The following is a 40,680-nucleotide window of genomic DNA, read 5'->3' on the forward strand; positions in this document are numbered from 1 at the left end:
TGTTACTTTGTAAGTTACCTTGTAAGTTCCAGCCTTATTCATATCTACATTATTGTATATGATGTTTGCTTCTGTTAACTTAATATCCTTATCCTCTTCGTCATAGGCAGTTACTCCCTCTAATGGATTGAAAGATTCTCCTACGGTTAAGACCTTGTCTTCCGCCTTTATAACTGGTACATGATTTATTACTTCTTGCTTTGGATTTACCTTAACAGTTATTGTCTTAGTTGCTGATGCTCCATTACTATCTGTTACTTTGTAAGTTACCTTATAAGTTCCAGCTTTCTCCATGTTAACATCATTAAAGATTATATTTGCCTCTGTTAACTTAATATCCTTATCTTCCTCATCATAAGCAGTTACTCCCTCTAATGGATTGAAAGATTCTCCTACGGTTAAGACCTTGTCTTCCGCCTTTATAACTGGTACATGATTTATTACTTCTTGTTTTGGATTTACTTTAACAGTTATTGTCTTAGTTGTTGATGCACCATCTTTATCTGTTACTTTGTAAGTTACTTCATAAGTACCTGCCTTTTCTGTATTAACAGTATTAGATACTATATTATCTTCACTTAATTTAATTTCCTTATCTTCTTCGTCATAGGCAGTTACTCCCTCTAAAGGGTTAAAGCTATCTCCTACAGTTAATACTTTATTTTCTGCATTTATAACTGGTACATGATTTATCACTTCTTGCTTTGGATTTACCTTAACAGTTATTGTCTTAGTTACTGATGCACCATCTTTATCTGTTACTTTGTAAGTTACTTCATAAGTACCTGCCTTTTCTGTATTAACAGTATTAGATACTATATTATCTTTGTTTAATATAATTTCTTTATCTTCATCATCATAGGCAGTTACTCCTTCTAATGGATTAAAGCTATCTCCTACAGTTAATACTTTATTTTCTGCATTTATAACTGGTACATGATTTACATTTGTTAACTTAGGTAAAACAGTTACTATTCTCTTTTCTGTTACAGTATTATTATCTGAATCTGTAACTGTATATGTTAATTCATATTTGCCAGGGACTTTAGTGTCAACAGTTCCTGTAACTTTTATATCCTTAGTTAAATTTCCATCTTCTTCATCACTTGCAGTAACACCTTTCATAGGATCAAAATATGTATCTTGTTTTATTGATATGTCTTCTACACCTTTAATAACAGGTTTATATTTACGTATTATATCTTGGCAAACTACCCCTGAAAAAACCCCATCATTTCCATTTATTTCAAAACTTTCTTTAAACTCATATTTTCTCATTTCAATTTTGTTTATATTTTCCCATGTTACAGTATTTCCATCTTTATTATATGTACCTTCATTAATACTTGTAGGTTCAACTATCTCATTATTAAATCCTCTAAGTATATTTTCTATAGTTACAGAAGATTCATAAGTTGTTATTTCTGGTAAATGAATTTCTTGATCCTGTGCTGAAACCCATTTTAAACTTTCCAAATCAACAATTGGAGTAAGGTTACTAATTCTATTTTTACCTAAGTATAAACTTTCTAACTTGGAAAGATTAGACAAAGAACTTATATCACTTATTTTATTACCATATACAGACAGATACCTTAGTTCTTTAAGTTTAGAAAAATCTATATTCGTAATATTATTATTAGCTAAATGAATTGTTTCTAATTTCTCTAAATTTTCTATTACTTTTATATTATCTAAGCCTATATTATCTAGGCTTAAAAAACGAAGATTTTTTAAATTAGATAGAACATCTATATCCTTTGTAAGCATACTATCTAAAAGCAAATGTTCAATACTAGGTAAATCTTTTAATATACTTATATCATCTATCTTATTATCAGCTAAATTTAAATTTTTTAAGCTTTTTAAATTTCCTAAACAACTTATATCTGATACATTATTTTTTTTTAAAGATAAATCAACTAAAGTATCAATATTTGCTATTGGTTTTAAATCACTTATTTGATTATTTCTCATTTTTAAAAGTTTTAAATTTTTATAATTAGATATTGGTTTTAAATCACTTATTTCGTTATATTCTAGTTTTAAATCAACTAAATTTTCTAAATTGGCAATAGGCGTTAAATCTTTTATTTTATTATGGTTTAAATGTATTGTTTCTAAATTAATACAATATTGAAGTCCTTCTAAACTTTCAATATCATTATACTCGCCTTCTATTTCTTTTATACTTTCTAACTCAGATTTTGTTATATCAGAATCAACAGGTTTATTTAAAGTTCCATTTAAAGTTTCATTTAAAGTTTCATTTAACAACTTCTTTAAATTCGCATCTGGAATTTCTATTACAGGATTTTCTTTATCTCCACTTTCTAAATTTCCATTTGTATTTTCATTCTTTTTATCATCATATGTTAAGCTAGTATTCTCTTTTTTCGAGTTGACTTCATTAGCATAAACATTTTTCTCACTAACAATTAAACTTGAACTTATTGAAACTACAATTAACAATGTTAATATTTTTTCTTTTTTCATATAATTCCCTCCATTCAAATTAAATATATTCTATCATATAGAAATAAAAAAATGATTATTTAAAAATATTAAATATTTTTAAATAATCATTTTAATAAAACATTAAAATTATTTTTTTCTTTCTTTTATGACATTTTCTAAATCCTTATTACTAAATACCATTCTAACCTCAATTCTTCTATCTTTTTTAGTTTCTTCTATATCATATTCATCATATCCTCTATCTCTTTCTTCCTTAGATTTATAATTTTCAAATTCTGACATACCTGAAGCTTTAAATTTTTCTCCATGAAGATTCTCAAGTTCACTATTTTCAGGCACCATTTCATTTAAAAAACTTATAGCTCTTTTCGTAGATAATTCTCTACCATAAATAGTACCTCCTGCAAAATCTGTATGCCCTACAATTTCTATATAATCTATATTGCTTTTTATCTCTTCATTAGATAATAACTTTAAAAATATGTTTCCAAGTTCAGAAGCTAACTTTTTCCCATCAGATTTTAAAACCGAACTATCACTATCAAAAAAGGTTTCTGTTTTTATATCAAATTTTCCTTCTTCCCTATTAAAATTCATAACTTCTTCATTAACTTCATATTGATTAAGCTCACTTTGTATCTTGTCATAAATATTTTCTCTTTCAATAGCTATATTATCTACAAATATGCTTGAAACTCCTAAGGAAGTTAAAAGTATAAAGAAAAAAACTAAGGTAACTGTTGTCATTATATCTACAAAGGAAGGCCAATAAGAAGGAACTTCCTGTTCTGTTTTATACTTTCTTCTTCTAACCTTCATTTCTAACACCTACCTAGCTCTTTTTTATCTTTCGTAAAATCTGAAGAGGATTTTCCAAGTTCTCTATTTCTATTGCTCAATTCTTCCGTAACTATACTTATTCCTCTTAAAGGTTCATTTAATTTATTAACTATATTTGATGAAAGTTCTTGAGTTTCTCTTTGAATAGCATAATAAATACCATTTGCAACCTCATTTTTCATGTTAGAAACATTATCTGAAAACTTATTTATTCCTCTTTCAAATTTGCTATAACCTTCCTTTAAATTTACTATTTGTCTTGAAATGACTTCATTATTCTTTTGTTGTTCCTCTTTTACATAATTTATTGTATCCTTAAAGGTATTATATCCCCTTCTTAATTCATTACTCTGTGTTTCCAATCTCATACAAAGTTTATTTATGTCTCTCCTATTATCATTTATAGCTTTTGATAAATCTTTCAAGCTTTCCTCAAGTTTATTAGAAGTAGCTAAAAATTTATTATTGCTTAAACTTACTGAATTACAAAAATCTAAACTAAGCTTACTAAACTTTTCTAAATCCTCTCCAAAGCCTTTTATTGGCCCTTTAATTCCCATAACAGAAATTCTAAGATATGATACAATTGTTTCTAAATCACTTATATGTTTATTCATCCCCTTAAAAGTTTCTGTCATATCTATAGTGTTTTTATTTATACTTTCAGCTAAATTATTTATTCCTTTATTAAAAATATTATCTAACTTAAGTGAAAAACTATTTAATGCCTCTCCTAAAAAAGAAGTAATAACTTCTTTATCTGATTCTATATAAATTGAAAATAATACATTATCTAGATAATCTTCAAAAACATCATAAAAATCTTCTTTAGCCCTTTTTAAATTTATATTTAATCCATTTAAGATTACAGAGCCAATAACCCCTAGAATGCTAGTCCAAAAAGCACTAGACATACTGCCTAAAGGCATATTCATACTCTTTGAAAAATCAGCCATGCTTTGAGTTCCTGAAGATAAAACTCCTGTAGTTGTCATAATAGCTACAGTAAGACCTAAAAATGTCCCTATAAGTCCTAAAGCAATAGATATAGAAGGTAAGATATTTGCAATACTTTCTTCTTTTAATATTCTTCTATCTATGTTTTTTTGTATAATAACCTCTGTATTTATATTGTAAGTTCCACTTTTAGCACTTCTTTTAAAATCCTCTGCCATTTTTTTAAGTTCTGAATTTAGAAATTTTAGTTCTTTATCATCCTTATTTTTTAAAGATGGAACCCATTCACTTTCTTTAAAAGCTTTTAAAAGATGTTCATACTTCTTCTTAACCCTAATATTATAGTTAAATCCTACAAATATAAGAAGTAAAATTAAAATTATCCCAACATAACCTAAAATATTTTGCGTTAAAAAAGATTGTAATATATTACTTATAGTATTCATTATAAAAAATCTCCTCCCTACTTATATAATCTTTATAGAATATATGATTTAAAATAGGCATTTATAATGACTTTTCATAATAAATAAATAAAATATCACAATCTACTGTATTTTAAATTTATGTAAAAACTCTATATAAAAAAATAAAGGCTGAAGAAATTCTTCTTCAACCAAATCCAAAATAAATACTACCACGCTATAAGTATTTACTATATGTAGACATTATCATATTCTGGTTAAAAATTCAATAAAATCTACATATTTTTTCTTTATTCTCTATGTTTTAAACACATATTGCATAAATACACAAAAATTTATAGTTGATTATAAATTAAAAGAAAGATATAAAATTCTTTAACTAAATTTCACTAAATTCTTCTTTCCACAATGCTAGTTCCTCTAAATTTTCATCAATTAAAGAATCCTTTATATACTTAACCTTATTTCCTTCAACTTTTCTATACCGTGTTTCACATAACTTAACTAAAAACTTTATTATCCCTTCATAGCATCTTATAAGATTTCCTATTTTATAGCTTCTCTTTTCAATATTACAATCACCATAAATTAATCTGCTACTTTGTATCATAGGAATATAATCTCTAAATCTTTCCTCAACATCTTCTCCTAGATTAGTAGCTGAACATATTAACTTATAAATTTTAATCAACTTTAATTTATCTTCCTTTGCAAGAGAATATATATCCTTCATCTCATCTCTTGCACATTGTATCTCCATAGCTTCTTCATCTAAGTTTTTATTTATTTTATTTATCTTGAAAATCTTAACAAAAGGATTTTTTAAATTTTTTACAATAGACTTTTCATCATAATCTATCAGTAGTAAGTCTTTAATAGGTCGTATATTATAATCCTTTATTATATATTCACTACTGACTTCTTCTCCTAAAGTAGCTTTTATACTTTGTCTCTCTAAAATACTCATATTCTTAGCATATTTAGGTACTAGTGTTTCTAATATATATATTTTTTCTTCATTTATTTTGTTAACTAAGTGCTTTATATCCCTATTTTCATTTTTTAGCTCTTCACAATATTTTTCTTTTTCAAAATAAAATAATTCTTGAAGTTCTAAAGCCCTATTATATGCCTCGTCAAAACCTTTGGTAAACATTTCTCCTCCTGAATAAAAAATTAAAATAATATACGTCCTTATATTTATTATATATCACAAAAGAGAAAGTTCTAAGTACTTATGCAAATTAAAATATAATAAATATCTAATTTCCTTGACTTTAATTATATATTAAAGTATAGTTAAAGAGTAGTAGATAAATTTTAATGACGCGGGATGGAGCAGTCGGTAGCTCGTCGGGCTCATAACCCGAAGGTCGTAGGTTCAAGTCCTGCTCCCGCAACCACAAAGGATTCTTTTAAGAATCCTTTTTTTTATTTAAAAAATAAAATAGTTCTAACAATTTAAATGTTAGAACTATTAAAATAAAATTATTTATCTAAATTTTTTAAATCTCTTCTTATATCTTTCTTTAATTCCTTGTATTGTTTTTTATATTCTATAGCTTCTTTTTTAAGTTCTCTTATCCACTTTTCAGCTATTTGCTCTTCATGAGTTTTAAAATGCTCATATTTTTTATATTTCTTTAAAGCTTCTTTTATTTTTTGATCTAATTCTTTAGTATCTATTAAATCATTTTTTTCAGAACCTGTTAATTCTTCATATTCTCTATAAACCTCATATAAGGCTTTCATAGCTTCTCTTTTAGCTTTATCACCCTTTAAGTTATTTAAAAGTCTTTTTAATATATCTTTATGCTCTCTTAACTCTTCATCTTCTCCTGAATCAGCTAAAGCAAGTAACATTTCTAATTTTTTCTTAGTATATTCTAATGTAACATCCTCTAAACCATCTTCTATTCCATATTGTTTAAGAAATCTTCTAAACTCTTTCATATCTGCTGCATCATTAAATGGTATATATTCTTCTACTTCAACATCAATTATTTCTTTGCTCATTTGTACTACCTCCTAAAGTAAATACAAATACTTAAGTTTCAATGTAGATTTAATCTACACTCAAGCTTTAGTACTTATATAATTATATAAATTATATTAATACTAGAAGCTTTACTTTTAAAGGATTGGAATCACTAGTTGATAATCTAACTAATTTACTTATTAAAAATCTTTAATATTTATATTTTTAACAGATAATTTTAAAAATAAATTAATAAAAAATAATAGTTTTATAACTTTTAAAATTAAGCCCTTAAAAGAATTTTAGAATTTTTATTCTTTGATTTAGTAAATACTAACTTAAGCAATATAGGAGTTAATATAGTGGTTAATACAACTACTATAACAATTGGTGCTAAAAACTCTTGAACCATAAGCCCCATAGCTATTCCTTTATTAGCAACTATAAGTGCAACTTCTCCCCTAGATACCATTCCTACTCCTATCTGAACAGCCTCTCTATTTTCATACTTACACATCTTAGCTCCAAAGGCACAGCCTAAAACCTTAGTTAATATCGCAACTATAAGAAGACATATGGTGAAGATAAATATTGCACTACTCATAGATGTTATCTTAACCTTTATTCCTATACTTGCAAAGAATATAGGTGATAAAAGCATATATGACAAGGTTTCAAACCTTGAAGTTAAATAAGTACTTCTTTCTGAATCAGAAAGTACAAGACCTGCTATAAAGGCTCCTGTTATATCTGCAACTCCAAAAAATTCTTCCGCTGAAAATGAAAGTAAAAGACAAAAAACAAAGGCTAAAATTACAAATCTTCTTAAATCTTTTTTATATCTTGCATCTAATTTTGCAAAGGCCCAATGGAATAAATATCCTAAAACAAATGATAAAACAAAGAATGAAATTATTTTAAATAAGACTAAAGCTATATTAATACTAGGGTCAGCTAAACTAGTTGTTATAGTAAGTGCTATAATACCTAAAATATCATCAATAATAGCTGCACCTAAAATAGCATTTCCTGCCCTTGTGTTTAACTTTCCCATTTCCTTTAAGGTTTCAACAGTAATACTTACTGATGTAGCAGTTAATATAATTCCTATAAATACATTCTTTAAAACAGTATTAAAGTCTCCTCCCTTATTAAATAAAGTAGCAACTATAAATCCTCCTAAAAGAGGAATTAAAACTCCAAAAATAGCAATTATAAATGATGCTTTTCCTGTCTTTTTTAATTGCTTTATATCTGTTTCTAATCCTGCTGTAAACATAAGTATAATAACTCCAAGTTCTGCAAGATTCTGAATAAATTCAGTTTCTGATAAAACATTTAAAAAAGCAGGCCCTAGTATAACCCCAGCTAAAAGAGCCCCAACAACTTGAGGCATTTTGATTTTTTTAGTTATTAAGCCAAATAGCTTTGTACTAATAAGAATAAGTGCTAAATCAAATAGAAATTCATAAGATAGCATTCTAACACCCCCTAATTTTCATACATTAATTTACATTATAGTTTTATTTTGTAATATTTTCAATTACCTTTAAAAATTATTTTTTTTATTTTATAGAAGAACGTAAAATTTTAAATATGAAAATTAAAGATTTATAGGTATTAATAAGTCTTAATTTATTTATATTATTAATAGTGAATAATTTTTGTTTATTTTATGAACAAAATTATTAAATTACTCTTTAAGAATAAATTTAATATAGTACAATTAATAAGTAATCTTTTTGTACTAAGATTAAAATTACTGGTAAATTCTAATAAGGGGGGAATAACAGTTATGAAAATTTTAGTTGTAGATGATGAAATAAGTATTTTACAGCTTATAAAAATGAACTTAGAAATAGAAGGTCATATCCCTATAACAGCTGAAAATGCTTTAGATGCCTTAGAATTAGTTATAAAGGAAAAGCCAGATATAATTATTTTAGATGCTATGTTACCAGATATAAGTGGCTTTAACCTAATACCTAAAATTAAAAACATAGATGATATACCTATAATAATGCTAACTGCAAAAAGTGATATAAATGACAAGCTTTTAGGTCTTCAGTTAGGTGCAGATGACTATATAACAAAACCATTTAATAGTACAGAACTACTTCTTAGAATAAATATAGTAAAAAAACATATTTCAAATAATTCTAAGAAAAAAGTAAAGGATTTAAAAGTTGGAGATTTAACTCTTTTGCTAGAAGAAAGAAAAGCGCTTGTTAAATCAGATTATATAGATTTAACCTTTAAAGAATTTGAAGTTTTAAGATGCCTTTGTAAAAATAAAAATAAAGTCTTTTCAAGAGAAGAACTTTTAAATAAAGTTTGGGGATATGATTTTGAAGGAACAACTAGAGCAGTTGATATTTTAATACAAAGACTTAGAAAAAAATTAGGCCCATGCCAAAACTACATAAAAACCTTATATAAGGCTGGTTATAAACTAGATGAAAAATAAAATAATTAAAATAAATTTAAAACAAAAAATTATTATTACTAATCTTGTAATATTAACTCCTATAATAATTTTTATATTTATAATAACTTATAACGCTTTAAATAAAAACTTAATAAATAACTCTATTGAATACTTGCTTGATAAAAGTAGAACCACAGAATCATATATTATAAATCTTTTATCCTCAAATGAAAATGAAGATAAAGAGGATATATTAAGGGATAATGCACCCTTTATAGCTTCTACTCTTAGTGAAAAATATAATGTAAGGATACAAATACTTAGTAACTCTGCTCAAATAATATATGATTCTTCTTCAGATGAAGTTTCACTATTTGGTAATGATATAAACGAAGCCTTAGAAGGTAATAGAGCTTATATTTTAGAAAAAATAGATAACATACCAACACTCTTTTTATCAAGTCCAATAAGTTATAAAGGAAAAAATTATGGTGCAATTAGACTTATTTTAATAAATACAGAGTCCTATGAAATTTTAAAAAACACATTAACAATCTTTTTTGTAAGTGGATTAATAGCCTTATTAATTGCTATATTTTTAATAAACACTTTTGCTAAGGAGCTAGTAAGCCCCTTAGTTATATTAAAACAAAAATCTAAAAATATATCTGAAGGAAATTTTAAGGAACAACTTCATATTACAAGTGGAGATGAAGTGGAAGATTTAGCAAATACTTTTAATATAATGAGTGAAAATTTAGATAAATATATAAATGAAATTAAATCTGCTAAACTTCATCAAAAAAAATTTTTTGATAATGTATCTCATGAATTTAAAACTCCACTTACTGCCATAATAGGTTTTTCAGAAATAATTCCTAAATTAGATGATAAGGAAAAGATAATTCAAAGTTCAAATATTATAGAAAAAGAGGGAAAAAGACTTTTAAATTTAGTTGAAGAAATATTACTTTTAGCTAAGAGCAATAAAAATACCTTTGAAATAGAATATACCTATATAGATGTAAAATCTTTAATAGAGGATTGTCTTAAAATATTAAAGATAAAACTTGAAAACTATGATATTAAAGTTATAAAAAATTATGAATCCTTCTTTATTTATGGAGACTATAATAAAACAAAACAAGTTTTTATAAATCTTATTGATAATGCTATAAAATATAGTGGTTGCGAAACTCTTAAAATATATTCCTTAAGATTTAAAGATAAAATGGAGATTATTATAGAGGATGATGGAACTGGTTTTATAATTAAAGATGAATATACAAATCCTAAAGGAAATGGTTTAGGTTTAAAAATCTGCAAAGATATTATGGAAAGTCAAGGTTATGGATTTTTTATAGAAAGCACTTTAGATATAGGAACTAAAGTAACTCTTTCTTTTTACCTAAAAAATACTATTCCTAAGGAGATGTAACTTAATGAGTAAAAACTTTAAAAATATACTAGCTATATATCTATCTCTCATAATCATAATTCTTGTAAGTTATACTTATTATTCAAGTAATCTTTATAACTCTTTAACTATCGTTAAAAGTTCTCATGAAAACAAGGGAGATTTAGATATAAAAATTCCAGATAGAATTATTCTATCTAGTCCTTACCTAGGAAGTACTGTTATATATAACAAATCAAAACTTAATGAACTTATTAAGTATTTCAATAAAATATGCTCAAAAAACTCATCAAAGGAAGAAACTCTTCCTCTTGAAAATACCCTATTTATATCAGGAGAAATACATTACTTAAATGGAGAAAAAACACCTTTTGAAATTTCAAATAGCTTAAAATTAAATGGAGAAATTTATTCTAACAACTCCTCTTTAATAAATATGCTTAGAAACAATTTAAAAGAGGCCTTTTATACCTTAAACAACCTAGAATATATATTATCAAGTTCTGAAAATCTAATAACTTATAAAGAAGATAATTTAACAAAAAGCCTTTCAAAAGAATCTAAAACACTTCTTCTAGAAGATTTTAAAAATTTAAGACTTATGAAAGATAATAAAGATTTTTTAAAAACTGATTTAAGCGAAATGCCAAAGCATCATTTAACTTTATATAGATATGCTAAAGAAGGAAAACTATCTAACAATACCTTCTATATTGATGTTTATAATGACTATGTAATAATACAGTATCTTGGTGATGAAAATGGTAAAAATATTTATTTAAAGGGGAATTTAAATGAAGAAATTTTTGAATAAAAAAATCACCTTAATATTAATATTAGTAATATTACTTTTAATTGCAAAACTACATATTATAAAAAAAGAAAAAGCTTTAAGTACAGCTAATATGAATCATATAGTTGTTTACGGTTCATTAAGAGAAGAGGAAGGTAAATACCTTCTTGAAAAATTCAAAAGTGAATATGACTGTACATATGAATACATAAAACTTCCTACAGAGGAGGCAGTTCAAAGAATACTAGATACAAAAGATAACCCTCAAGGAGATATTTTTATAGGTGGAAGTTGTGACAGTTATGAAATATTAAAAAAATATAATGCCCTAGAAGAATATAATTCTCCTTGGTCTAATAACATTCCCTCTAAGTATAAAGATTTAAGAGGATATTGGACTGGATTTCAAATAACACCTTTATCTATAGGAATAAATAAATCTCTTTGGAATGAATACTTTGATTCTTCTACTCCTTACCCTGAAAAAATAGAGGACTTACTAAAAGAAGAATTTAAAGGAAAAATAATTCTTCCAAACCCTCAAACCTCTGGTACTGGTTATACCTTAATGGCTTCCCTTTATCAAAGCTTAGGTGAAGAAAAATTTAAAGATTTTATATATAATTTAAACAAAAATGTATCTTCTTCAACAATAAGTGGCTTTAATTCAATTCAGAGAGTTTCATCAGGAGAATATTTACTTACCATAAATTTTTTAAGCGACCAATTAATAGCTAATAAATCTTCTGATAATATTATTAGCATTGTCCCTGAAAATGCTGGTTGGAATATAGATTCCATAGCCTTAATAAAAAACTCAAAACATGAAAAAATAGCTAAAAATTTTATAGACTTCGTCCTTTCTAAAGAAACTTCAAAGGATTTATCAAAATTTTCAAAGGCTATTTCAACTAAAAATTTTGATACTTCTCAATTTAAAATATATGACAAATATAGCTTTTATTTAGCTGCTGAAGATAGAGAAAAGATAATGAAAATACTATGCAAAAATAAGTATTAATAACACTTAAACCAATTAATTAACAAATTTCATTTAATTACAAATAAACCTTTTCTAAGTTATACTCTAAATCTCTTAAATGTTACATTTATGAAACATTTAAGAGATTTTATTGTTTAATTCTTATTTTATTATTAATAAGTAAATTGTTTTTTGAAAACATTAACAGGTATAACATACAACTAGGAGGATTATAGAATGTTTGGATTTTTTAGCCCTGCTCCAGCAATACCTAGACTTCCAAAAGATAAAGTATCATCAGTATACAAAGCATACCGTATTCGTATGTTTCTTATGATATTTATTGGATATACAGGTTACTACTTAGTTAGAAAAAACTTTGCTGTAGCATCACCATATTTAATTGAAAACTATGGATTTACAAAAACACAAATCGGACTTATAAGCATGGGACTTGCTGTATCATATGGTTTAAGCAAGTTTATTTTAGGAAACTTATCAGACAAATCAAATGTAAAGAAATTTATATGTTTTGGACTTATTGCATCATCAGTATTAAGCGTTCTAATGGGATTTGCTCATACAGTTCCAATATTCTTAATACTTATGGTATTTAATGGTTTCTTCCAAGGTATGGGTGCTCCCCCTTGTTCAATAGTATTAGGTAAATGGTTCTCTCAAAAAGAAAGAGGACTTAAAATGGGAATATGGAATACTTCTCATAATATAGGTGGAGGTTTAATAGCTCCTATAGCAACTTTATGTTTATTAGTATTTGGACAAAACCATTTCCAATCAATATTTTTTGTACCAGCAATAATATGTACAATAGTAGCTTTATTCTGCTATGTAATTGGAGCTGATACTCCAGCCTCTGTTGGATTACCTCCAGTTGAAGAATATAGAAATGACTACCCAGAAGTTAAAGCTGAAGTTAATCCTACAACTTTATCTTCAAAAGAAATAATGGTTAAATATGTTCTTAAGAATAAATATGTTTGGTACTTAGCTTTAGCTAATATATTTGTTTACTTAATAAGACAAGGTGTTGTTAACTGGATTCCTATATACTTAAAAGAATCAAAGGGATTTTCAGCTGCTAATGCAAACTGGGCAATGTTCCTATTTGAATACGCTGCAATACCAGCTTCAATATTACTTGGATGGCTTTCAGATGTTTTATTTAAAGGAAAGCGTGCTCCACTTAGCATATTATGTATGATAGGAGTTATCTTTGCTACAGTAGCTTACTGGCAAACAAATAGTACCTTAGTAACAATGGTATCTGTTGCCTTTATAGGATGTTTTATATACGGACCTCAATTATTAATTGGAATGAACTTAATAGATGTTGTTCCTAATTTCGCTGTTGGTTCTGCAACTGGTTTCTCAGGACTTTGTGGTTACCTTCTTGGAGAATTTATGGCAGATTTTGTACTAGGTATGATAGCAGATAACTTTGGATGGAATGGTGCATTCATCTTCATAATAGTAGGTGCAGTAATAGCATTAATTCTTTTAGCTTTAACTTTAAAAATAAAAAAACAACCAAAGAAATAAATATAACTTAATATTTTAATCACAACATAACTAAATATATACATATATAAATCAAATAAAGGAAACTAGAAGGCTCCCCCTTTCTAGCTTCCTTTTTATTTTAAAAAGTTTAAAATTATTAAATATTATTATTTTCTTATATGGCTTAAAGTACTTACTGGTTTTCCTTTTAAAAGTTTATTTCCATCAGTATAGCCTTCCTCTCTACCTTCTAACTCCTTAATTAATATATTTCTTAAATAATTTATTCTCTCTTTATGAAAATTTGAATTTATAAGATTTTCAAGTTCCTTTGGGTCATTTTCTAAGTCAAAATACTGTTCCTCACCACTTTGAGAAAACCATAAAAATTTATCCTTTTTGGTTACAATATAATGATTGGAATCCTGCCCAAAGGAATGTTCTCCATGAATATATTCTCTCCAATTAGAATTTTTTTCTTCTATAAGCTTCTTGAGACTACTTCCTTCTACTGAACTTGGTATAGGAATATTAGCAAAATCTAATAAAGTTGGCATAATATCTCGTAATTCTAACACCTCATCAAATACCTTTCCCTTTTTCCCCTTTATTAAATCACCTGGGTCATAAATAAAAAATGGAACTCTACTACTTCCTTCATAGGGCACTCCTTTTCTAAACCAATTATGATCTCCCATCATATCTCCATGGTCTGATACAAATAAAAATATAGTATTTTTAAGCTCTCTATATTCAGATAAAGCTATTAAAAATCTTCCAATTTGATGGTCTATATGTGTTATTGATGCATAATAAGCTTTTTTAGCTCTTTTTAAAGCCTTTTTATTAATTAATCCCTTTATACAATTTATATCCTTTCCATTTTTATCTTTATCCTCTTTCTTAGCCCAATCTCCAATGAAAGGACTAGGTAATTCTTCATCTTTATACATATCAAAATAAACTTTAGGTGGGTCTAAAGGTGAATGAGGTCTAACAAAGGACATTTTTAAAAAGAAAGGCTTACTTGTATCTCTTCTTCTTAAAAAATCTATTGATTCATTAACAACCCAATTAGTTGGATGTAAAAACTCCTCATATCCCCAAGGTCTAGAAACCCAGGAATTACAGTCAACACCAATATCAATTATATCAACATTATGCCCCTTTTTGTCTCTAAACCATTTTAAATAATCATCACATTGTTCAATTTGAGTTGATGCTTTTCCTTCCTTATTTCTAGCAAAATGTAAATATCCATCATGTAAAACAATATTATGAAAGCCACAAAGATTTCTTTCAGGATAGACGTGCATTTTCCCAATACATTGAGTATGATATCCTGCCTTTGAAAATTCTGATGCTATAGTATTTTCATAATTCCAAAAAACGCCATCTTCATAACCAACCCTTCCATGAGATTTTTGGCTCATTCCAGTTAAAATTGAAGCTCTAGATGCAATACAACTTGGAACTGCTGTATAAGCATTTTCAAAATTATATCCTTTAGTAGCCATCATATCTAAGTTAGGAGTTTCAATAAAATCATTGCCATTTACCCCTAAACAATCTCCTCTCATTTGGTCAACCATAATTAAAACAATATTTGGTTTCATAAAATAGTCCCCCTTTATCCCCAATTTATATACTAATTATTTTTATTATAATACTTTAATTTTAATATTTATTTATATATTTTTACATATTTACAAAAATTTATTTTTTAACGTTAAGATAAAAAAGTCATGCTAAAAACTTTTAAATTCTAACATGACTTTTTTAATTTATCTTTTATTTTCTTCTAATAATTTTTTAATTTCTAATCTACATGCAAAACATCCATAGGAATTAGCCCCTGTTTCCTTTTTTACTTTTTCATAAGTATTAGCTCCATTTTTAATAGCCTCTTTTATAGTTTTTTCAGAAACTTTTTTACATCTGCATAAAACTCTATCCTCATTTAAACTTGTCATAATAAAAATCTCCTTATATTAAAATATGTTCTTAGCTTAACACATAAATCTTAATTTTATAAAGAAATATCTTATAACTAAAATATTATTTCTATGTCTATTTTACATATTCTTTCTTAACTTTTATGGTTTTTATTTTAAATATAAAATAATAAAACTTAAAAACTATAAGAACTAATATAAATAACTTTAAATAAATATTATCTAATATTATTAAAGGAACTAATAACATAGCATCTGCAAATATTAATATACTTAATTTTGTTTTTAAAGTTAAAGCTCTCTCTTTTTCAAAGCTTTCTAAGTAATTTTTATATATCTTACTCTCCTTAAACCAAATATTAAATTTATCGGAGCCTCTAACAAAACAAAAGGTTGTTAATAATAAAAAAGGTGTTGTAGGAATTACAGGAATTATAATTCCTACAATACCTAGTCCTAAAGAAAGAAAACCTAAAAGTACAAAAAACATCTTAAGTATTCCCATTTCCTTTCCCCCTCCTATACTGAATTAATTCTCCATTATTAATCTTAAATATCTTTTCGCATACCCTTGTTGTAGATTTTCTATGAGTTATAAGTATAAGAGTTTTATCTTTTAAATAGTTTTTTATAGACCTTAATATTATGCCCTCATTTAAAGTATCTAAATTACTTGTAGGCTCGTCTAAAATAACAATTTCACTTTCTCTTAAAAATACTCTAGCTAAACCTATCCTCTGTTTTTCTCCTGAAGATAAATTTCCTCCTAACTCTCCAACCCTTGTTTTATATCCTTCTTCTAAAGTCATAATAAAATCATGTATTCCTGCTTTTTTTGCTGCCTCTTTCACTTCCTCTAAGGTAGCATTTAAATTTCCAATTTTAATATTATCCTCAATACTAATATTAAATAAACTTGTTTCTTGCCCCATTAAAGCAATTTTCTTTCTTAGTTCTTTAGTTTGTATTTCCTTTAAATTTTTATTTCCAAAATTTATTTCTCCCTTTGTAACATCCCAAAATCTCATAAGTAATTTTGCAAAGGTACTTTTTCCTGTTCCACTTTCTCCTATAATTGCAATTTTATCTCCTAAACTTATATTTACATCTAAGTTTTTTAAAACTTCTTCCTTTCCTTTATAAGAAAAATAAACATTTTTATATCTTATATCACTTTCAATAGCCATACCTTCTCCTAAAACTTCTTCTACAGAAGGCTTTTCATCTAAAATATTAAAAATTCTTTGAGCTGAAGCAAAGGTTAAAAGAAGGTTATTAGATAAATTGCTTAACGCCACAACAGGACCAAAAGAAGAGGCTATTAACACAACTGAAATTATTAAACTTCCAATAGTCATATTTCCATTTAAAACCTCTAAATAAGAAATATATAAAACAATCAAAATTGTTGCCATTATTATAAAATCACTAAAGGCTCTTATTATTCCCTCATGTTTTTTTATAATCTTTTGCTTTTCATTTAATTCTTTTGATAATTTCTTTATATTCTTTCTTCTTTCCTCTCCATTTTTAAATATTAAAACTTCTTTAATACCTCTAAGAGAATCTAAAATATATGAATTTGTTTTTCCAAAGGCTTCTCTATACTTAACTCCTGCTTCTTTTCCAAACCTACTGCTTATATAAGGAACAAAAAATCCAATTAATATATAACCAACTATTCCTATTATTCCAACCTTTACATTAATACTTAAAAGTATTATTCCAATTATAGTATTAGTTATAATAGCAATACTAATTGGTGCTATAGTATGAGCGTAAAAAACTTCTAAAAGTTCAATATCAGAAGTTATCATAGAAATTAAATTTCCCTTCTCCATTCCTTCTAATTTAGCTGGTGCAAGCTTTCTAAGAGCTAAAAACACCTTATCTCTCAAAATAACTAATATTTTAAAAGCTATATAATGTCCACTTAATTGTTCTAAATATCTTAAAGGTCCTCTTAATATTCCAAATAAAATCATTAAAATAATTGCTGTTTTAAATGAAAAATTTATACTTTTATCTATTAAAACTGCTATAGAAAGCCCTCCAAAGGCAGTTATACCTATTGCTACTAAAAATCCTAAAACCCCCATAAATACAGTTATGCACATTACAGGCATAAGAGGTTTAAGTTCACCTATAAGCCTTTTCATTATTGAAAACCCTGACTTTCTCACCTAAATTACACCTCCCATTTCAAGTTCATTTTGATAATTAACCATTTCATAGTATTTATTTTTTCTATCTATAAGTTCTCTATGATTTCCTTCCTCAATTAAAACTCCCTTATCTAACATATAAATTCTATCTGCATTTTTAACATTAAAAAGTCTGTGGGAAATAACTATTACTGTTTTATCCTTTGAAAGTTCATTTATAGATTTCAAAATCATATTTTCACTTTCAACATCAATATTTGAAGTAGCTTCATCAAAAATTATAACTTCCTCATTTGCTAATATAGTTCTAGCTAAGGCAAGTCTTTGCTTTTGTCCCCCTGAAAGCTTTGAGCCACCCTCTCCAACTTCTAAATCTAATTTTTCCTTTTTAGAGTTTACAAAATCTAAAAGATTAGCTTTTTTTAAGGCATAATTTATTTCCTCTAAAGTTGCCTCCTTCTTAGCCATTAATAAATTCTCTTTAATAGTACCCTTAAAAATATAACTATTAGTTGAAATTATAGATATTCTCTCGTAAAGCTCTGAAAAGTCTAAATCATTTATATCCTCTCCATTTAAAGTTATCTTTCCCTTTGACGCTTTATAACTATTTAAAAGTAATGAAGCTATAGTACTTTTTCCACTTCCACTCTCTCCAACAATAGCAATATAATCGCCCTTATTTATACTCATAGATATATCACTTAAAACATTTCTTTTTCCATCATAAGAAAAACTTACATTGCAAAGAGAAATATTCTCTACTTCTTTAAGATTATTTTTTAAATCCTCCTTACTCTCCTTTGTTTCTAAAACTTTAAAAATTCTATCTGCTGCAGCTATTCCATTCATAGCAATATGAAAGTATGAACCTAAGAGCCTAAGAGGTATAAAAAATTCTGCTGATATTAATAAAATTACTATCATTCCTCCAAGAGTAATTTCTCCATTCTTAAATTGAAATAAAGCAACTATGCTACCAATAGCAGCCCCTAAAAAAGCAATTAAATCCATAACATTTATTGAATTTAATTGCATACTTAAAACCTTCATTGTTATCTTTCTAAAACTTTCAGCTTCTTCATTCATTAACTCATGTCTTTCCTTATCTACATCAAAAACTTTTAAAGTAGTAAGACCTTGAAGATTTTCTAAAAATGTATTTCCTAAATCTGAATACTGTCCCCAATATTCCTTTAATATCCTCTTTGCAATTTTCATAATTAATATTATTGATACTGGTATTAAAGGCAAACATAATATAAATACTAAAGCTGCTTTAAAAGAAATAAATGCTAAAGCAAAAAATAAAGTTAATGGTGCTAAAATAGAATATATTAACTGTGGTAAATACTTACTAAAATAAACTTCTAAAGCCTCAACTCCTTCAACTGACATTTGAACAATTGAAGAAGTGCTATAAAAGTTATCATATCTCATTCCAAGCTTTAAAAGTTTTTCATATATCTTATCTCTAAGAGTAAGCTTTACATTTTCAGAAGATTTATAAGAAAAATGTCCACTTAATAAGTTCACAGAAAATCTTACCGATAATAAAATAACTAAAGCTAAAATCTTTTTATTTAACATTTCAATATTTCCAAAAGTAAAAAGTTCTTGAATACTAAATCCAATAATCATTATTGTTATTAGATTACAAAGAATAGAAATCCAATTCATTAAAACAGTTAAAAATATGTACTTTTTAGAGTTTTTACATAAATTTAAAAGCCTTTTATCTATCATCATAAAAATTACCTCCCTATAAAATTATTTGTTTATCTACTTTTTAAAGCTTATTGAAAATGATTATCATTAATGATAATATAAATATATTATCATATTTTATTAAAATTGTTTTTCGCTATATTTTTATTTTTTTAATGATATTAACTTTTGAAAGGATGATTTTTAATGATTTTTATAAAATCGGCTCTTATAGATTTTTATAATTGCTTTGAAATCCCAATAAGGGCTTTAGATAATAAATTAAATATTATTTTTGATACAGGGTACTCCCCTTTTTATGATTATATTTTTAAAGATTTAAAACTAAAAAACAAATTAGAGTTATCTTCTTTTAAAAATAAAAAAGATAACTCTATAATTCTTAACTTTGAAAATAATAAGGCAGTTTATGTAATATTTAATTATAAAGAAATAGGAGAAAATTTATTTTTTATAGTAGGTCCTCTTTATTTAAAAGAAGAATTTAATGATTCAAAAAATTATTTAGAAATGTATAAACTTCCACTTAAAACAAAAAGCTGTATTAAATATTATAAAAGCTTTCTAAAGTTAATATTAAAAGAAAAGCTTAAAGAAAACTATTTAAATAATTATTCTCCTTACACCCTTAGAGCTATAGAATTTATAGAAAATAATTACTATAAAGATATAAGTGTTTCTAGTATATCTCTAGAATTTAAAATAAATAAAACTTATTTTTGCAATTTATTTAAAAAGGAAACTGGAGAAACTTTTATAAATTTTTTAAATAACTATAGAGTTGAAAAAAGTAAGAATCTTCTAAAAGAAAGTGATATATCAGTACTAGATATTGCTAACAAGGTAGGTTTTAATACCCAAAGTTACTACTGTACTACCTTTAAAAAATTTACAGGATTAACTCCTCTAAAATATAAAGAAAATATACTAAAAAAGACTTAAAGCTTAAAGTAAGTTTTAAGTCTTTTTATTTAAATATATTTAAATAAGATATTTATAATTAATTTTAAAAAAAAAAGAATGTAGAAAAATTTATAAATAAACTTTTCTACATTCCTTACTTTTTATATAAAACTTGTAGTACTAATATTATTAATCTAAAAACTTAATAATATTCTAATACTATTAATTTAATTACTTAACTAAATCTACAGTTTCTTTAGCTATCATAAGCTCTTCGTTTGTTGGTATAACGTAAGCTTTTATTTTTGAATCATCAGCTGTTATTTCTGCGATTTTTCCTCTAACATTATTCTTTTCTTTATCTAATTTTAATCCTAAGAACTCTAATCCTTCTAAGCAAGCCGCTCTAGTTCCTGGAGCATTTTCTCCAACACCAGCAGTAAATACTATTACATCTACTCCACCCATATTTACAATGAATGAACCTATTTCAGCTCTTATTCTGTAGTGGAATATATCTAAAGCTAATTGAGCTCTCTTATTTCCTTCTTTAGCAGCAGCTTCAATATCTCTAAAGTCTGAGCTTACGCCAGATACTCCTAAAACTCCAGATGCTTTATTTAAAGCTTCTGAAACTTCTTCAATTGTGTATCCACATTCTTCAACTAAGAATGGTATTATTGAAGGGTCTATATTACCTGATCTAGTTCCCATTGGAACACCTGCAAGAGGAGTGAATCCCATAGTTGTATCTATACATATTCCATCCTTAACAGCAGAAATACTTGCTCCATTTCCTAAATGACAAGTTATGATTTTTAAATCTTTTATGTCTTTTCCCATAACTTCAGCAACTTTATTAGCTACATATTTATGTGAAGTTCCGTGGAAACCATATTTTCTTATTTTATATTTTTCATATAAAGCATAATCAATAGCATATATGTATGCTTTTTCTGGTAAAGTTCCATGGAAAGCAGTATCAAAAACAGCTACCATTTCTTTATTTGGCATAAGACTTTGACAAGCTCTTATTCCAACTATGTTTGCTGGGTTATGAAGAGGTGCTAATATACTACACTCTTCTAAGTATTTTATAACATCTTCATCTATTACTACTGAAGAAGAATATTTTTCTCCACCATGAACTACTCTATGTCCTACAGCTGCAATTTCATCAACTGAGCTTATAACACCTATTTCGTCATCTACTAAAGTATTTAAAACTATATCTATAGCTTCTTTATGGTCTTTTATATCTTTTTCTAATTCAAATTTATTTCCCTCTGCATCTTTTTGAACAAGTTTAGATTGTCCAATTCCAATTCTCTCAACTAATCCTCCTATGATATCCTTTTCATCACTCATATCGATTAATTTGTATTTTAATGATGAACTTCCACAATTAATTACAAGTACTTTCATTTCTTTATCCCTCTCTCAATATTTATTTAATTTTTATTACCCCTTGAATCCATGCCAATCTTAAGATAAATTTTATATTTTTATTGAAAATTTTTCAACCTTAAACATTAAAAAAATTTGTAAATATTTTAGAAAATAAACCAAAAAGGGCTTAAAAAGCCCTTTTTAACTAAATTTAACTTCTCTCTATTCTAACTTTACTTCCACCAACACCTGCTTCTGCTGATTTTAACATAAGCTTAATTGGCACTCTATTTTTTATAGATTCAACATGACTTATTATTCCTATAGATAACCTTTCATGATGAAGTTTTTCTAAAGAAGTCATAACAATATCTAAAAGATTATCATCTAAAGTTCCAAAACCTTCGTCTAAGAAGAATAACTCTAAAGGTGCTGTTCCCTTTAATTGTATTTGTGATGACAAGGATAATGCTAAAGCTAAGGATGCTAAAAATGTTTCTCCCCCTGAAAGAGTTGAAGCATCCCTCTCAGCCCCTCCATTTTTATAATCTCTTATCATAAATTTACCATTTTCATCCACTTCTAAACCATAGTTACCATTTGTTATCTCTTTAAGTTTCTTTGAAGCTTCCATAGATATATACTTTAATTGATTTGAAGCAATAAATTCTACAAATTTTTTCCCTTTAAAAAGCTTTTCTAAATCACTTAATAAGGCAAGTTTATGCTCTTGCTTTCCCTTAAGAGAAAGTATTTCCTTTTGTTCTTCAAGCTTTGTTTTTAAATTTTTAATCTCTGTAATTAATCTAACTTTTTCCTCTTCAATATATTTTAATTCTTTTTCACAATTATTTTTTTCATTAGAAATCCTTAACCATTCTTCTTCTTTTATGCTTTTTCCCTCTAACTTCTTAAGAAGTAATTCTATATTTCCCCTAACCTTAATTAAATTATTATTATATTCTTCAATTAAAGTTTTTAAATTTTCCTTTTCATCATTACATAAAACTGAATTTTTAACTTCTAAAATATCCTTAAAACCTTCTTTTTTTAAGGCTAAATAAACTCTTTTTTCTTCTTTTTCTTTCCTTAAACTTAATGATTTTATTCTATCATTAATAACAGCAAAGTTATTATTTATACTATTAAAATCTTTTTCTAACTTTTCTTTAGCTTGATTTAAATTTAAATATTCCTCCTCTATATTTTTAATATTTAAATTTAACTCTTTTAAAATACTTTCTATTTTTAACTGGTGTATTTTTTCCTCTTCATCTATTAATCCCTTTAAAGATGTTTTAATCATATTTTCTTTTTCTATATAAATTTTAGACTTACTTTTTAATAATGAATTTTTCTCTATTACCTCCTCATTCAATTTATTAAGTTTATCCATTAATGTATTTTTTTCATTAACTTTCCCTTGAAGTACTATTCTTAAATCCTTAATTTTCTTCTCTAATAAATTTTTATCTCTTTCTTTTTTTGATATATTATTTTTTTCTTCCCTAATATCCTCTATATCTAACTCTTTTTTTATAGAATTAATTATAGAATTTTCTTTTTCTAAATTCTTCTTTAAATCATTTAATTTTAAAGAAATCTCCTTTTCTCTAACTATTTTTTCGCATAAAATAACTTCACATTTATTAAAATGATTTTCTAAAGTATTTTTTTCTTCCTTTAAATTTTCTAAATCCTTATCTAGCTTTTCCTTTTTAAGATTAAATTTCTCTGCTCTTTTCTTTAAATCTTCAAATTCATCTTTTAAAGAATTTAATTCATCCTTATTTACTTCTCCTATCTCCTCTAAAGAAGCCTTTAATTTATTAATTTTATTATTTTCATGTCCTAAATCACTTTCTACCTTTGATAAGTTTGAAATAATATTTCTTAATTCCTTTTCCTTAATATCCAACAATTTAGATTTCTCATTTGAATTTTCTAAATCAAACTTTTTAATATTACTAAATTCATGGTGAAGAGAACCACAAACTGGACAAGCTTCACCCTCCTTTAAATTTTCTCTAATTTTAATGGCTAATTCCTCAATTTTTGCCTTTCCTATATAGTCTTTAAGTTCTTTTAATTCTTTTTCACTTAAAAGCTTTTCTTCATTACCCCTTTTAAGTTCTATTTCAAAAGTTTCTTTAGCTTTTAAAGCATCATCTAAATTCTTTTTTATCTCAATATAATTATCATATCTCTCTTTATATTCTTTAAGTTTAAGTTGCTTTTCAAAAATAAATTCATTATCTGCTAAAAAACTATCTGGCAAATTTTTAATATCTTCCGTAAGCTTATCTAAATTATTTATTTTATCATCTAAAGAAATTCTTAATCTTTCTTTTTCTTCTTTAATATCTTTTATATTATTTTTTAAGGTATTATCTTCATATTCTATATCCTTTATCTGCTTTTCTAATCCTTCATAAGAATTTAAAGCAATTAATCCATCATTTACTCTTTCCTTAAAATCTTCAGAGATAAAAAGATTTTCTTGTATAAGTTCCTTTTCATCTAATTCTTTATTTAAGGCTTTTTCATTTTCTTCTAAAAAGTTAAATTTACTTTTTAGCTTTGAAAGATTATTTTTTATATCCATCCATTCTTTCTTTAATTCAACTCCTTCCTCTCTCATTTTTAAAAGCTTCTCTATTTCTTCTTCGCTTTCTATTAATCTCTCTCTTTTTCTTTCTAAAACAGGTAAATCTTCCTCTTTCTTTTTAAGCACTCTGTCAAATTCTATTTTATTTTTATCCTTTAAATTAGTAATCTCTTCTAGACTATTTTTTATATCATTAAACTTTAAATTTTCATTCTTTAAATCTCTTAATATTTCCTCAAAATTATTTATAAATAAAATAACCTTATCTGCTCTTTCTGAAAGTTTTATTCTCTCTTTTAAGCTATCTATTTCTTCACTTTGCTTTCTTAAACTTTCTTCTTCTTCCTTTTTATTCTTAAGCTCATTTTGAGTATTTAAGATAAAATCAGCTTCTTTAAAATCATTTTTTAAATTATTAAATAAATCTTCTTTTTCCTTAGCTTTTAAATTTAAATTTTTTTCTTCTTCTTCCTTATCCTTTAAAACTTCATAATTAATTCCTTTATATCCTTTTAACTGCCCTTCTATAGAAGTCATATTTTCTTTTTCTTTTCTTATTTCAGATAATAATTTATTTGAAAGATTATCACCATACTTTTCAAGGTTAAATAACCTCTCTAACATATCTCTCCTACTTTTTCCTTCTAATTTAAGAAATTCACTAAACTTTCCCTGTGGCAAAACTACAGTTCTCATAAAATCATCTAATTTTAACCCTATAATTTCTTCACACTTAACTGTTACAGCCTTTGATTTTTCCTCTAGTATATTTTCACTCTCTCCTGTTATTTCAATTATTCTAGCACTTTTATTCCTTATTCCTCCACTTTTATTATCTCTTTTAAACTCTCTATCAACTCTATATCTTTTTACTTCACTACCTGTTATTTGAAATTCATAACTTACATAAACACTATCACAGTTAGTATTTATATAATTTGAACTTTTTCTTGCTATATCTCCATATAAAGCAAGAGTTATTCCATCTAAAATAGTAGATTTTCCACTTCCTGTAGGACCAAAAATACCAAATAGCCCTCTTTCTGTTAATTCTTCAAAATCAATAACCTGACTTTCTATAAAACTATTTAACCCTTTAATTTTTAATTTAATAGGCTTCATGCTACTTGTCCTCCTCTTCTTTAACTATATTAAGTAAAAGATTTAAAACTTCATCATCAGGCTTTATTCCTCTTTCCTTTTCATAAAAGTCAATAAAAAATTCTTCAAAAGACTTTTCTTTAAAATCACTTTCTTCTAAAATATCTTCCTCACTTTTTATTTTAGGAATAATTTCTAAAATATCTTTTTTTGTTCTCTTCATAATTTTTATTTCATCTTCTCTTAAAAATCTATCAGTACTTATCTCTAAATAAACCCAACACTCTCTATCTTTATTTTCTTCACATTTTACAATTGCCTCTTCTATACTTTCACACTTCCAAACCTCTATAGGCTTATACACCTTAAATTTAATCTCCTCTATAAGCGCCTCTTTTTTAGGTTCTAAGTCAATAATAAAGCACTTTTTCTCAAAATTAATTTCTTTTTTATTGTATTGAAGTGGAGAACCAGAATATCTTATTTTTTTATTAGTTCCTGGTAAAATCATAGGCTTATGAACATGTCCTAAAGCAATATACTGTGCTTCCTTAGGAAAACATTCCTTATCAACTATAAAGCTCCCCCCAAGTTCTATATTTCTCTCAGAACCTGAATTTTCAGCTCCTGTTGCAAAAAGATGAGATACAACTAAATTTATTGTATCTTCTCTAAAATTTTCTTTAAGAGAATCAAATAATATTTTTAATCTCTCACTATAGGTTTTTGCTCTTTCTAAAGTCTCCTCCATAGAATCATATAAAACCTCATTTAACCTTTTTTCACTAGGATAAGGAACTGTTAATATAATAGCTTTTTCTCCCTTTACTTCTATTTCAATAAATCCCTCACCAGAATTTATAACCTTATTTTTTCCATACTCTCCAAGTGGTACTTTACTTTTAGGTGTTCCTACCATAACAACTCCATGGTCCTTAGCCAAAGGTGCTGAAGCTATTAGTCTTTCTGGATTATCATGATTTCCTGAAATAACTAAAGTCATTCTTTTCCCCTTGTTTGATAAATTCTTTAAGGTATCATAAAATAGTTTCTCTGCTCTAGCTGGTGGGTTACTAGAATCATAGACATCTCCAGCTATAATAACTAAATCAATATCATTTTCCTCTACAATTTTCACAAAATCATTTAAAAATTCTTCTTGTTCTTCTAAGCGACTTACTCCCTCTATATTTTTCCCTAAATGCCAATCAGCAGTATGCAAAACTCTCATAATATATCTCCTAAATTATATTTTTTTAAATTTAATAAAAATACTTAAATAGTTTAAAAAAATTTTTCATTAAACTATTTAAACTCATGTTATTACTCTTAATAAATATTATACTAAATATATTTTTATCTTTAATAAACTTACTAAGAATAAAATTTAATAAAAAGTGTAATTATAAATTTATAATTTTTTAAAAAAATGATATTTTTATCAATAATAATTATTCTTAAATAATTATTAGTTTATTTTTTAAAAAAATATAACTTTTCTTATTAAATTTCTTAAAAATTTATTATTTATGAACATAATTCGTAAAATTCCCCATTTGATGAAGATATTTTTAAGTAGTATATTAAATGCATGAGAAAGATATTAAAACTTTAACATATCAAAATTTAAAATAGATTTACGAGGTGATTTTAATGAATTCATTCATGATGGATATAAAAAACAATAGTAACGATTTACACTCAGTAGCTGAAAAAACAGGCTTCTTAAAAAGATTATTAGAAGGAAAAGCTTCAACTGAAAGCTATGCTGAATATCTTTACAATCTTTATGAAGTTTACAGAGCAATAGAAATAAACTTAGAAAAATACAAAGATAATGAAGTAGTTAAAGACTTTGTACTTCCTGAAATATATCGTGCTGATTCTTTACTTAAAGATGTTAAATTCTTATTAAAAGAAGATTCAGAAAAAGTTAAACCTTTAGCTTCAACAAGAGCTTATGTAGCTAGAATAAATGAAATAGGAGAAAAAACTCCAGAACTTTTAGTTGCACATGCTTACACTAGATATCTTGCAGATTTATTTGGTGGAAGAACAATCTATCAATTAGTTAAAGATTTATATAAAATAGATGAAGAAGGATTAAACTACTACAAATATGACCACTTAACTGATGGTCCTGAAATGAGAAACTTCGTTATGGATTATCACAACAAATTAAACAACATAAACTTAAACGAAGAAATGAAAGAAACTTTCATAAATGAAGTTGCTAACTCATATGTTTACAACATAGCAATTTCAAACGAATTAGAGTTTGTAAAATTTAATCAATAATTTTATACTTTGAATAAAAAAGGGATTATACAAAGATTAAACTATAAACTTTTAATTATAGAGAATTTTAAAATTAAAACTCTATAGTTAGTACTCCCAATATTCACTATAGATTACTAGCTTAAATCTTTTAATTCTTTTATTTAAAGTTTACATATATAATTATTTTGTATAATCCTTTTTAAAATAAATTTAAATATTTTTTAATTAAACAGATAAAATCATTTCACTTTAATATAATTTTAATAAGAGCTATGGAATTTATTCCATAGCTCTTTTACCTAGTAATGCCATCTCATGATTATGCCCTGAATCATAAGTATTTAAGGTCTTTTCAATATTATATATTATCCAAATTTATAATTTATAAACACTTTAACTCTTAATTTTATAAAATTTTATTCAAGTTCCCTTAGTTGATATTTGTATAAAGAAATTTTATAATAAAATGAGTTGTCTTTAAGCATATTTTAAAGTTTAAATATAAAAATTTAAAACTTAAAATATACTTAAATTATATAAAATACTTTTAATTTTTTAAAAATAACCAATTAAAAATAAATTTTAAAGAAAGGCATAAAATATATTAATTACTTTATATAAAATATATTTTATAGGTGTTTTATATGAAATTTGATCTTAATACCATTTATGAAAAATTTATTTCTTGGATTACTACTAATGGCTTTAAATTAGTAATTGGATTAGTTTTACTTTACGTAGGTTGGAAGATTATAAATAAATTAATTAAAATCTTAGTTAAGATAATGAAAAGAAGACATATTGACCCAACTCTTACTTCCTTTGCTGAAGCCTTTGCTGAAGTATCATTAAAATTTCTTTTAGTAATAACCTTAATGAGTTATGTAGGTTTTGATATAGCTGGTCTTGCAGCCCTTGTAGCTTCTGCTGGATTAGCAATTGGTTTAGCACTTCAAGGTAGTTTATCAAACTTTGCAGGTGGAGTAATAATACTTTTATTAAGACCCTTTAGAGTTAATGATTTTATAGAAGCTTCAGGTTACTCTGGAACTGTTGAAAAAATAACAGTTTTTTATACTCATTTAGTTACTCCAGATAATAAAGAAATCTTAATTCCAAATGGAACCTTAGCAAACGGAAGTCTTATAAACTATTCATCAAAAGAAACTAGAAGAGTTGATTTAACCTTTAGTGTAGCCTATGATGACGATATAATTAAAGTTAAAAATGTACTTTTTGATATTATAAACAAAAATGAATTAATCTTAAAAACTCCAGAACCCTTTGTTGGTATAAGTCAACACGGAGCAAGTTCTATTGATTTTGTTGTAAGAGTTTGGACAAAGCAAGAGGATTATTGGAAGGTTCACTTTAGTTTATTAGAAGAAGTTAAACTAAGATTTGATAAAGAACATATAACTATCCCTTATCCTCAAATGGATATAAAAATAAATAAATCTTAGAAATAAAATAATTTTTAAATAAAAAAATAAAAGCCTAAATTAAATGAACAAGAGGCACATTTAATTTAGGTTTTTATCAATCCTACCACACTAAATCTTAAATAATTATCTTAACTTTATAATAACGTTTTCATATAATTTTGTCAATATATTTTCAATATATTGACAAAATTATTTAATTTATCCTTTTAATACAATTCCTCATCATTTATATAATTACTTAAATCATAAGTATTTATAACTTTATTTTTATAATCTATAATATAATTATTATCCATATAAAACTCTAAATTTTCCTTACTAATTATATTAAAATTCAAATCTGCAAAATACCATGTTTCCTTTTCTTCCTCTCCAAAATAACTACTTACAGGTATTTCTATAAACTTATAATATATATTATTATCAATATAATAAGGTTTTTCAGAATCAAAAATTAAACATATATCCTCTGAAAATCTACTTGAAAATTTTGTTGGCTTTAATATATATCCTTTCTTATCTTGAAAATTCTTACTTTCATCTATAGGAAGATTTTTTAAATTTCTATAATTAATATAATACTCCTTTCCTGCCCCCTCAATACTTTTAACCTCTGGAGAAACCTTGTTATTTTCTAAATAAAGATTTAAAAGCTCTACATTTTTTTCTTTAGGAGTTAACTCATCTAAGTTCTTAATGTTATCATGAAGTAACATATCCTTATTAGCTTTTATACTACTTTCAATTTCAAAAATATCTTCTTCTACACCCTTATCTTTTAACCCTATATTTTCAGTCTTTATTATACTTAACATTAATTTTGCATTAGCTAAATCTCCATGCTTAATATAAGTTTTTGCTTGAAAAACTTTAGCTTCTAAATTTTTAATTTTTTTATGTCTAGATTCCTCTAAACCAAAGACCGACATACCTGCAACTAAAACACTTATTATTCCTAATGAAAGGAATTTTTTCATCTTCATCCCCCACTTATCTTTTGTGTATTTAAATTCATTTTAATTTTATAAAAACTTAACATCTAATTATAATATTCAATTTATCTACTTTCAATATACTTAACTTATAAAGATTAATTTAATTTATATAAATAATTTTTATTTTTCAAAATTCATATTTTATTATTAATCTTATTATTTTGTTTTCTAAATATTTATATAAAGTTTATTTTCTTGAAGGAAAAGTTATATTTATATAACTAAATTTATGTTATAATCAAAGTAAATTTATAGATAATGCTAATTAATTTAATTACTTAAAAACTTGTTCCTTTTCACCTTGGGAAACCTGTAGCAAATTAATTTGTCCAAATAATAAGTGTATGTGAATTAGCATGATTTATAAATTTAAAGCTGGCATACAAATACCAGCTTTTTTAATTAGCAAAATCAAAATTATCCTCTTTAAACTTATTAATTTTCTTATTGCTATTTACTATTAATTTATTTATTCGTTCTCTTTCTAGAGCATTCTCCTTGAGTTCATTCCTTATACACTCTAAGCCCTTAACTTTATCTGAAAGTATATCTTCTAGTTCTTTTATAGTCAAAAGTTCTCTTTTAAAAAATTCAGATTCTTTAGCCTCTTTAATTAAACTTTCCTCTAAATATTTCATACTCTTATTTAATTCAAGCTTATTCAACTTATATTTCCATGTATCTAAAGAAAAAATATTTTTTAGAAAACCTCTATCCTTAATACTATGTTCCTCTGATATATCTATAGTATCTATTTGTCTTTTTATTCTTTCATATTCAATATAATCTTCAAATAATTTAACTTCCTCTGAATTAAGAACAATATCTTTAAATATGTTTTCTTGAGCCTCTATTGCTTTTTCTGTATTCTCTTTCTCAGCAATAAACTTTTTCTCATTTATTAATAAAACTTCTTTAATCTCCTCTGTCTCACGAAGATTTTTCTCTAAATTTCTCTTTTCAGAAAGAACTTTATCATATTCTTCTTTTTCTTCCTTCCAAACTTGAACTAACTGCTTATAATATAAACTTTCCTTTTTATCCTTTTTTAAAATTTTGTTTGATAAACTTATTTCCATAACAAAAATAGGAACTAAATTTTCTCTTGAAACTTTAAACTCTTTTAAAATTATAAAACTTAATAAAGGACCTATATAAGCTCTTACCATATCATGTCTAGTTCTAAACTCATAAAAATCAAAGTCTTTTTGAAAGGCTACATAAATTGAAAAAATAGATTTTATAACAAAATCTAAACTTTCCTCTGTTCCACATTCTAAAGCTGCTTTTAAAAACTTTTCTTGATTTATTCTTATATTTTCTTTTATTGTTTCTTCTGAAACATCTGTAAAGTTCATTTTATTTAATATAAGATTTCTTTCTCTTTCAGGAGTGTTTATTAAGACTTCATAAATTACTCCACAAAGTTTAACTTCTCTATCCTTCTCCTTACTTATTGAATGTAATAAACCATTTATTATAACTATTAAGTAATAATTTATAATTCCTTCTAGCTTATCAACCTTCCCATTAAAATCACTTCTACTCTCAAGTAAGAAATAAGACTTTTCCACTACATTATCTAAGGATTTATCAAATATTTTTTTATCTAAAATAGAAGTAGAAGGAGTATTTGTAAGTTTTAAAAGAGCATAATATAATTTTATTTTTAAAACTCCATCAGAATATCCCTTTAATTCATCAACTTCTTTTTCAATAAACTTTAAAAATTCTTTTCTTTTAGATTTTACAAATATTCCTTTAGATTTATTTATAAATATACTTCCTAAACTTAGACTTTTTAAAAATGCATAAACAACTCTTAACTCATATCCTTGAAGCGATAAAAATCCCTTGTAAAAATCTTTATACTTATTATCACTATCCTCTGAAGATTCTTCTCTTAAAATAGTACCTTGCAGAGTTTTAAAACTTTTTAAAGCTTCTTGAAGCTCTAATTCTTTTTCATTTAACTTATCAACAAGGTCTTTTTTTTCTTCCTTTACATTTTTTAAAAGTTCATAAAGTTCTTCTTGCTTTTTTTCATCAGTTTTTGTAGTTTTTATTTGCTTTTCAAGGCTTATAATAAACTTTTCTTTATTTTCTAAAACCTTTTTATCTATAACTAAATCACATTGGCTTTCCTTTAAACTTTCAGGAGTTATAAAAGTAAATGTTCTACTTTCTTCTATTTCATTAGTTACATTTTTTAAATACCATATTAAAATATCATGAGCCTTTTCTAAGGCTAATAAACTAGTATTTTCATCTAAGTTATTTAGTGCTTCTTTATTGTAACACTTTTCTCCTAAACTTCTTATATACTCTCCATATTCTATTACAAAGCTTGGAATATGGCCTTCTAAGTTATCTATACTTCCTTTAAAGCTTAAATTATTTCCTCTCTCTAATTTATATGATTCTTGAATTTTAATAAATAAATCTTCAATTACCATTCTTAAAACTGTACAAGTGAGAGCTTCTTGAGTATCCCACGCTTTTTCAGCATTTCTTAATAACTCATAATAACTCTCAAGACTTGTTTTTAATATAAAATCAAAGTTTGTAATCTTTTTGTTTTCCATACAGTCCCCTCTAAGCATATTTAATTTTTAATGCTTGTTATTTTTTAAAAAATCAAAAATACCTTTTAGTAAAACCTGAGCCTTTTTATCCTCAAGTTTTTTTAATTTATTATTCATATGTTTTTTATTACATTCTAATTTTAAGCTAAGAAAATCTACTTCTTTTTTTATCTCTTCAGTAACAGTTTTATGTTTTATTATGTAAATATATTCTTCATAGCATAAATTTAAAGTAGAAAAAGACCTTCTAACTGTAAATATTAAAGCTATTATTAAGATTATTCCTATTAATGATATAACTCTAGCTAAATTATTATAATGATGATTATAATTATTTATTAGTTTCATAATAAATTCACTAGAAGCTATTGTATTTAAGTTTTCTATTCCTATTAAAATAGTAAATATAATAAAATATATTATTCCTAACCTTTTTACTCTCTTATGAAATAATCTCTCAAAATTCTCTTTTTCTTCACAATCTACACTTATGTTATCTATAGATGATAAAACCTCTCTTGTGCCAGATAATATACAAATCATACCTATTATACACATAAGATACACATCTAATGATTTAACTAATTCATAGCCACTTCCAAAAAATTTATAACTAGTAACACCTATTAAGGTATATCCAACTATAACTTTAAAATCTCCAAGAATAAATTTCTCCTTAACAATTCTTATTTTTGCTATAACAAAAATAACAGCCATAATTATTATAATCTTAACTATATATTCCCTATATATAAATATCTCATTAATAATTGTTTCAATTAAATTTTTATTATTTATTTTAGAAATTATCCGCCCTAAAGTATCAACTAAAATAAAGAGCATTGGAATTAACATTATTATTATAGATATCTCTCTGTAATTATTAAAATCCTTCCTTTCCATAACTTTATACCCCTCCATTCACAGTTCTTTATAAATCTTTTGTGAATTCCTTATTATATTATATACCTTTAATTTTTATGTTAAAACATTTAAAAGATAAAAAGTTATGAAATAATTACATATTTCATAACTTTAAAAAATTTAATATATTATACTATAATTATTCAAGGTTCCAATTAAAACACCCTCTAAATATATGTCTCCATTTTTCTTAATAAAACCTCTTTTACCCTCTATATAAATAGCTCCACTTGGCTTTAAGGTTCCAGCATATCTTCCATCTAAATATACACAACCATTAGTATCTACTAAACCTCTTCTATCGTTTAAATAAAACTCTTTAATGCAAGGCTTTTCCCACCCTAACATATACTCCCTCCAAAATATATTTCCTGTTGTAAAATTATATTATCTTTTAAAAATAAATATTACAAAAAGGCTTAGAAAAATTCCAAGCCTTTTACTCTTATTTATTTTCAATTATTATTTCTTTAGGTCCTATGTCCTTAATATCTTTAAAACTCCTATAAAAAGTAAGATCTCCTTTAAACAAGAACCTACTTAAAGTATTTTTATTTATTAATACAATCATAAGTAATGGTACCACTACACCAACTATTGTAAAAATAACATATCCATAATTAAATACATCCATAAATAAAGTAGCTACTTGTTTGTGTAAGTACATTATTATAAGAGAATTTGCACCTATTATTGTAAATACCTTCTTGTATTTTAATTTGCTAAGTTGATAACTTAAAGAAAGTATAAATACAGTAAAGGTTACAGGTATTATAATATCAAAAATAGGGTCTTTGTAATAAGAATATTTTATATTTAAATAATAGTATATTCCTGCTACACTATTTAATACAAAAAGTCCAACAACTCCTATACTTGATAAAATTAAAGTAGAAGTCTTTTTGAAAATTTCTTGAATGTCTAGCTTAACTATATAATACCCTAAAGCATAATAAGGTAAAGTAATTAAAACAGTATCTAGATTCCAAAATACAAAATATTTTTCAGTTATATCTGTTACACTATCTGGTATTACTAAAATTGAATACATATTAGCTAATAAGTAACTTATTACACAAATTACTGCAAGCTTCTTACCACCTAATCTTCTATTTAACTGGTCAAATAAAACCTTTGTAACAAACATTACAGGTATAAACCAAAATACTCCCCAAGTAGCCTTTCCCCCAAAGGCGTATTTTAACATCTCATTTATAAAATCATTAAAAGAAAAACTGCCATGATAGTACATTACATAGTTAAAACCTATGTCAATTAATGAAAAGATGGCATAAGGAACAAAGAATTTAATTGCCTGCTCTTTTATATTCACGCCCTTTTTATAAAGCATACCACTTATTATAAAGAAAGCTGGCATGTGAAACCAATAAAGATATGGTGCATTGTCAAAAGGTGCATGACACAGAACAACAGTAATTATAAGAATACCCTTCGCTATGTCTAAATAGTCTAGCCTTTTCCTTCTTTCTAAAACATCACTCATAATATTTCTCCCAACTCAATCACAATTTCATATGGTTATTACCATATACTTATATTTCCCATAATCTATATAAATATAATACTTATATATTTTAAATAGGATTTAAACTCACTATGAACTTATAATTAAATATATACTTTTATATGCAAAATTTTTCTGTTAAAATATAATTTTTAATTGTATTTTACATTTAATATTATATTTCTAACTTTTATATGAATTTATACATATATTTGTGTTAAAATCTAATATATGTCTAAAAAATACATTTTATAATTAAAATGTGCAATTTATTTTGAAGGAGACTCTAAAAATGGATAGTCAAATATTCTTTCACATATTTAATGACGATAAAGATAAATTAGAAACTCAAAACATAATAAAACTGACTACATACTCAGTTTTCTCTATATTTATTATACTAATATTCGATTTATTTTATAAAGTATTTATTAGAAAAAATATAGGCATTGTACCAGATGCCTCGGTACCTACCTTTTCCTTAAATCTAGCTTTAATTTTAGGTACTATGGCTTATATAAGTTCTTTAATATATTACTCAAGTACAAAAAAAGATGATTTTTTTATAATCTCTTTAATATATATGAATTTATCTGTGGAGCTTTTAATAACAAGAGGGCACAATTTAATAATATTTGATAAGTTTCTTTTTATACATTCTATATTTAGGCTTGTATTACTCTTTTATGTAGCCTTTAATAAAAAAGGAATTTTCCCTTTTATAATTAAACATAAAATAGTTACATCTATTTCAGTTTTCTTATTTTCTATTTTTACTCCTATGATAAACTACAAAATATTTTTTGATAATGTATTCCCTAAGAGTGTTCATTTTTATGCTATTTTAATGATTATAATAATAATCCTTTATATAGTAGCTTGTATTGCTCTGTCAAAAAAAGCATTATCTGAGTGTGAATTAATATATTCATTCATAATAGCTAGTATGCTTCTTATATCCCTTAGAGGACTTTATTGGATTTGTGAAGTTCTTATGCCAGATTTAGCTCTTTTTGAAACAAATAACATAGTGCTTCTATTGACAATATTTTCATTTTTATTAGCTATAAGTGGTGTGTTTAATGAAATAACTACTGAAAATAAAAGAAGTTCTTTACTACAAAAGGAACTTCAAGTATTTTATCACTTAGTTGAATATAATACTAGTAGCTCTATTATTTTATATGATAACAAAAAAAATGTCATCTATACAAATAAAGCTATAAGAGAAACTTATTGCAAAGCTGATAAACTAAAAGAACAATTAGTAGAAGTTGAAAAACTATTTGAAAATTCAATTTTCCTAGAGCAAAGTGAAAAAGATGCTAATAAATCACTTTTTGAAAGAGGTAATTGGGAAGGTAAGCTAATTTTAAAAACAGGAAAAATAGTAAATGCCTATATACAAATTTTAAATGTAGAAAAGAAAAATTATTTTGCAGTTAACTTAAAAGATATAACAGAAGAATATACTCTTACAAAAAATATTCAAAGAAATGAACAGCTTTTAAGTTGTATAAATAATAATATTCAAGATTTAATAATAAGTGTTGGAAACAAAGGTCTGATTACTTATGCAAACGACTCTGTTTTAAAAACTTTAAATTATACCTATGAAGAACTATTAGGACTTCCTATAATAAAGCTTCTAGGTAAAAATGATGAAGTTTTAACACAATTAAAATTAGAAGATGATGAAGATAGTATAAAATGTAAACTAGTAGGTAAACATTCCTTTGTTTATGTAGAATGTACTATAAGAACTTTAAAGGATAATAATGATACTCCTTATGGAAAGGTTATTGTAGCAAAAAACTTAACTTCTAAAAAAAGGCTTGAAAACTTAGCTATAAAATTTAAGAAGGCTAAGGCTTATGAACAAGTTAGAAATGAGTTCTTTGCAAACATTTCCCATGAACTTAGAACACCACTTAATATTATTTATTCTACAATTCAACTATTAAATGCAAAACATGAAGCTACTTCAGAAGATTTTTACGAAGCCTATGGCAAATATAAACAAGGATTGAAAATAAATTGTTATAGAATGCTTAGACTTATAAATAATCTTATAGATGTTAGTAAGATTGAAGTAGGCTTTTTAAAAGCTGAATTTAAAAATAAGGATATTGTTTCCTTAGTTGAAAATATAGTATCTTTGGTTATACCTCATTCTGAAAATAAAAATATAAGTATAATATTTGATACTAATGTAGAAGAAAACATAATAAAATGCGACCCTGTAAAGATTGAAAGATTAATACTTAATTTACTCTCAAATGCTATAAAGTTTACTCAAGATTCTGGTGAAATATTTGTTGATTTAAATGTATCTGATGATTGGGTAAAAATTAGTGTAAAAGATAATGGAATTGGTATTCCTAAAGATATGCAATCCTCAATTTTTGATAGATTTGTTCAAGCAGATAAATCTTTAAAAAGAAGAAATGAAGGAAGTGGTATAGGACTTAGTATTGTTCAATCTATTGCAGAACTTCATGATGGTAAAGTAGAACTTAGAAGTGACGGTATTCATGGTTCTGAATTTATTGTATGGTTACCAAATATAAAATTAAGTCATACTGAAGAAAGTAATAATTTAGTAGATTATATAACAGATGATAAAAATATAGAACTTGAACTTTCTGATATTTACGAAGTTCATTAACTTAAAAACTCTCCCTTAATAAAACTTATTTATTAAGGGAGAGTTTTTTTATGCTGAACAATGCTCTTTAATTTTTATTGCACTAACCTCATCCCTTGTTAATTTTTTTAAGTTTTTATAATTTATTAAATAAAAATAATTATATAATTTCCTAAGTTTATTTAGATATTCATAACTTCTATCAGGAACATCAAAACTAACCTTTGTTTCATCTCTTTCTTCTGCATATTCAACTTTAAAATCATCAACTTGAGGAAATTTTAAAAGTCCTTCAAAGGTTATTTGTCCTCTTACAAATTGATGCCCTGAACAAGAATATAAAGTTTTTATATTTGGTTGAGTATTTAAGAAAATTATTAAATCCTTTAACTCAACATCTATAGCTAATCTACTATTAAAACCACACTTTTCAGTTTCATCTTTACTCAATAAAATTGAATTTCTTCTTAGTTCCCTCATATAAGAATTGTATTCACTTACTAAAGAAAACTCTTCTTCAGTTGAATCAGATACTCTAACCCTAATAAACTCTGGTAAGTATCCTTCTTCTCTTTTATTTTTTAATTCTCTAGCTATTCTAAGTGCTTTTAAAACTTCTTCATTAGAATAATTATCTAATAAGTTTTCCATTTTAAACTCCCCCTACCCCTTAAAATATTTACCTAAATTAAATTTTCAAAAATAATATTTTTATTCTTAAAGCAATTTTATTTAATTCGACTATATTATGTAAATATTTACCATATAATAATTATATCTTTTATCATACAAAAAATAAAATCGTATTTTAGCCCATTTATTCAAATTAAATAAATTTAAGTCTTATTTTCTTTAATTTAATATTTATTGTAAATATTTTACAATTAAATAAAAAAAATTATACCAAGATAAAACTTAAAATTATATTCATAATATTAAGGTTAATCTTGATATAATTTAAAAATAAAACTATTTAACTTTTTTATAGATAATTGGTTCTACACAACCAAATGTTACCTTACCGTTCTTTTCCATAACTTCACTTACGTAAAGAGTTCCATCTTCAGTTCTTTCTTTTAATTTAAAAATAGTTTCAGGACCAAATTGACTTACACTTTCTCCTTCAAAGCCTCCATCTTTAAAAGTATATGTCATAGGATTAAACTTTTCTGAAACTTTTAATTCATTATAATCCATAACTAAATTTTCATTATCATTTCTAAAATCAGCTTTAGAAACTCCCTTTGGTAAATCATAAGAAGTTAAAACTACATTTCCATTCTCATCTTCTGTAAATAAAAATAAGTGTGGTAATATATTTTTAAAATTACCTTGCTCATAATAACTTTCCTCAATAACAAAAAATCCTTTAAAATCTTCAGGAAGATTTTTTATTTTGTCATTACAAATATGAGTTACATGTTTTGATTTAGGATGTGGTTTTAAACCTTCCTTAATTTCCATATCTACCTGCTCATCATTATTAAATTCTCCACATAAATAATCTAAGAATAAATTTAACTTTCCCATAAAAATCCCTCTCAATCCTATTTTATTTTTAAAATAATTATTGAAACTAATATAACATATTTATTTTTAAAATTAAATAAAAATCTAATTTATTAAACATTTTAATATAATTAATTCATATAATATTAATAAACACCATATAAAATCCGAAAAATCTTATATGGTGTCGAATATTGTGGTTAAACAAACATAATATTATTTTCATTTTAAAAAGCTAAAATTAAAATCATTTCAATATAAGTTCTCCTAATAATAAACTTAGTTTAAATAAAAGATTACTTAATTATTCTAAATTCGCTTTAAGCTACTCAAAATCAATTTTGAATCTCCAAAAACAACAGATCTATATGATTTTACTTAATAAACTTAAATAAACCATTAGAATAATAAGTCCTAAATTTACTTTTAAAAAATCAATCTCATATTAAAATTGATTTTTTAAAAATAACAGGCTTAAATAAATTTACATACTAATAAAATTAAATACATCATTAGAAAATAAATATCTCATATAAACTAAATAAAAATATTAGTAGTTTTTATCTTAATAAAATTTTATATTAGCTATTTGTAATTATATGATAACTCTGTAAATATTTCATGTCAATTAACATTTAAATCTTTAATGAATAATTTTCACATTTAATTAATAATTATTCTTTTATTAAAAATAGCTATATTAAATTAATAAATTAAAAATCATGAAAAAATATTTTTTACAATATATGTATATATTTTGTTTATTTGTCCATAATTAAAATATCCACAAATTAATAAGTAGTAAAAACTTAGAGATAGATATATAATACTTCCCCAATCATATATCCTTAATAACTTCCCCTTTTATATTTATTCTCTAAGAAATCTACTTATTGTGGATTTAAAAAGAAATCTATATATATTCTAAAAATTTTTAGAATATATATAGATTTCTTTTTTATAACAAAATTATTTATAAAATAAAAAAAGCTTAGTGAATATTCACTAAGCTTTTGGTGGCTCGAGCAGGAATCGAACCAGCGACACGAGGATTTTCAGTCCTCTGCTCTACCGACTGAGCTATCGAGCCATAAAATAAAAA

General features: G+C 25.0%; 30 protein-coding genes and 2 tRNA genes. 10 read left to right on the forward strand and 22 right to left on the reverse strand.

Going from position 1 to position 40,680, the window contains the following annotated elements; genetic code table 11:
• The 4 genes from AC4FRL_RS11190 to AC4FRL_RS11205 all read right to left on the reverse strand — a co-directional run.
• The coding region (locus AC4FRL_RS11190) for an immunoglobulin-like domain-containing protein (protein ID WP_491140324.1) at positions 1-2,496 on the reverse strand (2,496 nt) is incomplete at its 3' end.
• A 108-nt stretch (positions 2,497-2,604) separates the two neighbouring features.
• On the reverse strand, positions 2,605-3,297 hold the full coding sequence (locus tag AC4FRL_RS11195; protein WP_491140325.1) for an OmpA/MotB family protein: 693 nt from the start codon (positions 3,295-3,297) through the stop codon (positions 2,605-2,607).
• A gap of 2 nt (positions 3,298-3,299) precedes the next feature.
• On the reverse strand, positions 3,300-4,721 hold the full coding sequence (locus AC4FRL_RS11200; RefSeq protein ID WP_491140327.1) for a synaptonemal complex protein 1: 1,422 nt from the start codon (positions 4,719-4,721) through the stop codon (positions 3,300-3,302).
• Between the two features lie 358 nt (positions 4,722-5,079).
• Positions 5,080-5,856: a hypothetical protein gene (locus AC4FRL_RS11205; RefSeq protein ID WP_491140328.1), complete on the reverse strand. Its 777-nt coding sequence runs from the start codon at positions 5,854-5,856 to the stop codon at positions 5,080-5,082.
• Between the two features lie 171 nt (positions 5,857-6,027).
• On the opposite strand from AC4FRL_RS11205, the gene AC4FRL_RS11210 reads away from it, so the two are divergent.
• Positions 6,028-6,103, forward strand: a tRNA-Met gene (locus AC4FRL_RS11210).
• 85 nt (positions 6,104-6,188) lie between these two features.
• Here AC4FRL_RS11210 and AC4FRL_RS11215 read toward each other — a convergent pair.
• Together AC4FRL_RS11215 and AC4FRL_RS11220 are read right to left on the reverse strand one after the other, a co-directional pair.
• Complete coding sequence (locus AC4FRL_RS11215; protein WP_491140330.1) at positions 6,189-6,716, reverse strand: hypothetical protein; 528 nt, start codon at positions 6,714-6,716, stop codon at positions 6,189-6,191.
• Positions 6,717-6,961: 245 nt separating this feature from the next.
• The gene (locus AC4FRL_RS11220) at positions 6,962-8,158 is read right to left on the reverse strand and encodes a cation:proton antiporter (protein WP_491140331.1); all 1,197 of its coding nucleotides are present in this window, start codon (positions 8,156-8,158) and stop codon (positions 6,962-6,964) included.
• A gap of 315 nt (positions 8,159-8,473) precedes the next feature.
• Between AC4FRL_RS11220 and AC4FRL_RS11225 the strand changes: the two genes are divergently transcribed.
• The 5 genes from AC4FRL_RS11225 (at position 8,474) to AC4FRL_RS11245 (ending at position 13,858) form a co-directional block, all read left to right on the forward strand.
• Positions 8,474-9,145, forward strand: coding sequence for a response regulator transcription factor (locus AC4FRL_RS11225; RefSeq protein ID WP_491140332.1), 672 nt, complete (start codon positions 8,474-8,476; stop codon positions 9,143-9,145).
• Positions 9,135-10,544 carry a sensor histidine kinase gene (locus tag AC4FRL_RS11230; RefSeq protein WP_491140333.1) on the forward strand — a complete coding sequence of 470 codons (1,410 nt, stop codon included), beginning with the start codon at positions 9,135-9,137 and terminating at the stop codon, positions 10,542-10,544. Before AC4FRL_RS11225 ends, AC4FRL_RS11230 begins: the two co-directional genes overlap by 11 nt.
• Positions 10,545-10,548: 4 nt before the next feature.
• Positions 10,549-11,337 carry a DUF3919 family protein gene (locus AC4FRL_RS11235; protein WP_491140334.1) on the forward strand — a complete coding sequence of 263 codons (789 nt, stop codon included), beginning with the start codon at positions 10,549-10,551 and terminating at the stop codon, positions 11,335-11,337.
• Complete coding sequence (locus AC4FRL_RS11240) at positions 11,318-12,337, forward strand: ABC transporter substrate-binding protein (protein ID WP_491140335.1); 1,020 nt, start codon at positions 11,318-11,320, stop codon at positions 12,335-12,337. The genes AC4FRL_RS11235 and AC4FRL_RS11240 overlap by 20 nt, the downstream gene beginning before the upstream one ends.
• A gap of 198 nt (positions 12,338-12,535) precedes the next feature.
• Positions 12,536-13,858, forward strand: a complete 1,323-nt coding sequence (locus tag AC4FRL_RS11245) for an MFS transporter (RefSeq protein ID WP_491140336.1) — start codon at positions 12,536-12,538, stop codon at positions 13,856-13,858.
• 128 nt (positions 13,859-13,986) lie between these two features.
• Here the strand turns inward: AC4FRL_RS11245 and AC4FRL_RS11250 are convergent, their stop codons facing one another.
• From AC4FRL_RS11250 to AC4FRL_RS11270, 5 genes are all read right to left on the reverse strand, one after another.
• Positions 13,987-15,435 carry an arylsulfatase gene (locus AC4FRL_RS11250; protein ID WP_491140337.1) on the reverse strand — a complete coding sequence of 483 codons (1,449 nt, stop codon included), beginning with the start codon at positions 15,433-15,435 and terminating at the stop codon, positions 13,987-13,989.
• A gap of 168 nt (positions 15,436-15,603) precedes the next feature.
• A complete protein-coding gene (locus AC4FRL_RS11255; RefSeq protein ID WP_491140338.1) occupies positions 15,604-15,792 on the reverse strand; it encodes a (2Fe-2S)-binding protein in 189 nt (62 codons plus the stop codon).
• Between the two features lie 97 nt (positions 15,793-15,889).
• Positions 15,890-16,279 (reverse strand): YbaN family protein, encoded by a 390-nt coding sequence (locus tag AC4FRL_RS11260; protein WP_491140339.1) that lies wholly within the window; start codon positions 16,277-16,279, stop codon positions 15,890-15,892.
• Positions 16,266-17,957, reverse strand: coding sequence for an ABC transporter ATP-binding protein (locus tag AC4FRL_RS11265; RefSeq protein ID WP_491140340.1), 1,692 nt, complete (start codon positions 17,955-17,957; stop codon positions 16,266-16,268). Before AC4FRL_RS11265 ends, AC4FRL_RS11260 begins: the two co-directional genes overlap by 14 nt.
• Positions 17,958-19,685, reverse strand: a complete 1,728-nt coding sequence (locus AC4FRL_RS11270) for an ABC transporter ATP-binding protein/permease (RefSeq protein ID WP_491140355.1) — start codon at positions 19,683-19,685, stop codon at positions 17,958-17,960. It lies immediately after the preceding gene.
• A 168-nt stretch (positions 19,686-19,853) separates the two neighbouring features.
• Here AC4FRL_RS11270 and AC4FRL_RS11275 point away from each other — a divergent pair, with 168 nt between their 5' ends.
• A complete protein-coding gene (locus AC4FRL_RS11275; RefSeq protein ID WP_491140341.1) occupies positions 19,854-20,609 on the forward strand; it encodes a helix-turn-helix domain-containing protein in 756 nt (251 codons plus the stop codon).
• A 192-nt stretch (positions 20,610-20,801) separates the two neighbouring features.
• Here AC4FRL_RS11275 and AC4FRL_RS11280 read toward each other — a convergent pair whose 3' ends face one another.
• The 3 genes from AC4FRL_RS11280 to AC4FRL_RS11290 form a co-directional block, all read right to left on the reverse strand.
• The gene (locus AC4FRL_RS11280) at positions 20,802-21,995 is read right to left on the reverse strand and encodes an acetate/propionate family kinase (RefSeq protein ID WP_491140342.1); all 1,194 of its coding nucleotides are present in this window, start codon (positions 21,993-21,995) and stop codon (positions 20,802-20,804) included.
• Positions 21,996-22,170: 175 nt separating this feature from the next.
• Positions 22,171-25,689: an AAA family ATPase gene (locus AC4FRL_RS11285; RefSeq protein ID WP_491140343.1), complete on the reverse strand. Its 3,519-nt coding sequence runs from the start codon at positions 25,687-25,689 to the stop codon at positions 22,171-22,173.
• 1 nt (position 25,690) lies between these two features.
• A complete protein-coding gene (locus AC4FRL_RS11290) occupies positions 25,691-26,899 on the reverse strand; it encodes an exonuclease SbcCD subunit D (protein ID WP_491140344.1) in 1,209 nt (402 codons plus the stop codon).
• Between the two features lie 422 nt (positions 26,900-27,321).
• Here AC4FRL_RS11290 and AC4FRL_RS11295 point away from each other — a divergent pair, with 422 nt between their 5' ends.
• A complete protein-coding gene (locus AC4FRL_RS11295) occupies positions 27,322-27,966 on the forward strand; it encodes a biliverdin-producing heme oxygenase (protein WP_491140345.1) in 645 nt (214 codons plus the stop codon).
• A 626-nt stretch (positions 27,967-28,592) separates the two neighbouring features.
• Positions 28,593-29,411, forward strand: coding sequence for a mechanosensitive ion channel family protein (locus AC4FRL_RS11300; RefSeq protein ID WP_491140346.1), 819 nt, complete (start codon positions 28,593-28,595; stop codon positions 29,409-29,411).
• 188 nt (positions 29,412-29,599) lie between these two features.
• Here the strand turns inward: AC4FRL_RS11300 and AC4FRL_RS11305 are convergent, their stop codons facing one another.
• From AC4FRL_RS11305 to AC4FRL_RS11325, 5 genes are all read right to left on the reverse strand, one after another.
• Entirely contained in the window at positions 29,600-30,370 is a 771-nt protein-coding gene (locus tag AC4FRL_RS11305; RefSeq protein ID WP_491140347.1) for a hypothetical protein, read from the reverse strand.
• A 416-nt stretch (positions 30,371-30,786) separates the two neighbouring features.
• The gene (locus AC4FRL_RS11310) at positions 30,787-32,973 is read right to left on the reverse strand and encodes a coiled-coil domain-containing protein (RefSeq protein ID WP_491140348.1); all 2,187 of its coding nucleotides are present in this window, start codon (positions 32,971-32,973) and stop codon (positions 30,787-30,789) included.
• Between the two features lie 27 nt (positions 32,974-33,000).
• Positions 33,001-33,876: a hypothetical protein gene (locus tag AC4FRL_RS11315; protein WP_491140349.1), complete on the reverse strand. Its 876-nt coding sequence runs from the start codon at positions 33,874-33,876 to the stop codon at positions 33,001-33,003.
• A 141-nt stretch (positions 33,877-34,017) separates the two neighbouring features.
• Entirely contained in the window at positions 34,018-34,245 is a 228-nt protein-coding gene (locus AC4FRL_RS11320) for a hypothetical protein (RefSeq protein WP_491140350.1), read from the reverse strand.
• 97 nt (positions 34,246-34,342) lie between these two features.
• Positions 34,343-35,401: an acyltransferase family protein gene (locus AC4FRL_RS11325; protein WP_491140351.1), complete on the reverse strand. Its 1,059-nt coding sequence runs from the start codon at positions 35,399-35,401 to the stop codon at positions 34,343-34,345.
• 313 nt (positions 35,402-35,714) lie between these two features.
• On the opposite strand from AC4FRL_RS11325, the gene AC4FRL_RS11330 reads away from it, so the two are divergent.
• The gene (locus tag AC4FRL_RS11330; RefSeq protein WP_491140352.1) at positions 35,715-38,090 is read left to right on the forward strand and encodes a sensor histidine kinase; all 2,376 of its coding nucleotides are present in this window, start codon (positions 35,715-35,717) and stop codon (positions 38,088-38,090) included.
• Positions 38,091-38,138: 48 nt separating this feature from the next.
• Here the strand turns inward: AC4FRL_RS11330 and AC4FRL_RS11335 are convergent, their stop codons facing one another.
• The 3 genes from AC4FRL_RS11335 to AC4FRL_RS11345 form a co-directional block, all read right to left on the reverse strand.
• Positions 38,139-38,720, reverse strand: coding sequence for a hypothetical protein (locus AC4FRL_RS11335; protein ID WP_491140353.1), 582 nt, complete (start codon positions 38,718-38,720; stop codon positions 38,139-38,141).
• Positions 38,721-39,038: 318 nt separating this feature from the next.
• Positions 39,039-39,599, reverse strand: a complete 561-nt coding sequence (locus AC4FRL_RS11340) for a hypothetical protein (RefSeq protein ID WP_491140354.1) — start codon at positions 39,597-39,599, stop codon at positions 39,039-39,041.
• Between the two features lie 993 nt (positions 39,600-40,592).
• Positions 40,593-40,668: transfer RNA gene (locus tag AC4FRL_RS11345), tRNA-Phe, on the reverse strand.
• Between the last annotated feature and the right edge of the window lie 12 nt (positions 40,669-40,680).

The organism is Clostridium sp. TJA032 (assembly GCF_058310275.1).

What these genes read in the sequence shown, in the direction of transcription:
- AC4FRL_RS11195 (WP_491140325.1), bottom strand. Translation starts at nt 3,297, where the DNA reads ATGAAGGTTAGAAGAAGAAAGTATAAAACAGAACAGGAAGTTCCTTCT.
- AC4FRL_RS11200 (WP_491140327.1), bottom strand. Translation starts at nt 4,721, where the DNA reads ATGAATACTATAAGTAATATATTACAATCTTTTTTAACGCAAAATATT.
- AC4FRL_RS11205 (WP_491140328.1), bottom strand. Translation starts at nt 5,856, where the DNA reads ATGTTTACCAAAGGTTTTGACGAGGCATATAATAGGGCTTTAGAACTT.
- AC4FRL_RS11215 (WP_491140330.1), bottom strand. Translation starts at nt 6,716, where the DNA reads ATGAGCAAAGAAATAATTGATGTTGAAGTAGAAGAATATATACCATTT.
- AC4FRL_RS11220 (WP_491140331.1), bottom strand. Translation starts at nt 8,158, where the DNA reads ATGCTATCTTATGAATTTCTATTTGATTTAGCACTTATTCTTATTAGT.
- AC4FRL_RS11225 (WP_491140332.1), top strand. Translation starts at nt 8,474, where the DNA reads ATGAAAATTTTAGTTGTAGATGATGAAATAAGTATTTTACAGCTTATA.
- AC4FRL_RS11230 (WP_491140333.1), top strand. Translation starts at nt 9,135, where the DNA reads ATGAAAAATAAAATAATTAAAATAAATTTAAAACAAAAAATTATTATT.
- AC4FRL_RS11235 (WP_491140334.1), top strand. Translation starts at nt 10,549, where the DNA reads ATGAGTAAAAACTTTAAAAATATACTAGCTATATATCTATCTCTCATA.
- AC4FRL_RS11240 (WP_491140335.1), top strand. Translation starts at nt 11,318, where the DNA reads ATGAAGAAATTTTTGAATAAAAAAATCACCTTAATATTAATATTAGTA.
- AC4FRL_RS11245 (WP_491140336.1), top strand. Translation starts at nt 12,536, where the DNA reads ATGTTTGGATTTTTTAGCCCTGCTCCAGCAATACCTAGACTTCCAAAA.
- AC4FRL_RS11250 (WP_491140337.1), bottom strand. Translation starts at nt 15,435, where the DNA reads ATGAAACCAAATATTGTTTTAATTATGGTTGACCAAATGAGAGGAGAT.
- AC4FRL_RS11255 (WP_491140338.1), bottom strand. Translation starts at nt 15,792, where the DNA reads ATGACAAGTTTAAATGAGGATAGAGTTTTATGCAGATGTAAAAAAGTT.
- AC4FRL_RS11260 (WP_491140339.1), bottom strand. Translation starts at nt 16,279, where the DNA reads ATGGGAATACTTAAGATGTTTTTTGTACTTTTAGGTTTTCTTTCTTTA.
- AC4FRL_RS11270 (WP_491140355.1), bottom strand. Translation starts at nt 19,685, where the DNA reads ATGATAGATAAAAGGCTTTTAAATTTATGTAAAAACTCTAAAAAGTAC.
- AC4FRL_RS11275 (WP_491140341.1), top strand. Translation starts at nt 19,854, where the DNA reads ATGATTTTTATAAAATCGGCTCTTATAGATTTTTATAATTGCTTTGAA.
- AC4FRL_RS11280 (WP_491140342.1), bottom strand. Translation starts at nt 21,995, where the DNA reads ATGAAAGTACTTGTAATTAATTGTGGAAGTTCATCATTAAAATACAAA.
- AC4FRL_RS11285 (WP_491140343.1), bottom strand. Translation starts at nt 25,689, where the DNA reads ATGAAGCCTATTAAATTAAAAATTAAAGGGTTAAATAGTTTTATAGAA.
- AC4FRL_RS11290 (WP_491140344.1), bottom strand. Translation starts at nt 26,899, where the DNA reads ATGAGAGTTTTGCATACTGCTGATTGGCATTTAGGGAAAAATATAGAG.
- AC4FRL_RS11295 (WP_491140345.1), top strand. Translation starts at nt 27,322, where the DNA reads ATGAATTCATTCATGATGGATATAAAAAACAATAGTAACGATTTACAC.
- AC4FRL_RS11300 (WP_491140346.1), top strand. Translation starts at nt 28,593, where the DNA reads ATGAAATTTGATCTTAATACCATTTATGAAAAATTTATTTCTTGGATT.
- AC4FRL_RS11305 (WP_491140347.1), bottom strand. Translation starts at nt 30,370, where the DNA reads ATGAAAAAATTCCTTTCATTAGGAATAATAAGTGTTTTAGTTGCAGGT.
- AC4FRL_RS11310 (WP_491140348.1), bottom strand. Translation starts at nt 32,973, where the DNA reads ATGGAAAACAAAAAGATTACAAACTTTGATTTTATATTAAAAACAAGT.
- AC4FRL_RS11315 (WP_491140349.1), bottom strand. Translation starts at nt 33,876, where the DNA reads ATGGAAAGGAAGGATTTTAATAATTACAGAGAGATATCTATAATAATA.
- AC4FRL_RS11320 (WP_491140350.1), bottom strand. Translation starts at nt 34,245, where the DNA reads ATGTTAGGGTGGGAAAAGCCTTGCATTAAAGAGTTTTATTTAAACGAT.
- AC4FRL_RS11325 (WP_491140351.1), bottom strand. Translation starts at nt 35,401, where the DNA reads ATGAGTGATGTTTTAGAAAGAAGGAAAAGGCTAGACTATTTAGACATA.
- AC4FRL_RS11330 (WP_491140352.1), top strand. Translation starts at nt 35,715, where the DNA reads ATGGATAGTCAAATATTCTTTCACATATTTAATGACGATAAAGATAAA.
- AC4FRL_RS11335 (WP_491140353.1), bottom strand. Translation starts at nt 38,720, where the DNA reads ATGGAAAACTTATTAGATAATTATTCTAATGAAGAAGTTTTAAAAGCA.
- AC4FRL_RS11340 (WP_491140354.1), bottom strand. Translation starts at nt 39,599, where the DNA reads ATGGGAAAGTTAAATTTATTCTTAGATTATTTATGTGGAGAATTTAAT.